Origin of the sequence: Sinorhizobium garamanticum (assembly GCF_029892065.1) — a bacterium.
GTDB lineage: Bacteria > Pseudomonadota > Alphaproteobacteria > Rhizobiales > Rhizobiaceae > Sinorhizobium > Sinorhizobium garamanticum.
This window is the reverse complement of sequence record NZ_CP120373.1, coordinates 334,112-391,152: the sequence shown is the minus strand read 5'-3', so window position 1 is coordinate 391,152 and position 57,041 is coordinate 334,112. Positions and strand designations below refer to the sequence as shown.

Here is a 57,041-nt window from a genome sequence, read left to right as displayed (position 1 = left end):
CCTGCAAGTGGGGCCCGGCAGTCATTTCCTTGGTTGCGACCACACGATGCGCAACTATCAGACCGCTTTCTGGGACAGTGCGCTTTCCGACAACGAACCGTTCGAGAAGTGGGTCGAGCAGGGCGAGACGGACATGGCGGTGCGCGCCAACCGAAGCTGGAAAAAGACGCTGGACGAATATGAAGCGCCGCCTCTCGATCTAGCAATCGACGAGGCTCTGGTGGACTATGTCGCCAGACGAAAGAACAGCATGCCCGACGCTTGGTACTGACAGCGCGAAGGCCCGAAGGACCGTTGGATGACCCTCTCGAAAGATCCTCTGCTTCAGCCCTACCGTCTCAAGCATCTGATTCTCAAAAACCGGATCATGTCGACCGCCCATGAGCCGGCCTATTCGGAAGACGGCATGCCGAAGGACCGCTATCGGCTCTATCATCTGGAAAAGGCCAAGGGGGGTATCGCGCTGACGATGACGGCCGGCTCGGCGATCGTTTCCGAGGACTCTCCACCGGCCTTCGGCAATCTCTACGCCTACGCCGATGAAATCGTGCCATGGCTCAAGAAGATCGCCGACGACTGTCATGAGCACGGCACCGCCGTCATGATCCAGTTGACCCATCTCGGCCGCCGCACGAGCTGGAACAAGGGGGACTGGTTGCCGGTGCTCAGCGCCTCTCCCGTCCGCGAGCCGGCGCACCGGTCTTTTCCGAAGGAAATCGAGGAGTGGGACATCGAGCGGATCGTGAGCGACTATGCGGCGGCCGCCAGCCGCATGCAGGCCGCCGGTCTCGATGGTATCGAAATCGAGGCCTACGGCCATCTGATCGACAGCTTCTGGTCGCCAGCCACCAATCATCGTGACGACGAATATGGCGGCTCGCTCGACAATCGCCTGCGCTTCATGAATCTGGTGGTTGACGCCGTGCGCAAGGCAGTTGGCCCGGATTTCATCGTCGGCACGCGCATGGTCGCTGACGAGGACTGGGATAAGGGCCTTTCGAAGGAAGAAGGTGTGGAGATTGCAAAGCGGCTCGCCGGTTCCGGCAAGATCGACTTCCTGAACATCATTCGCGGCCATATCGAGCACGATGCGCCGCTGACCAAGGTGATCCCGATCCAGGGCATGGCCGCCTCGCCGCATCTCGACTTCGCCGGAGAAGTCCGGGCAGCGACAAAGTTTCCGGTCTTCCATGCCGCCCGCATCGCCGATGTGGCGACGGCGCGGCATGCGATCGCCGAGGGCAAGCTCGATATGGTCGGCATGACGCGTGCCCACATCGCCGATCCGTATATCGTCAGGAAGATCGAAGAGGGGCGAGAGGCCGAGATCCGGCCCTGCGTCGGCGCGACCTACTGTCTCGATCGCATCTATGAAGGCGGAGGTGCGCTCTGTATCCACAACGCGGCGACCGGGCGCGAAGCGATCGTGCCGCACGTCATCTCGAAAAGCCACGGCCCCCGCCGGCGGGCGGTTGTCGTCGGGGCGGGACCCGCCGGCCTCGAGGCGGCGCGCGTGCTCGCCGAGCGTGGTCACTCGGTCGAGCTTTTGGAGGCAACCAGCGAAGCCGGCGGCCAGATCCTGCTTGCCGCACGCAACCCGCGTCGCAAGGAAATGATCGGCATTGTCGACTGGCGGCTTTCCGAACTCGAGCGGCTCGGCGTCCCGATCCATTACAATGTCTTTGCCGGGGTGGAGGACGTGTTGGCACGGGAGCCGGATCTCGTCGTCGTCGCCACCGGCGGCATCGCCCAGAACCCCACGCTTGAAGCAGGCGACGACCTGGTCGTTTCGAGCTGGGATATCATCGCCGGCGCGGTCAAACCCGAGGGGCCAGTCCTTCTATTCGACGACAACGGCGCACACAGCGGCATGACCGCTGCCGAACTGATAGCCAGAACCGGCATCGAACTTGAAATCGTTTCGCCCGAGCGCATGTTCGCGCCGGAGATCGGCGGCATGAACCACGTTCCCTATGCAAAGATCTTCGCCGAGAAGAATGTGCGGGTTACGATCAACACGCGGCTGAAATCGGTAAGACGCGACGGCAATTCGCTGGTTGCGACCTTGTGTTCGGATTTTTCGGAAACCGCTTTGATCGAGCGTCGCGTGGCGCAGGTGGTCGTCGAGCATGGCACGGTGCCGATGGCCGACCTCTATCTCGAGCTCAAGCCACTGTCCCGCAACCTTGGCGCAGTCGACTACAAGGCTCTCATCCGTCGCGAAAACCCGCTTGCCGTGCACAATCCCGAAGGGACGTTCGACCTGTTTCGGATCGGCGATGCGGTGGCGAGCCGCAATATCCATGCGGGCATCTACGATGCACTGAGATACGGCGTCCTGTTCTGAGGTCATTCTGTTTGAGGCCACTACAGCGCCGCGCGTCCAATTGGGCGCGCAAAGGTCGCTGAAACACTTTGAATTGCTGCATGATTTTTTCCTTAAATCGATTCCAATTCTAAGGAATCATGCAGTGGAAAAGCGGCGCATCGCGCCGCTTTTCAGGCCTGGGGGCGGGATGTCCCGCTCCGCACTCAGCTTACTGACTCAGCTTACTGCTGAGGTGCCGGCTGTGTCGGCGTTGCCGGCGTCGTACCCGTCGACGAGGTCGTCGATTGGTCAACCGGCTGCGCGGCCTGACGTTCGGCCATCATCTGCGCCTTCGTCTTGAACTCCGGCGCTGCCTTCAGTGTGTCGGCCGTCTCGGTCGTCGTCAGTTTCAACGCTGCCGTGTCGGCCTGCTCGGAGATCTCGATCCGGTCGAACGGGACCGCCACGTTCTTCTCGCCGATACCGAGGAAGCCGCCGACACCGATCACTGCCGCTTCGACACCGCCGTCCTTCTTGATGATCAGATCGTTGATTTCGCCGATGCTTTCATCGGCAGCATTGTAAACCGCTTGGCCTACATAGGTGCTGGTGGCGATCTGATCGTCTGCCTGTTCGGTCAGATAGTCCGATTTAGCGGCTGCCGTATCGGCGGGTTTTTCCCCAGCGGGAGGAGGAGTCTGTGCCTGATCGGCTGGAGGCTCTGTAGCAGGCGGTGTGGTGCCGCCCGGCTGCATCTGCGTAGGCGCCGCAGGGTCGGCCGGGGGCGGGGTCGTTGTCTGCTGCGCGAAACTTGTCGGGGCGAAGGTAACGCCCACGAGAAGCGCGCCAGCCGCAACGGAAGATACAAGTTTCTTTGTCATATCAGACTGCCTTTCGTTGACGTTGTCGATCACCCCGCGGCGTTGGCGAGCGGCCTGCCCCACCGCGCTGGTGATGCTTAAGCAACGTCCGGCAGCGAAATCTGTTCCGTAAAAAATGCAAGTCTTCCGCCCGATGCAGTGGTGAAGATTCTACCCTTGGATGCTTTGTCTTGACAGGATCAATCGGTTGGTAGCCGTGTCTCGCAAAGTCGGCTAACGAAGTTGTTTCTTCATTTAGGTGTAGCTAAATCTAGGCCGGCGACCAGGACTTCTCGGATCGCCTGTGAGGAATACTTCGAGAGAGCGACGAATTCGCATGAAAGATCCCGAATGGATGTTCATCCGGGATCTTAGTGCCCCATGACAGATCGGTTCAAATGGCAGCGCTGACGACGTCCTAAAGCGCGTCGCGTTCAATCGAATTCATGCAACGCGCTTTAGGTCCTTGTTTTTGTGCATGTCGTAGTCCCAAAACCGCTGCGCACTTTTGGGCGACATGCATTAGTGGCTTTCGCGCTGCACGTCGCTACCGCTCTTGCCGACGAGGAAGTCGAGGTCGGCACCCTTGTCGGCCTGCAGTACGGTCTCGTGATAAAGCTTGTAATAGCCGCGCTGCCATTTCTGCTCCGGCGGCTGCCAGGCGGCCATGCGGGCCGCGAACTCCTCCTCGCCGATCAGGAGGTTCAACTCGCCCTTCAAGGCATCGAGACGAATGCGGTCGCCGGTCTTGACGATCGCAAGTGGACCGCCGGCATTCGCTTCCGGGCTGACGTGCAGGACCACGGTGCCGAAGGCGGTGCCCGACATGCGCGCATCCGAAACGCGCACCATGTCGCGAACGCCCTTTTCGACGAGCCGGCGCGGGATCGGCATGTTGCCGACTTCCGCCATACCGGGATAGCCTTTCGGGCCGCAGCCCTTGAGAACGAGGATCGTATCCTCGGTTACAGGCAGGTCCGGATCGTCGATCTTGGCCTTGAGGTCCTCGATCGTCTCGAAGACGTAAGCCGGACCTTCGTGCGCGAGCAGATGCTCGCTCGCAGCCGATGGCTTTATGACCGCGCCGTTCGGGGCGAGATTGCCTTTCAGCACGCGAATGCCGGCGGCGGCGCGCAGCGGGTTGTCGAGCGGACGGATGACGTCGTCATTGTAGACCTCGGCACCTTCCCAATATTTGCTGATCGGCACGCCGAAAACCGTCGGCGCGTCGGCATGGAGCAGGTGCTGGATGCGGTTCATGACCGCCGGCAGGCCGCCCGCATAGGCGAGATCCTCGATGAGATATTTGCCCGACGGCATGCAATTGACGATGCAGGGGACCTGGCCGCCGACGCGATCGAAGTCTTCAAGACAGAGGTCGACCCCGGCGCGTCCGGCAATCGCGAGCATGTGCACGACAGCATTGGTCGATCCGCCGACGGCGGCGTTTGCGATGATGCCGTTCTCGAAGTTCTTCTTCGTCAGGATCTTCGACAGTCGAAGGTCCTCGTGCACCATCCCGACGATCCGCTTGCCGGTCATGTGTGCGAGCGCCATGCGGCGCGCGTCGACGGCAGGAAGGGCTGCGTTGGTGGGAAGCGAAAGGCCCATCGCTTCCACGATCGACGCCATCGTGGTTGCGGTGCCCATCGTCATGCAGACCCCGGGTGAACGTGACATGCCGCTTTCCGCAGCCATGAATTCCTGCAGGCTCATCTCGCCGGCCCGCACGGCTTCCGAGAATTTCCAGACATCCGTGCCCGAGCCGATGTCCTTGCCCTTCCATTTGCCGTTCAGCATCGGCCCGGAGGAAACGACGATCGTCGGCAGGTCGACGGAGGCGGCGCCCATCAACTGGCCCGGGGTCGTCTTGTCACAGCCGCCGAGCAGCACCACACCGTCGATCCCGTGGGCGCGGATCGCCTCTTCTACGTCCATCGCCAGGAGGTTGCGGAAAAGCATGGCCGTTGGGCGCATCTGCGTCTCGCCGAGCGAGGAAACCGGGAACTCGACCGGAAAACCGCCGGCCTCCCAGACGCCGCGTTTGACGCCTTCGGCCAAAACGCGCAGGTGGCTGTTGCAGGGGGTGAGCTCGGACCAGGTGTTGCAGATGCCGATGATCGGTCGACCGTCGAAAACATGATCCGGGAACCCCTGGTTTTTCATCCAGGACCGGTGAATGAAGCCGTCCTTGTGCGTCCCGCCATACCAATGGCGGCTCCTCAGTTCCTTTTTCTTTTCGCTCATCCGAGCCCTCCCTTTCCATGGCGATTCATCGCATGGCTAAATTGTATGACTTTTTGGCGGCCCGATACCAGCACTTGTTATGGGGTCAGAGCAGAAACGCCGGCTCGAAACGGCCCTTGACCTCGATGCCGAGCTCGAAAGTCTTTCCGGCATCGGGATCGGCCGCCCGCGCGGTCTCGTCCATCCCCTGCCAGGCCGTAGTTACGAGCAGCCGGTCAGCCTTCGCGCCGATGAAAGCGGGGCAGCTTGGTTGCGTCGCGGGCACGGCGTAGCGGGCGATCTTTTGGCCGTCCGGCTTGTAGACGTCGATGGAGCTCGCGCCCCAGCGAGCGTTCCAGATCAGCCCGTCGGCATCGCAGACCGAGCCGTCGAGGCCGCCGGGCGAAGTGCTCTCGTCGGAAAGAACAACGGCGTCTCCGGTCGGAAGAGCAGTGGCGGGATCAATATCGACGCGCATCAGACGGTTGACGACCGTATCGGCGAAATACGCCGTGGCGCCATCGGGTGAGAAACAAATTGCGTTTGGAATGCTGATGTTGCTGTAGAGCTTGGTGACGCGGTCGCCGGCGACATGGTAGATCGAACCCGAATGCCTTTCGGCTTTCCGTCCCATCGTGCCGATCCAGAGCGCGCCGGATGGATGAACGCGACCGTCGTTGGAGCGGTTGACCGGTTTGTCCTCAAGCGTGGCGAAAAGGGAGAGCTTGCCGCTTCCCGTATCGCGAAGGAAAAGCCCCTGGTCCGACGCGATCAACTGCCGGGCGGGGTCGATGACAGCAAGCACGCTGCCGAGAAAGGGCAGGGCGTGGACCGTCTTTCGTCCGCTTTCGACATGCAGCTCGTGCAGTTCCTGGCCCGTGATATTGAACCACCATGCGGTGCCGCTGCCGGGATCGAAGGTCGGACCTTCGCCGAGCTCGGAACCGAGGTCGCAGAGAACGCGGCCGGAGAAGGGAACGGGATCTGTCATCACTGGCCTCCATAAACAGTGTCATAGGCTTCGAGCGTCGCTTTCGCCCGTTGTTCCACCTCCGCGGCGCTCATGCCGGGCCTGTAAAGGCTCGAACCGAGGCCGAAGCTGCGAATGCCGATCTTGGCATAGTCTGCGAAGTTGCTCTCCGACACACCGCCGACGGCTGCGATCTCGACATCGGTTGGAAGAACGGTGCGGATCGCCGCAATGCCCGAGGGGCCGAGTACGCTCGCAGGGAAGAACTTGAGACCGGTCGCGCCCGCGCCGGCGGCGGCCAGAGCCTCGGTCGGCGTGAACACGCCCGGCATCGTGACCATGCCTTTCGCCGCGGCAAGCTTGATCACCGTTGGTTCGACATTGGGGCTCACCATCAGCCGCCCGCCGACGTCGGCGAGTTGTTCCACCTGCTCCGTCGTCAGCACAGTTCCTGCACCGATCAGGCAGCCGGTCGGCGCCATCTTCACGGCGATTTCGATGGAGCGAAACGGGTCGGGCGAGTTGAGCGGGATTTCAATGGCAGTGAAGCCTGTTTCGATCAGCGCGCCGACGACGCCTTCCGTTTCGGCGGGTTTGAGCCCGCGTAGGATGGCAATCAGCGGATATTTCATCGGCGGGAGGGGGATGCGGTTCATCTTCTTTCTTTCCGTCAAAGGGGCCAGATCGCACAGGCGGCGGCGGAGAGGCCGGCCCGCACCGCGTCGTCGGCGTCGACATGCTGAATTTTGAGGCCCTCGCTTTCCAGGGCCGCACGATAGAGCGCCCCGAGCGGGCCTGATGCCACAAGGCAAATTCCGTCGATCGATCCTGCTGTTGCAAGGGCACCGGCGATCTCGATGCCGATCAGGGTGCCGGAGAGCCGTGCCTTGGCATCAGTGGCGCTGGTCCCGTGGAGAAGCTGTCCCGCCCGGATTGAAAAAAGCAGGTTCGTGGCAAGAGCCGGATTCCGGGCTGCCTCTGATACAGCTTCGACAAACGCCGGATCATTGCCGGCGAAGACGCCTCCGTCCGACACCGCATGGCTGAGAATTGAGTGACGCGAGACGACATCGAAGAGTTCGCCGGTCATGAAGGTGGAAAAGCCCTCGACCGTCTCGCCGTTGAGCCGCACCCATTTGCTGTGCGTACCCGGCATGCATACGAGGTGCCGCCCTGCGCCGAGCGTACCGGCGGCGCCGAGAAGCTGGGTTTCCTCGCCACGCATCACATCCGGATGGCGTATGTCGCGCTGGGCGAGACCTGGAAGTATCCGGATATCGCGGTCGACGTCCGGGACGGAGATAGCGTTGCTGGCAATCGCGGTGAGGGCGGCCGGTGTATCGAGATAACCGGCCTCCTTCCAACCCTGGCGGGCACCGGCCATGCCGCAAATGATAATCGGGAGATGGCCGGGAGCATCCGTCGCGGCGAGATGGGCGTCGAGAACCGCGTGGAACCCGACCTTCGCCGCCGTTGTCATGCCTTCAGCACTGCGGCGTTCCGCAAGGACGGCGCCATCTTCCCCGATGAGCCACAGCCGGAAACTCGTGGTTCCCCAGTCGACCGCGGCGTAATAGCCTGCCGTCATCAAAATACCCCTCCATCGATGATCATGGTCTGGGCCGTCATCGCTGCCGAACAGTCCGAAGCCAGGTAGAGGCAAGGCCCCGCGAGGTCGTCGGCGATCAACATGCGTTTCAGGCACTGTCTCTCCTGCATCCGTGCAATCGCGTCATCGTCCAGCCACAGCCGCTTCTGCCGTTCGGTGACGATCATGCCGGGCAGGATCGCGTTGACGCGAATATTGTCCGGCCCGAGTTTGCCGGCGAGCGACTTGGTTAGCCCGACGATGCCGGCTTTCGCCGTCGCATAGGCGGGTACGTCCGGCATGTTGAGCATAAAGGCGATGGACGAGAAGTTGATAATCGACCCGCCGCCGGCGCACCGCATGTGGGGCGCCACTGCCTGGCACATGAAGAAGAGGTGCCTGAGATTGACGGACAGGCTTTCGTCCCAGCTCTCTTCCGTGACCGCTTCCAGTTGCTGCCGGTCGTCACGGGCGGCATTGTTGACGAGCACGTGGATCGAGCCGAGTGTGCCGGCAGCGGTATCGACGGCCGCTTTCAAGCTCGGGATCTCTCTGAGATCGGCAGAAATGAATTGCGGCTTTCGTCCCGTTTCTGCCGCCAGCTTCTCGCAAAGCGCAAGGCTCTCTTCCGCTGCGATGTCGATGAAGGCCACACGCGCACCTTGCCGCAAGAAAGCTTCCACCAGGGCGGCGCCTATGCCCGACCCACCGCCGGTTATGAGCACACCCTTGTTTTGCAGGTCGGGAAACTGACCGCTCGGCAATGGCATGGCTTCCTCTATGCTGGTACTGAGATGGTTCCATTATGTGGAACAGTGTTTTATTATCTGGAATTATCGCGCCATTGCTTTTATCCTGTCAAGGCACGACGCCGCTGATCGAAGCCCGATGAATATGAACGAAACCAAGACGACCGACGCAGAGATTGAAATCGCCGGAACCGGTACGCTCGGCAAGGCCATGGCGGTTCTCGAGGCGGTGGTGACGGCCGGGAGCCCCCAACGCTTCACGGATATCGTTCAAGCCATCGGGCAGCCGCGCGGCACTGTACATCGGCTGCTCAGCCACCTGGTCGAGGAAGGCCTGCTCATTCAGGGCCGTGACCTGTCTTACGAGCCGGGCCTGCGCCTGTTGAAGCTCGCCTATCGTTCCTGGTCCGGCAACCGCTTCCGTGACATCGCCGAACCGCACCTGTTGCGTTTGCACGAACTAACCGGCGAGACGGTTCACCTTGGTGTCCTGCAGGAGACGGAGATCATCTATGTCGACAAGGTTGAGAGCCGGCAGACGGTGCGGATGAGCTCGCAGATCGGCAAGGCATCGCCGGCCTATTGCACAGGCATCGGCAAGGCCGCGCTGTCATCGCTGTCGCAGCCGGAATTGATGCGCATTGCCACAAAAATGAAATTCCACCCGTTCACGGCCCATACGCATCGCTCCGCGGCCGGACTGCTTGCCGAAATCGATGAAATTCGCCGTGATGGACACGCATTTGACCGGGAGGAGCACGAGGCGGAAATCTGTTGCGTCGCAGCGCCGATCTTCGTTCCAGAACACGATCTGGTTGCTGGCGTATCCGTCACCGGGCCTGCCTATCGTGTCAACATGGCGCAGTTGGCGGCCTGGGCGGAGGTCGTACGGGGGACAGCTGGAAAGATCGAGGAGGAGGTCCGAATGCGCCTCGGCCCCGGGCGCAATGGACGTTAACGCCGCTTTACGGTAAATTAGGAACTTCGACTGGACGAGGTGTTTCGAGATCACTAGCTTGCGATATATCAGGCACGCCGCTACGGCCGGTTGCAAGTATCTGAAGCGAAGTCTGGTTTTTGGCGGAAGTTTTGACGTAGTTTTATCATGGCGAATGCGGCCTCGCTCGATCGGGCGCGGGATGTGGGAGACGAGCGGGTGACAGATTTCAGCGCAGGAATATCCTCATTGATTCTCCCGGATGGGCGCTCAGTCGCGGGCGCGCTGGGCAACGAGGACGATATCAAGCGGGTTCTTGGTCAGATATCCGACGCCTACGGCTTTCGCGGATTCCTGGTTTTGTCGATCCCGGATGCCGGATGCCACAGCCTGGCCGCGCAGGCGCTGATGACGACCTGGCCGTCGGAGTTCCTCAGGCGCTACGACAGCGCTCGTCTGATCGATGGTAGCCCAGTCATCCAGCGACTGCGCCGAAGCACGATTCCCTTCACCTACGATGCACATCAGCTTGCGCGCAGGCGGCTCGACGGCAAGGGTGATGCCGCGGTTTGCGTCTTCGAAGCGGCCGGCCTGCCGCGTGGTCTCTATTTACCGGTTCATGACGCATCGGGCCGCCGTGCCGCCGTCGCCTTTGGTGGCAGTAGAGAGCTTGTGTCCAACGACGAGATGCAGGCGCTCAATCTTTGGGCGGGTTTGCTTTACAGCGGGCTGAGCGAGGTGCGAGGACGCGACAGGCGGGGGCCCGGCAGCCTTTCCCGTCGTGAGATCGAGTGCCTGCGCTGGGCTGCCGCAGGCAAGACGACGATGGAGATGGCGAGAATCATGGCGCTTTCCGAATACACGGTGAACCATTATCTCAATCGCGCGACGCGCAAATTGGATTCCGTCAATCGTGTTCAGACCGTTGCCAAGGCCATGCGCGCAGGGCTGATCAACTGAATTTCGTTTTTTCGGAGGGGCCGGAGGGAACATGCGGCTCGCAAAACGGGGGAAATACACAGCCTTTTGCGCATGAATAGCGCCGAACGTCGATCATCTGTTGGCATTGGTCGACGGCTCGGGCTATCTGATATTTGATGAATGCCATGGAACATGCGAATGCAAGATACGATGACGGCCGGGATGACTGACACCGATCTGCCCCGGGGCGGTGATTTCGCGTCTGAAATCGCAAGGCTTGAGACCCAGTTCGATATCATCCGCTACATGCGGCGGGTCACGCAGCTCTTCGGTTTCAAGGTCTTTCTCATCTGTTCGATTCCCGCGATCGAGGTGGAGAGGCTGGCGGCAACGACCGTCATATCCAACATGCCGGCCGAGCTCCTCAACAAGTACGACAGCCTGTCGATGCTGCGCTTCAGCACGGGCGTGCGTCGCTTGAGGGAGACCACGACGCCGTTCCAGATCACGCTCGAAGACTGGGAAAACGAGGGTGGCAAGCCGGTGTCGGCTGCAGATTACATCGCCATGTTGCGCGAGAACGGCCTTTTCCAGGCAAATTACTTCCCGGTCCACGACGCCGAAGGCGGTCGCGGTGCAATCATTCTCATGGGGCCGGAAGCGGATCTGCCGATGACGGCGGCGATGGAACTGCAGATGATCGCGATCCACGTCTACAATCGATTGGCGGAGATCGGCGCCGTCTGGAAGAATACCAATACCACCCTGTCCGAGCGCGAAATCCAGTGCCTGAGCTGGACGGCCGCCGGCAAGACCAGCGCCGAAATCGCCGGTATCCTTGGTCTCTCCGAGCACACCGTCAATCACTATCTCAATCACGTTACCAAGAAGCTTGACGCGGTAAACCGCACGCAGGCGGTCGTGAAGGCGATGAAGAAGGGCTACATCAGCTGATCGCCGGCATTTTTTTATCGGGTACAATTTAAGGAAACATGCGGCAGACTCTGGGCCGCGTTGCGGCTAGCAGCGTGCCTGCCGCACGCGTGCAGAGTTTGCTGTCTGCGCGCCTCGCCTTTGTGCGAAAATAGTATGCTTGCTCAGAAATAGTGCAGCCACTGTTGCCTGCATTCCTGATGTGCATAAGTCTCATCTAATTGAAATGAATGGATTTTTCCAGCAAGGCACGAATCTGGCACGCATCGTGCATAGATGTTGTCGTGTCCAGAGGGGACTACAATAAAACAGCGCCCACGAAGGTTGCGAGGAAGCAGGGCCGCCGCCCGTCGTTTGTGATCCCGGATGTACGGACACGACGATCGGCTGGCGGCCCTGTTTTTCCTATCTGTCGCATTGGCGAACCGCTCCGCCTCAATTATGTACTGCATAATTCCTTAAATCGGGTCAGATTTGGGGATAAATTATCCACTGCATGTTTCCTTAAATCGTAGGCGATTTAAGGATAAAAACATGCAGCAATTCAAAGGGCTACCGCGTCCTTTGCGCGTCTGAAGAGACGTGCGGCGCTGTAGCAACGAAGACAGGTGAAGAGGGCGGCATGCCGGACGTAACCAGGGAAACGGTTCTTGAAAAGCTGCGGAACGTGCGCGGCCCGGACATGGAGGGCAATATCGTCGACCTCGGCCTTGTCTCTGATGTCTTCATTTCCGACGGCAAGGCCTATTTTTCGATCACAGTGCCGGCCGATCGGGCGAAGGAGCTTGAACCGATGCGCGCCGCGGCGGAGAAGGTCGTGCGCGAAATACCCGGCGTCAAGGCGGCAATGGTCGCGCTGACGGCGGATCGCAAGGCGGCACCGCAGGCAGCGCCGGTCCAGACACCGCGACGGGCCCCACCCGCGGCCCGCGGGCACGCTCAGCGTCCGGCCGGCGGCGCTCCGGCAAAGGCTGGTATTCCCGGCGTCGGCGCCATTATCGCCGTTGCTTCCGGCAAGGGCGGTGTCGGCAAATCGACGACATCGGTGAACCTGGCGCTTGCACTGCAGGCAAATGGCTTGAAGGTCGGTCTGCTTGACGCCGATATCTACGGCCCCTCCATGCCGCGCCTTTTGGGAATCAGCGGCCGGCCGCAACAGATCGAAGGGCGGCTCATTCGCCCGATGGAAAACTACGGGCTGACAGTCATGTCGATGGGATTCCTCGTCGACGAGGAAGTTGCCATGATATGGCGTGGTCCGATGATCCAGTCGGCCCTGCTGCAGATGCTGCGCGAGGTGGCCTGGGGCGACCTCGACATTCTCGTCGTGGACATGCCGCCCGGCACGGGTGACGCTCAACTGACCATGGCCCAGCAGGTGCCGCTGGCCGGCGCCGTCATCGTCTCGACGCCGCAGGACCTCGCACTCGTCGATGCGCGCAAGGGCCTCACGATGTTCCGAAAGGTCGAAGTCCCTGTTCTCGGCATCGTCGAGAACATGAGCTATTTCGTGGCCCCCGACACGGGCAATCGTTACGACATCTTTGGTCATGGTGGCGCGCGCAAGGAGGCCGAGCGCATCGGTGTACCGTTCCTCGGCGAGGTACCTTTGACCATGGGCATTCGCGAAACCTCCGACGCGGGAACGCCCGTCGTGGTTTCCGAACCCGAGGGCGAGGTCGCGCGCATCTACCGGAATATCGCAGCAAAGGTCTGGGAGCAGGTTTCAGCGGCTCGCCAGAGCAAGAGCAGAACGATGCCCGATATCGTCTTCGAATAGATTTGCGTCGGTCGTCCGAGCAGGCTAGTTTGCGCCGCAATGAAATCCTGCGGGGACAGGCATGCACAAAGGGCCATTGATTTTGCGTGCGTGTTGCGCCATATGGCTTGCCGCCCCTGCGAAGGGTGATCGGCTCAGCGCCTCTCGCCGGAGACTATGGGCTCCCGCGACAAACGATTGAGGATTTGTCGTGCAGGGCGGACGCTTCATCTGATGAATCTGCATTATGGAAATCGTGTGGCGGTTGATCGCTTCAGAGCCTCGTGGGTTGTTTTTGTCGGCCGCATGAAAAGGGCAGCGGCATGATCACGGGATACTGTATGAACGGTGACGCCGTTGCCTTGTCGGCGGCAGAGCCGCCGGCGTCCCTGCGGCCCGATATCGTCTGGATCGATCTCGTCGAGCCGAGCAAGGCGGAAGATCTGATGATGGAGGAATTGCTGGGGATCTCCATACCGACGCGGGACGACCTGAAGGATATCGAGCCGTCAAGCCGCCTCTATACCGAGAACGACGCGGTGTTCATGACGGCGTCATTGGTCTATCGCAGCGATACGGAAATCCCCGGCCTCACCGATGTCGGCTTCATTCTTTCGGGCGGCCGCTTGGTGACGATCCGTTACGCGGAGCCCAGGGCGTTCGGGTTGTTCAAAGCCGGTATGCATCGAATTCCCGGAGGCTGCCGCAACGGCGCCGTGCTTCTCACCCGGCTGCTCGAGACGATCGCCGACCGGACGGCTGAGATCCTCGAGCAGGCCGTGGACAAGATAGATGGCCTGTCGATCGAGGTTTTCGGCGAGAAGGCGGCAGCCAGACGCCGGCCACCGCATTTGCTCGAGGCACGGCTGCGCGATGTCGCGGGACACCACAGGCTCGTCGCAAAAACGCGTGACAGCCTCGCCTCGCTTTCAAGGCTCTTGACCTTCGTCTACACCGTTCCCGTCGTGCAGGAAGACAAGGACAGCCGCGAACTCTGCCGCACGATATCTCGGGACATCCAATCGCTCTCCGAGCACGCGGCGTTTATCTCGGGAAACATCACCTTTCTGCTGGATGCCTCGCTTGGCCTTATCAATGTCGAGCAGAATGCGATCATCAAGATCTTCTCGATCGCGTCCGTAGTCCTCTTGCCGCCGACCCTCGTCGCTTCCATTTATGGCATGAATTTCCGCGTGATGCCGGAGCTTGAATGGCAGCTCGGCTATCCGTGGGCGCTGGCGGCCATGGTGATTTCGGCCGTGATACCCTTCTTTTTCTTCCGTTGGAAAGGCTGGCTTTAAGAGCCTGTTGGACACGTATGTCTCAATTGTCTGCCCCTGCCGTACACGGGTCCGAAAATACGCGCCGCCTGCTCGTCCTCGGGCTCGGATCGATCGGCGTTGTCTACGGCGATATCGGCACCAGTCCTCTTTATGCGTTCCGTGAGGCGCTGCGGCCCGTTTCGCATGACGGCGTCACGGACGTCGAGATCATCGGGTTGATCTCGTTAATGATCTGGGCGCTGACGATCATCGTTACGATCAAGTACGTGTTGTTTCTGCTGCGGGCCGACAACCAGGGGGAGGGCGGCACGCTCTCCTTGCTTGCTCTTTTGATGAAGACCGCCAACGGACACACGGCGATCCTCTTCTTTATGGGGATCGCCGGCGCCGCGCTTTTTATCGGTGATGCGATGATCACGCCGGCGCTGTCCGTGCTCTCGGCGGTTGAGGGGCTGAAACTGGTGACGCCGGACCTGACGGATTATGTCGTTCCAATCGCCGTAGTTATCTTGGTGCTGCTCTTCGCCGTACAGTCGAAAGGTACGGCTGCGGTTTCGAATTTCTTCGGACCGATCACCCTTGTCTGGTTTCTGGTGATGGGCGCGGTCGGCCTGATGCACATCGCCGACGATCGGTCGATCTTTGCTGCGTTCAATCCGTTCTACGCCGCCACATTCATGCTCAACGAGGGCTTTGTCGGCATCATCGTATTGGGTGCGGTCTTTCTGACGGTGACCGGGGCTGAGGCGCTTTATGCCGACCTCGGCCACTTCGGCCGGCGGCCGATCCAATGGGCGTGGTTCACCATCGTCTTCCCGGCACTCACCTTGAACTATCTCGGTCAGGGTGCGTTCGTGCTGAAGAACCCGGAAGCGATGTCCGATCCCTTCTTCCTGATGTTTCCGAAATGGGCGCTGCTTCCGGCCGTCATCCTGGCGACGGCGGCGACGATCATCGCCAGCCAGGCCGTGATCACCGGTGCATTCTCGCTGACGCGTCAGGCAATCCACCTTGGCTTCCTGCCGCGCATGGCGATCTTTCACACATCCGAGACCCATACCGGCCAGATCTATCTGCCGAATGTCAACACGCTGCTGATGTTCGGCGTCATGGCTCTTGTCTTCGTGTTCGGCTCCTCCGAGGCCTTGGCGACCGCCTATGGCATTTCCGTCACCGGCGCCATGGTCGTGACCACCATCCTGGCCTTCGAGTTCCTGCGTGCCCGCTGGAACTGGTCGACCTGGTGGGCGGCCGGCGCGCTGCTGCCGCTGTTCGCGCTGGAATTTGTCTTCCTCGGCGCCAACATGCTGAAGATCCATGATGGCGGCTACGTGCCGATATTGATTGCGGCAACCTTCATCATAGTCATGTGGACGTGGAAGCGCGGCACGGAACTGCTGCATGCCAAGACGCGGCATATCGATATTCCGCTGGCGAGCTTCATCAAGTCGATCGAACGCAAGAGCGAGCATGCGCCGGTGGCCGTACCTGGCACGGCGATTTTCTTGACAAGCGATCCGGAGTCGACGCCTGCGGCCCTCCTGCACAACATCAAGCACAATCACGTGCTGCACATGCAGAACTTCATCCTGACAATCCGTACAGCCAATACACCGAAAGTGCCGAAGGAGGAGCGCGTCAGCGTGAAGCCTCTGTCCGAACGCTTCACGTTGCTCGAGATGAAGTTCGGCTTCATGGAGACCCAGAACGTCTCCCAGGCGCTGGGACTTTTCCGCAAGTCGGGGCTGAAGTTCGACATCATGTCGACGTCGTTCTACCTCGGCCGCCGCAAGCTTGTGCCCGACGCCCAGTCCGGCATGCCGCATTGGCAGGATCGCCTGTTCATTGCGCTCGCCACCGCGGCGATCGATCCGTCGGACTATTTCCGTCTGCCGACCAACAGGGTGGTCGAGCTCGGCTCGCACGTGATCATCTGAACTGTCTGCGAGACGACCGCGTTCCAACGAAAGCGTCGCCGGTTCTATTGCGGAGCCGATTGAGGGACAAACAGCCATTCAAATTGCAACAGCGATCTTGCGCGTCTGAAAAGACGCGGCGCTGTAGAGCCCTTCAGGGTTAAATGGAAGCAGTTCTGCCGGAGCAGGTTTTCGTCAGGGCAGAGGCGATCGGCGAAGGGGCGTACCCGGATGTACGTCCGAGCCGATCGCCTCTGAGCCTGGCGGAAAGATGCCCGGCCCTTCGGGTTGGCTGAAACGGGCCGCCTGATCGGCCGGCCGGCTTGGCCGTATGCTTTGGCTACGCCGCGCGCCGGCCGGTCGACCATCCGACTCCGTTTGAGCCAACAGAACTGTTTCCATTTAGCCCTGAAGGGCTCTAGCGCGCTGCATTAACCAAACATCAAGGTTAATGCTTCATTTTCTAGGCTCGAACGAAGCGGTTCCGGCGCGCTGTCCGACCGCTTCCAAATCTTAGCTTCCTGCACGGAATCTCAGGGCTGGCCCTTCGCCGGCTTGTGAGAAGGCGTGCCCAAGTAAGTATTGCGTGGAGCCGGTTGGTGCGTAAGAGCCAGAAGTTGCATTGCAAGTCTCCTATGTCTTTGCCGGCCTGGGCTGCGCCCGCGATGATCGGCATTGCCATTTTCCTGAGCTTCCCTTCAACGGTCGCCTATTCCGACCTGGCGACGTTCCTCTCGGGCATCAACCGCGGCGGCGAGCGCTGGCGGATGTATCTGACGCAATCGCCTGCGGGTTCGCTGCACGAGGTAGAGATGGTGTTCGCCGACCCGATCACCACCGGTGCCCTGGATGGCGGTGCTGGCGTCACCATGCCCGATGGCAGCCATGTGGCGCTGACCGCGGAAACCAAGCACAAGGGCGCAACGCCCGACGAAGACCGCGTGACCCGCAAGCTGAAGAAGGGGCGGATCGTTGCTGTCACCCCTGTGACGCCGCCGAAGGACTTTACCGCCGGTTCGATCCTCCAGCGTACGAGCTCGCTGATGGAACCGGACTTCGACGGGGCCGAGAAGATGATTTTCGCCAAACCGCGCATCAAGGGGAAGGAGATCGAGATCGCCACGGCCTTCTACCGAAAGAAGCCACCGAAGGCCGATCCCGGCGTCTCGCCGATGCTCGCAAAGCTGATTACCAACGACAAGGCCGATATTCTTGCGACCGCCTATGTCCGGCCCGAGCCGGACTATGCGCGTGAGTCGCCCTTCGATTCGATCCTCAGGGAAGACAAGAACGCGGGCCGCTTCATTCCGGAAATCGCGCCCGACGACCATGCCTGGGCGGCAACGGCCTTGCCCGGCACGGTCTTCAGCAAGGACGAGCAGACCTGCCTCGCCGAAGGGATTTACTTCGAGGCCCGCAGCGAGTCCGTGAAAGGCCAGGCTGCGGTGGCCCAGGTCATTCTCAATCGTGTCCGCAATCCGACTTACCCGAAGACAATTTGCGGCGTCGTCTATCAGAACAAGGCCTGGCGCAACCGCTGCCAGTTTTCCTTCGCCTGCGACATGATCCGCGACCTTATCTACTCGCGCTCACACTGGAAGACCGCCAAGGAAGTCGCGCTGGCCGTCAGCGCCGGCAGGATCTGGTTGCCGGAAGTGGGATCGGCCACGCATTATCACGCGACCTATGTGAAGCCGGCCTGGGCGAAAACCATGAAGCGGGTCGGCAAGATCGGCTTGCACATCTTCTATCGCACCTATGGCGGCGGCTGGAGCTGATCGACAGCCTCGATTCCGCCGGATGACTTGGCGCCGAACGGCCAGCTAAGACCGTTCGGTCGCCGCCGATTCCCGTTGCCGCTTTGCCGCAGCTTGCCAAAATTATGGCTAAATACCTGAAATAACGAGGAAATATTGTCCACGTCGAAGGGGCGCCCATGCCTTGACTATGCGGGTGCCTAAAACTATGTTGCGCGCGACTTCAAATGGGGCCGAAGCGTGGCTTGAGCACCGGCCGTTTGTATGACCGAGATCGCGTTAAGACCGCGTGGGGACTGCAAAGGGGAGCCATGTGACGGAGAAGCCGGAAGAAAGTCTGGAAGCGCGGCTGAAGCGCCTTGGCGACGACATCGCGTCCAAGCGGACGGACAAGTCGGACGACGTCGAGACGCGCGCCGCGGAAAGCCGGCAAGGTTACGCGGCGGCGATGAAGCTCTCGAGCGAGTTCATCGCCGCGATCGTTGTCGGGGCGTTTCTGGGCTATCTTTTGGACCATTTTGCGGGTACAGGGCCGTGGGGCATGATCGTCTTGCTGCTTCTCGGGTTCTGTGCCGGCGTCTTGAATGTGCTGCGGTCGGCCGGAATGGTGGCGACACCGGAATCGGGCAAACGCGGCCCTGGAAATGACAAGAAGGACGGGGATGGCGCCTGAGGCGCCGCCTGAAAGAACACGGTTTCCGCTTGCGGGCGGGCAAAATGAAAGAGAAGCGCGGTGTCAAACGATCCGACCCACCAGTTCCTGGTCAACAAGATTGTCCCGATCGAAATTGGCGGAATTGACTTTTCCTTCACCAATGCGTCGCTGTTCATGGCCGCGACCGTCGGCGTGGCCGCCGGCTTTCTTTATCTGACCACGTCGCAGCGCGGGCTGATCCCGACGCGCCTGCAGTCGGTTTCGGAAATGTCCTACGAGTTCATCGCGTCGATGCTTCGTGAAGGGGCGGGCAGCCACGGGATGAAATTCTTCCCGATGGTGTTCTCGTTGTTCATGTTCATCCTGACGGCAAACCTGCTCGGCATGTTTCCGTATTTCTTCACGGTGACCAGCCAGATTATCGTCACCTTCGCTCTGGCGGTGTTCGTCATCGGTACCGTCATTCTCTATGGTTTCTACAAGCACGGTCTGGGCTTTTTGAAACTGTTCGTGCCGCACGGAGTGCCGGGGGTTTTGCTGCCGCTGGTCGTTGCGATCGAAATCATCTCGTTCCTTTCCCGTCCCATCAGCCTTTCGGTCCGTCTGTTCGCCAACATGCTGGCCGGCCACATCACGCTGAAGGTTTTCGCGGGCTTCGTCACCTCGTTGAGCGCCCTTGGCGCGCTCGGCATCGGCGGTGCGATCCTGCCTCTCATCATGACCGTCGCCATTACCGGTCTTGAGTTCCTCGTTTGCTTCCTTCAGGCCTATGTCTTTGCGGTGCTGACCTGCATGTACCTCAACGACGCCGTCCATCCGGGAAGCCACTAAGGAATAACAGTCGCTGGCTTCCGCCCGGGTCCTCCGGCGGAGGCACAAATCCTAGCCGCAACACCATTTCGAAGGAGTTCAATCATGGAAGCGGAAGCAGCAAAGTTCATCGGTGCAGGTCTTGCATGCCTTGGTATGGCCGGCACGGCTCTCGGCCTCGGCAACATCTTTGGCAGCTACCTGTCCGGCGCGCTGCGCAACCCCTCGGCTGCTGACGGCCAGTTCGGCCGCCTCGTATTCGGCTTCGCCGTTACGGAAGCTCTGGGCATCTTCTCGCTGCTCGTAGCCCTGCTCCTCCTCTTCGCCGTCTAATACGGATCGAAGTTTTGGCCGCGGCCTCGCTCAGGGGCCGCGGCCGCGCATATTCTTGAGTGCACCTGGAGGTGAGCATGTTTGTGACCGCGGCTTATGCCCAGTCAACCACCACTGAAGGCGAAGCACACGAACCCGCTGCGGCCGGCGAGGTGCACACCGAAACGGGTGTGGCCCCCGAAGGCGAACACGGCACGGGCGTGTTTCCGCCTTTTGATTCGACCCATTTCGCATCGCAGTTGCTCTGGCTTGCGATCACGTTCGGCCTCTTCTATCTGTTGATGTCGAAGGTCATCATTCCGCGTATTGGCAGCATTCTCGAGACGCGCCATGACCGGATCGCTCAGGATCTGGATGAAGCGTCCCGCCTGAAGGGCGAAGCCGACGCTGCCATCGCGTCCTACGAGCAGGAACTGGCAAGCGCCAGGGCCAAGGGGCATTCGATCGCCGACACCGCCCGCGAAGCTGCCAAGGCGAAGGCAACCGCCGACCGCACCGCGGTCGAGGCCGATCTGGCCAAGAAGATCACCGCCGCCGAAACGCGCATTGCCGACATCAAGTCCAAGGCGCTCGCCGATGTCGGCGCTATCGCCGAGGAAACGGCAGACGCCGTCGTCAAGCAACTGATTGGTGGAACCGTGACCAAGGCCGAGATCGCTGCCGCCGTCAAGGCATCGGCAGGCAACTGAGGAACAATGAACGATGGCTCTTGATGCGACTTTCTACGCCCTTGTCGGCCTGATCCTCTTTTTTGCCCTTATCGCCTATCTCAAGGTTCCGGGCATGATCGCCAAGGCGCTCGACGCACGTGCCGACAAGATCGGCAACGAACTGGCGGAAGCCAAGCGCCTGCGCGAAGAGGCCCAGAGCCTGGTCGCGGAGTACCAGCGCAAGCGGAAGGACGCCGAGGCCGAGGCCGCCAGCATTGTTGCCGCCGCGCAGCGGGAAGCGGAAATGCTGACGGCGGAAGCCAAGCAGAAGACCGAGGAATATGTCGCGCGCCGCACGGCACTTTCCGAACAGAAGATCAAGCAGGCTGAAAGCGACGCGATCAATGCGGTCCGCTCCGCAGCCGTCGATCTGGCGATCAGCGCCGCAGAGAAGGTCTTGTCGGCCAAGACCGATGCCGGTGCGCAGGATACGCTGTTCCAGAAGGCGCTCGGCGAGGTCAAGTCTCGGCTGAACTGAGACGGCAGTCTGTGAATTCGAAGAGAGCCCCGCCTCGGCGGGGCTTTTTTGTTGGCTGTATCAGTGATCGAGCTTTTGTCGGCTCTATCGGTGTTCTAGCGTGGCATAGCGGCCGCGCGTTCCCGGGCCGTCTACGCGCTACCAACTTGGCACCTGCCTGCCGCTGGCGGGCCGAATAAGCGGCATCAAACCTGGCGAAAGGGACGGAAACTCATTCGATGCAGCGAGCAGGGGCCGTGGTTGTCGATGGCGTTTCGATGCATCTCGGTGGCATAGCCGGCATGAAGGGCAAAGCCATAGGCCGGGAACGTGATGTCGGCGCGCGCCATCATGCGATCGCGCGTCACCTTGGCGACGATCGATGCAGCGGCGATCGACATCGATCGGGAATCGCCTTTGACGATCGCTTTGGCGTGGCAGGAAAGTCCCGGCGGAACATCACGGCCGTCGACGAGCACAAAACGCGCGGTCGTGGAAAGACCATCGACGGCCCGCCGCATCGCGTCGAGGCTCGCCTTAAGGATATCAGTGCAGTCGATACGAGTCGCCGAAGACGAGGCGATCGAGACCGTCGCGGTCGCAAGAATTTGCTCAAACAGTGCTTCGCGCTGCTCGGGACTCAAGAGCTTGCTGTCGTTGAGACCATCCGGAATGGCGTCCGGATCGAGGATGACCGCGGCAGCAACGACCGGACCGGCCAATGGACCGCGTCCCGCCTCGTCCGCGCCGGCGACAGGCCAAAAGCCATCTCGGCGGGCGGCAAGCTCGAAGCTGAAATCGGGGACGGGCAGCTCGATGGGAAAAAGTTGGGAATCGGGCGATTTGCGAGACATATGGGGACCCTCGCATATTCGCCCGATTCCCTTCAAGCCCCCCGGTACGAGTGCGGCGGTGACCGGGAGGAAAACCAGCGCCATCACGAGGCAGGGGAGGGCGCCGGAACCGAAATTTTGCATGAACGATGCTATCGAACTCCTGTCGCGGAGGAGATCGGCATCTATTTGGCGGGAATTCTCAGTGGGTCCCCAAATCCTAAAGCAGTGACAGTTGGACTCCCATTCCGAGCGGCGGCACGAAGACATCATTCCGCAATTGCCGGCGCGTCAGGTTGAGCCCCAGCCGCTTGGCAGCAAGTTCGAAGCGCCGGCCGATCTGCCAGGCATAGGGGCCGGCCCCTTTCATGCGCTTGCCGAACTCGGCGTCATAGTCCTTGCCGCCACGCATGGAGCGGATCAGCGACATGACGTGGCGGTAGCGGTCCGGATAATTCCGCAGCAGCCAATCGCGAAAGAGCGGGCTCACCTCGAGCGGCAGCCGCAACAGCACGTAGCTCGCTTCCGACGCGCCCGCCGTCTTTGCCGAATCGAGCACGCGTTCGATCTCGTGGTCGTTCAGCGCCGGAACAATCGGTGAAACCAGAACACCGGTGGGGATACCGGCATCCGAAATGGCACGGATCGCCTCAAGCCGCTTTGTCGGCGTTGATGCCCGCGGCTCCATCGTGCGCGCCAGTTTTCGATCGAGCGTGGTTATCGAAATGCCGACCCGCGCGAGACCCATTTCCGCCATCGGGGCAAGCAGATCGATGTCGCGTGTCACCATTGCCGATTTGGTGACGATCATCACCGGATGGTTTGCCGCCTTCAATACTTCGAGAATCTGGCGCATGATCCGCCATTCCTTCTCGATTGGCTGATAGGGGTCGGTATTGGTGCCGATAGCGATCGGGCGGACCTTGTAGTCGGGCCTTGCGAACTCCCGTTCCAGCAAACGCGGGGCGTCCGGCTTCGCGAAAAGTTTGGACTCGAAATCGAGGCCCGCCGAGAGGCCCATATAGGCATGGGTCGGGCGCGCGAAACAGTAGATGCAGCCGTGCTCGCAACCGCGGTAAGGATTGATCGAGCGGTCGAAACCGATGTCCGGAGACTCGTTGCGCGTGATAACCGCCCGCGGCTTCTCAACCTGGACCTCCGTCTTGAAAGGCGGCAGTTCCTCGATGCTCTCCCAACCGTCGTCGAAGACCTCGCGCGATTGTGGCTCGAAGCGGCCGGACATGTTGAGGCCGGCGCCGCGGCCGCGCCGGCGATCGATGTCGATCCTCAGGCCCGTTCCCTTGATCATTGCTTCGGCCATGTCCGCGGTGTTGGCGGGCGCGAAGGCACCCTGCCTCAATTGAGACAGCTCGGTCATCGATATCTCCTCGGAAACAGACGGGGCTCCGTTTCGTCCTGATTATTTTCCTATCGCAGAAAACAGAACAAAGCAAGAACAAATCTTAAGATTAGAACGAAGAGGGGTCGCACTGGAGAGCCGAAGCAGGCGGCGCCCGATGGCTGTAGCATTTGCGAGTGCAATGCGGTAGGAACGACTATGCTGACGATCATCATGGAAACACGCGACAACGAGGCCGAACTCGTACAGACGCTGTCGGTGCTTGTTGCCGGCGCCGTGGAGGGCCTCGTCAGCGACGTCATCATTCTTGATCACGGGTCGAAGGACGGTTCGTTGCGGGTCGCGGATGCCGCCGGCTGCCGTTTCTGCGTCGATTGGGACTTGGGCGACATTGTCCGTTCGGCACGCGGCGAATGGTTGATGCTTCTGGAGCCGGGCGCACGGCCGACCGGAAGATGGGTGGACGAGCTTCTTGAATATGTGTCGCTCAACAGAAATCCGGCGCGGTTCTCTCCCTCACGAATGCATCGGCGCCCGCTGTTAAGTCGCCTCTCGCGCAGGGCGCATCCCCTTGAGACAGGCTTCCTGATGCCGAAGCGTGATGCGATCGCCGTCGCCCGCGCAAACATGCGGCTGAGCGACATGGTCAATGTTCGTGCCGTGCGCAAACTTGCAACCGAACTGGTTCCTGCGTGGGTGGCGACCGGCAATCGGCTTGCTGCGGAATAGCCTTTGCGCGTCTGACAAGACGCGCGGCGCTGTAGGTACCGATAGCAAGAATGGGGTGCCTGTCTTGTCCGCGGCACCCCCCGAAGCGGCTCTCAAATGACCTTGCTCGCGAAAATGGCTTGCCATGCAATCCAGAGAGAGGACGGCACGTCGTATGCATCCTGCTCTTCCCCCGCCCGTGTCGTCGGAAGATTTGTCTTCGCTGCGCTTGAGATGGATGATCGGCCACCCCAACGCCGGCTGACATAACAAATCTACCGGGGTTGATCGAAGCTGGCTGTTTCGTTGGGAACAACAACCCGCAGGCGAACGAGGAAAAATCTCAAGGGAAGCTTGCTGTCGAGCATCTTGAGAACGCAATTCCGGACGGAAGCCGTTAGCCGCGTTTGAGGTGCTCGTCCAGCCGCGGCATGATTTCCACGAAATTGCAGGGCATGTGCCGATAGTCGAGCTGCTGCTTCAGGATGCCGTCCCAGGCATCCTTGCAGGCGCCCGGCGATCCGGGCAGGACGAAGATGAACGTCGCATTGGCAACGCCGCCGGTGGCTCGCGACTGGATCGTCGACGTGCCGATCTTCTCGTAGGAGATCCGATGGAACACTTCGGAAAAGCCGTCCATGCGCTTTTCGAACAGCGGCTCAAGCGCCTCGGGCGTCACGTCACGGCCGGTGAAGCCGGTACCTCCGGTGGTAATGACCACGTCGATCGCATCGTCCAGTGTCCAAGCCTTCACTTGATCGTAGATCTTCTGCCGGTCGTCCGTGACGATCTCTCGTGCTTCGAGCCGATGGCCGGCCTCGCGTATGCGCGCCTCAAGCGTGTCGCCTGACCTGTCGTCGGCGCGTGTGCGTGTGTCGGAAACCGTGAGCACGGCAATACCGACGGGAATGAAGGGGCGGCCTTCGTCGATGCCAGGCATTGGGTGCTATCCTTCCCCCCTGCTGCATGATTCCTTAAATCGGAAGCGATTTAAGGAATCATGCAGCAATTCAAAGTGCTACAGCCCGTCCGATTGGACGCGCGGCGCTGTCGTTCGCGCGGCGCAAACGTACCATTCCGGATGGCTGGCGGAAATATGCCCGGCGGCCCGATGCGCTGTTTCGTCGCTGTCGAACAGCCCGAAGCACGTGGCGCCGGAGCCGGACATGCGCACAAGCGTGGCGCCCGCCGCTTTGAGGCTGCCTGACACCTGCTCGATCGCAGGAACGAGTCCGCGCGCAGGCCCCTCCAGATCGTTGCGCATATCGGCCATCGCCGACAACCATTCCGCCGCTGTGTTCATGCCTTTCGGCAGGTCGAGCGGTGGATTCGCCTTGTTGACGAGCATGCGGAAGATCATCGGCGTCGACACGGCGACGAGCGGATTGACGAGGACGATTGCGAAGGATGGGAGATCGGGAAGGGGAGTAATCTCCTCGCCGATTCCCTTGGCGAGAAGTGGGCCGCCGTCGAGGCACATCGGCACATCCGCTCCGAGTTCGAGCGCAACGGCATCGAGCTTCGCCGGCTCAACAGACGCGCCCCACAGCTTGAGCAGACCACGAAGAGTTGCCGCCGCATCCGCCGAGCCGCCGCCAATGCCGGAGGCCACGGGCAAGTTCTTTTCGAGATGGAGATGGACCGGACCGGCGGCCATGCCTCGTGACGTCAGTTCGCTTCGTAGCAGGTCACGCGCGCGCAACACCAGATTGCCGCCTTTGTTTTGCGCCGAAAGCGGCAACCCGTCCGCGAAGCGCCCCGATATGGTGAAGCGGTCGGCGTCAGCCGACGCAAGGCCGATCCGGTCGCCGCAATCCGCGAAAGTAACAAGGCTTTCCAGAAGATGATGGCCGTCGGCACGCTGGCCGACGACATGCAGTGCCAGATTGATCTTGGCGGGCGCCGCGCATGTTAGCGCGAAGCCCGGAATGCCGTCCAAATGCATATTCTCAGGATTTCTTGTCCGGTGTCGCGGGGCCCGTCTTCTTCGGCAACTTCTTGGCGTCGGCCGCGGCCGGAACCCGCGGCTTGAGCGGCGGCAAGCCGTTTTCAATCTTCGCCTTGATCTTCGGAACTTCCGCTTCCTCGGGCTTCAACTCCAGTGCCTGATTCCACTGGAATACCGCTTCGAGCTTGCGTCCCACCCGCCAGTAAGCATCGCCAAGGTGGTCGTTGATCGTCGCGTCGCCCGCCATCAGTTCGGCCGCGCGCTCGAGTTCTGTAACGGCATCATCGAACCGGTTCATGCGGAAATAGGCCCATCCGAGCGAATCGACGATGTAGCCGTCGTCCGGCTTGAGCTCGACCGCCTTGCGGATCATGTCGAGGCCCTCGTCGAGGTTGATATTCATGTCGACCCAGGAGTAGCCGAGATAGTTCAGCACCTGCGGCTGATCCGGATTGAGCTCCAGCGCCTTGCGGAAATTCGGCTCGGCCTTCTCCCAGATCTTCTGCCGCTCGTAGGCGATGCCGCGCTGGAAGAATACCGTCCAGTCGGATCGCTTCGGGACGGGACCGATGGCGGCGACGGCCCGGTCGTAGAGTTCGCCCATCTCCTTGTAGTCCTTGGCGTCGGATAGAACGCTGCCATAGGCGAGATAGTTACGGATATTCTTCGGATCGACGTCAATCAGTGCTCTCAGGTGCTTCTTAGCCTCTTCGACCCTGCCGATGCTGGCAAGGCTGAGCCCGAGTTGAAGCTCGGAGAGGCGACGCATCGGCGAACCTTCCGGCACGCTCTTGTAAAGCGCAATCGCCTCCTCCTCCTTCTTCAGGTTTTCGGCGATCCCGCCGAGCATGACGAGGATATCGGCACTTTCCGGATCGAGTTGGCGCGCGGTCTGCAGATAGAGCGAAACGACGTCTTCGGCGCCTTCGCGGTTGAGCGCGCCTCCGATGGAAAAGAGCACTGCGGCGGCCCCTTGCACGGCGTTGCGAACCTGCTGCTCCTGGGGCTTGCCTTCCTCGATGTTCTTTCTCAGCGCCTCAAGTGGCGTGTAGTTGTTGACCATGCCTTCGCCGACGGCAATCGTGTCAAGCGCCTTTTGCTTGTTACCCTCGCGGGCCTCGAAGCGGGCCAGCGCCTCGACCGAACGCATGAACGTGTCCGGGGCGGCGCTGCCGCCTTCGCGGTCGAGAATGGCGTCGTTGAGCCGTGCGCGTGCCGTTGCCTTGTCGCCGGCGGCAAGCGCGATCGCGCCGGCATGATAGTTCTTGAAGACGCGGAACCATTCCGGGCCCTCAAGTGCCTTGATCTGCACCAGCGCTTCCTTCGGCCGGCCCTGGCCGAACTTCGCCCAGGAGGACAGAAGCGTGTTCATCAGCCGGTCGAGATCGTTCGGTCCGTCATAGGCGAGTAGCTTCTGGGCGCTGCGGTATTCGCGCTTGCGGATCGCCTCGATCGCGCGGACGACCGTCGTGATGCGTTCGACGGCCGGATCGGACTTGAGGTCCTCGGCGATCTTGACGCCCTCGTCAAGCTTGCCTGCCATAAGCAGCGTGATCATCAGCCGCTGCTTGACGTCGTTGTTGTCCGGTTCGAACTGCAGGGCAATCTTGTAGAGTTCGGTTGCTGACGCGAAGTCGCGATCCACATCGGCCGTGCGGGCAGCCAGAAAAGCACCGGAAAAGGTATCGACTGATTTGATGTCGAAAGGTTTCGCGTCTTCAACCGCCGCCTTTTCCTCCGCATAAGCCTGATAGCTGCCGGTCACCGATGCGAGGGCAAGCAGTGCTGCGCCGCTAAGAAGGCGAAGGAGTGTATTTTGCCGCATATCAAACCTTTCATTGCCGACGGTGCGTTTTGCCGCACCGTCGCTGGTGGTTCCGGATCGATCGGAGATTGCCGGAAGCAAGTCTTGGGGAACAGAATGGCTTTTTTGGCGCAACGCGGCAAGAAATTCCTAAAGTAGAATTGTCCGCCGGTCTAGCTTACCCGATCGATGCAGAAATCGATCACCTCTATCAGCGCTGATTTCCAGGGAGAAGCCGGCAACGGCGCCAAGGCGTCACGCGCGATTGTGCCATAATGCTGCGCACGCGCAATCGTATCGGTAAGCCCGCCATAGCGCCGGATGAGGCCAAGCGCCTTTTCAAGATTGGCACCGTCGCTGTTTCCGCCTTCGATGGCTTCGCGCCAGAAGGTGCGGTCTTCCGGCGTGCCGCGGCGATAGGAGAGGATGACCGGCAGCGTGATCTTGCCTTCACGGAAATCATCGCCGACGTTCTTGCCGAGTTCGCTCGAAGAGCCGCCGTAGTCGAGGACGTCGTCGACCAATTGGAAGGCCAGCCCAAGGTTCATACCGTAGGACTTCAGCGCGTTGCGGTTCGCCTTGCTGGTTGCTGCGACGATCGGTCCGACTTCCGCCGCCGCCGCGAAGAGTGCCGCCGTCTTGGCGCGGATGACCTCAAGGTAGTCGTCTTCGGTCGTCTCCATGTTCTTGGCGACCGAAAGCTGCAGGACTTCGCCTTCGGCAATGACCGAGGCGGCCGTCGAAAGCACATCGAGAGCCTCGAGCGAGCCGACATCGACCATCATCCGGAACGCTTGACCGAGCAGGAAGTCGCCAACGAGCACACTTGCCTGATTGCCCCAGATCGTGCGCGCCGTCGATTTCCCGCGCCTGAGATCGCTTTCGTCCACGACGTCATCGTGCAGCAGTGTCGCCGTATGCATGAATTCGACGCTGGTCGCGAGCTTGACGTGGGCGTCGCCCTCGTAGCCGAACATCGAGGCGGCGGCGAGCGTCAGCATGGGGCGCAGGCGTTTGCCGCCGGACGAAATCAGGTGGTTGGCGACCTCCGGGATCATCTGGACATCGGAGCCGGCCTTGGACAGGATGAGCTGGTTGACCCGTTCCATGTCGGACATGGTCAGGTCGACGAGCGGCTTCACAGACGCCTGTTTGTTTTTATTGTCTTCCAGCGGTATCACTACGCCCAACGCCCGGACTCCTGTTTCATCGTCGGTTTCGACAATAGAAAGAGGGCTTTCAGGCGGCAAGAGGCGAATTGCCTCGCTTGCTTGAAATAAGACAGGAAAACCGAGCCGAATGAAGGAACTGATCCGCACCAACGACGCCGTACTCCTCTCCTTCGCCGAAAGCCTGATGAAGGACGCCGGCATCGGCTGCTTTATTGCCGACCAGGGCATGAGCATACTGGAAGGCTCGCTTGGACTTTTGCCGCGCCGTTTCCTGGTTGCGGAGGATGATGCCGAGAGGGCGCGGCGGATCCTGATCGATGCGGGGCTGGAAAGGGAATTGCGGCAGTGAATTCGGCTTTTCCGCGAACCACTTGCGGCCTTCCTTTCGGAGGGGCGGCGCGATGACGACGATGCCGGAAACCGTGGACGCCTTCCACCGGGGCAGGTTTCACTTGATTCAACCGCTGGGCCAAGGGCATCGTTCCGGCATGGATGCGATGCTCCTCGCCTCGCTCGTTTCCTGCCGCGATCGCTGCCGTGTGGCCGATCTCGGCGCCGGCGCGGGTGCCGCCGGCATGGCGGTCGCCTCCAGGCTCGAGGAGGCGGACGTGCTCCTGGTGGAGCGTTCGGCCATCATGGCCGGCTTCGCTCGCCGCAGCCTTGCACTGCCGCAGAATGCATATTTCGCTTCGCGGGTCTCGGTTCTTGAGGCGGACGTTTCGCTGAGCGGCAAGGCACGCGCCGCCGCGGGCCTGCCGGATGATGCCTTCGATCACGTGATCATGAACCCGCCGTTCAACGACGCCGCGGACCGGAAAACGCCGGACAGTCTCAAGGCCGAGGCTCACGCTATGACCGACGATCTTTTCGAGGCCTGGATCAAGACCGCGGGGGCGATCATGAAGCCGGGCGGGCAGCTGTCTCTCATTGCCCGGCCGGAGTCGATTGCCGAGATCATCACGGCATGCGGTCGGCGTTTCGGCGGTATCGAGATCACGCCGCTTCTTCCGCGCGTGGGCGAGAATGCCGTGCGCATCCTCGTGACGGCGATCAAACAGAGCCGCAAGCGATTGGCTCTGCGCGCGCCGCTCATCATGCATGACGAGGGAACGCACCGGTTTTCTTCGGATGTGGATGACCTCAACAATGGGCGGGCCGCGTACCGCCGTCGGTGATAAAGCGTGAGCGCGGAAACGGGGCATTGCGTTTGCGACGGCAGTGCATACATGCAAAGCAGGGTTTGTGACGGGCAGGAGTTGAAATGGCCGGATTCTTGAAAAGGCTGATGCCGAAACGGTTCCGCGGGGAGGGGTTGACGATCCCGGCGATCCGGCTTCACGGCGCGATCATGGCCGGCGGAGGCCAGTTCCGCCCGGTTCTCAACCTTGCGACCGTGGCCCCGCTTCTGGACAAGGCCTTCTCGGTCAAGGATGCGCCGGCGGTTGCCATCTCCATCAATTCGCCGGGCGGCTCGCCGGTGCAGTCGCGCCTGATTTACCAGCGCATCCGCGACCTCGCCGAAGAGAAGAAAAAGCGCGTTCTGATCTTCGTCGAGGACGTGGCGGCATCCGGCGGCTATATGATCGCGCTTGCCGGCGACGAGATCATCGCCGATACGACCTCGATCGTCGGCTCGATCGGCGTCGTTTCCGGTGGCTTCGGCTTCCCGGAACTCCTGAAGAAGATTGGGGTCGAGCGGCGCGTCTACACGGCCGGTGAAAACAAGATGGTGCTCGATCCGTTCCAGCCGGAAAAGGAGCGGGACGTCGAGTTCCTCAAGAGCTTGCAGCTCGAGATCCACGACACGTTCATCCAGATGGTCAAGATCCGCCGGGGAACCCTTCTGGCCGACCATCCCGATATCTTCTCCGGCCTTTTCTGGACTGGTCGGCGCGGGCAGGAACTCGGCCTTGTCGACGCTCTCGGCGATATGCGCGGAGAGGTGAAGAGACGTTATGGCGCAAAAACGCGGCTCGAATTGATCCAGCCTGCACGCAGCCTCTTCGGCCGCCGCCAACCCGGCGCGGCCGTTGCCGCTGCGATCACAGCACCTCTGGCTGTGTCGGTGGCCGCGGGGCTTGCCGAAGCGCTCGAGGAAAGGGCGCTGTGGGCGCGATACGGGCTCTAGGCTCAGGACCTGAACCCGCAGGGCGAGGCGGATTTCGCGCCTGAGCGCGTCGGAAAGATTTGAAAATGTCGATGCATTTCCTGCATCTTTCCTCCTACTCAGACACGAAATCCGCGACACAGAATGGACGAATTTAATAGGTCCTGAGCCTAGATCGAGTTGCTCCACCTAGCATCTGGCCATGCGCATGAGGTGGCTGTTACACTTTGAAATGCTCCGTCGCCTCGCCGGCATCGGGTTCGAACCGACGAGGTGTGCAGAGGAGGAACAATGCCGCAGCTTATCCTGCTCCTGATCATTGTTGTTATCGCCTGGATCGGGTATCGGAAATTCATTGCCGACGCCGAAAAGCTGGCGCGGCAGCGCGAGCGTCTGCGCCGCGAGCAACAGACCGGCGCCAATGGAACGCTTGTCAAGGATCCGAAGACCGGAGAATACCGCCTGAAGCGCGATGACGAGTGAAGGCCGCGCCTCGTCCCAACGGGATCAGCAAGACGCTTGACCCTTGCCGTGCGGCGTGGCACCTGTCCGGCAAATCTTGAAGAATTCGGACGTGATCCCATGACCACCGCCTCCCTCCCGGACCATATGAACCCGAAGCGCTCCTTTCAGGCCCTGATCCTGACGCTGCACAACTATTGGGCCGACAAGGGCTGCGCCGTGCTCCAGCCCTACGACATGGAGGTTGGCGCCGGTACGTTTCATCCGGCCACAACGCTGCGCGCGCTCGGGCCGAAGCCGTGGCGTGCGGCTTACGTCCAGCCGTCACGCCGGCCGAGCGATGGGCGCTACGGCGAGAACCCGAACCGGCTTCAGCACTACTACCAGTACCAGGTGCTCCTGAAGCCGAATCCGTCCAACCTGCAGGAGCTTTATCTCGGCTCGCTGAGCGCGATCGGCCTCGACCCGCTGCTGCACGACATCCGCTTCGTCGAAGATGACTGGGAGAGCCCGACGCTCGGCGCCTGGGGTCTCGGCTGGGAGTGCTGGTGCGACGGCATGGAAGTGTCGCAGTTCACCTATTTTCAGCAGGTCTGCGGCATCGAATGCTCGCCCGTTTCCGGCGAGCTGACCTATGGTCTCGAGCGTCTCGCCATGTATGTCCAGGGTGTCGACAATGTTTATGACCTGAACTTCAACGGCCGCGAGGGCGCCGAGAAGATCAGCTATGGCGACGTCTTCCTGCAGGCTGAGCAGGAATATTCCCGATACAACTTCGAATATGCCAACACGGCGATGCTTCACCAGCATTTTATCGACGCGGAAAGGGAGTGCCTGGCACTGCTGGCGGCCGGCGCGCCCGGCGACAGCAGCAACAATCGCCTGCACAAATGCGTGTTCCCTGCCTACGACCAGTGCATCAAGGCGAGCCACGTCTTCAATCTGCTGGATGCGCGCGGCGTAATTTCCGTGACGGAACGCCAGAGCTATATCCTGCGCGTCCGTACGCTGGCAAAAGCCTGTGGGGAGGCGTTCCTGATAACCGATGCCGGCGGCGCGAACGGGAACAGGGAAGCAGCATAGTCGACGGGGTGCCCCCCCCGTTTCGATCGAAGGGTCCTCAGCGGCAGGGGCCCCGCGCGCATCGGCGGGTATCCGTCAACAGAAGACCGGCGGTCGGAAATGCCTCCAGCGAAAGCTGGCCGCCATAGGTCTGCAATGCGCGGCGCACGCCGTTCGGCCTGTCGCCCTGGGCTCCGCTCGCATAGGCAACGAAAAGGGCCATGAAGGCGATTACGTTGATGGGAGTTGCGAGCGTTTTCATGGTCCTGGGCTTTGCGTCTTGAGTTGTTCGATAAGACGACTTTCGCCTATCCTTAGTTTCAGCGCCGTTCCCGGAGGAACAGCTTTGTGGTTGCAGCCCGTCGTCGATTCCGATGTAGCGAAATCGAGCTCGCACGAGCCAGGCGAGCCGCTCGCAACATTGCTTTGATTGCAAAAAATGCCTTTCAAGCTGGAAAGCCGGTGCTAATCTCTGGCGGATTCTCAAGGAGGGGCTTTCATGATCGGATTGGCAATCGGCATCGCGGTGATCCTTTATCTGGTTTTCGTCTACAACGGCCTCGTCAAGGCGCGGCAGGTCACCGAAGAGGCTTGGTCCGGCATCGATGTGCAATTGAAGCGGCGCGCTGATCTGATCCCCAATCTGATTGAGACGGTGAAGGGCTATGCGGCGCACGAAAAGTCGACGCTTGAAGAAGTCGTCTCATTGCGCAATCGAGCGCAAGCCGTGCCGCAGGGCGACGTCGCCGGCAGGGCGGCCATAGAAGGAGCGCTTTCACAGGCGCTCGGCAAGCTTTTTGCGCTCGCGGAAGCCTATCCGGATCTCAAGGCCAACGAGAATTTCGCGGAGCTCCAGCGCTCGCTGGAGACGATCGAAGGCGAGATCCAGATGTCGCGGCGCTATTACAACGGCGCCGCCCGTGACCTTAACGTCAAGGTCGAAAGCTTCCCGTCCAATCTGATCGCCAATACCTTCCGCTTTGCCAAGGCCGGCTATTTCGAGATTGCCAACGAAGCGGACCGGGCGGTGCCATCGGTCAAGTTCTAACGATGCGGAGAAGGGAATTGCGATGAAGCGGTTTTCCGCAGCGCTTGCGGTCGTTCTTCTCGTCCTTGTTTGGCCACTCACGGCAGCCGCGCAAGAGATTATCTCGTCCTTCCACTCGGTCATCGACCTTGCAAAGGACGGCACGCTCACCGTGACGGAGACGATCACCGCCAATGTCGAGGGCAACCAGATTCGGCGCGGCATCTATCGCGATTTCCCGCTGACCTTCGCCGACGCGCGCGGCCGGCGCAGCAAGGTGGACTTCGATCTCATCTCCGTGGAACGCGACGGCGAGGAGGAGAACTACCGCACCGAACCGATCGACGGCGGTATCCGTATCTATACCGGCGAGGCCGACGTGTTCCTGCCGCGCGGGGAGCACACGTTCCAGATCACCTATGAGACAAGCCGGCAGATACGTTTCTTCGACGACCACGACGAACTCTATTGGAACGTGACCGGAACCGAGTGGGCCTTCCCGATCGAGGAAGCAAGCGCCACCGTCACCTTGCCGGAAGGCTTGAAATCCGAGGCGCTTGACGTATTTACCGGCGGTTATGGTGCGACGGGCAAGGATGCGCGGGCGGTCGAGGAGGGGGACGAGATCTTCTTCGCCACCACGCGCCGGCTGCGCCCGCAGGAGGGCCTGACGATCGCGGTCAAGCTGCCGAAGGGCAGCATCGACCGACCAAGCCCGTCCCAGCAAAACATCTGGTGGCTGCGTGATCATCTGGCCCTGGTCATTGCCGCTGCAGGCCTGGTCCTCGTCACGCTCTATTACGGGCGCGCCTGGGTGCGTATCGGTCGTGACCCCGAGCGCGGCGTGATGGTGCCGCGCTGGGATGCGCCGGAGGACATTTCGCCGGCGCTCGTCAACTATATCGACAACAAGGGGCTCTCCGGCGAGGGGTGGACCGCGCTGTCGGCCGCCGCGCTCAACCTGGCGGTCAAGGGCCACGTTGTTCTCGACGACCTGAAGAAGGCGATCATCATCACCGCGACGGGCAAGGGGGGAGCAGAAAAACTGCCGACCGGCGAGGCGACGCTGATGAAGGCGATTGCGACGGCCGGCGGCAAACTTACGATCGATCGGGCGAACGGCAAGAAGGTCGAGGCGGCGGGGTCTGCCTTCCGCAGTTCGATGGAGCGGGAACATCGCGGCAAATACTACCGCGCCAACACAGCCTATATTGTCGGCGGCGTCTTGCTCTCCGTGCTTGCCTTGGCGGCGCTCTTTATCTTCGGCGATCTCAACGAGGAAAGCATTCCGCTGGTCATTGTGCCGGTTTTTATCGCCTTTTTCGTCTCGATTTTCGCCGTCTCGTTCGGCAAGTCGTTCCGGCGCGGATCGAGCCTGGCGCGCCGCATCATGTCGATCGTGGTCCTGGCCTTCTTCGCATTCGTGTTCCTCATGATATTTTCCGGAGTCCTGGCTGCCATCGTTTTCTCGGCGACAGGGGCGGATGACCTGCCGCTGCTCATCGCGGTTGGCGGCATCGTGCTCGTCAATGTGCTTTTCTTCTTCCTCATGGGTGCCCCGACGCCACTCGGCACACGGATGATGGACGGGATCGACGGGCTGCGCCAATACATGACGCTCGCCGAGAAGGACCGGATGAACCTCCAGGGCGCGCCGGAAATGTCGCCGCGGCATTTCGAGACGCTGCTACCCTATGCCGTGGCGCTCGGCGTCGAAAAACCGTGGACGGAGACGTTCGACCGCTGGCTGCTTGCCGCATCCGCGGGTGCCGCCGCTGCCGCTGCCTATCAACCGAGCTGGTATCACGGCGATTCTTTTGGTCCGGGTTCCTTCGGCGACAGGATCGGCGGGTTCGCCGGTTCGATGGCGGATACTATGACGTCGTCCTTGCCGCCTCCGCCGAAGAGCTCGTCCTCGGGCTTTTCCTCCGGTGGAGGCTTTTCTGGAGGTGGCGGCGGTGGCGGCGGCGGTGGCGGCTGGTAGCGGGCCAATTTCCTTGCCGGGCTTGGTGACTTTTTCATCGGAGCTTGCTAAGTCCGCCGCAACCGTCCGGAACAGAACAAAGTCCAGAGTCCCATGCCTGATCTTCTTATCGAACTGCGCTCCGAAGAAATCCCCGCCCGCATGCAGCGCAAGGCGGCGGGGGACCTCAAGAAGCTCGTGACGGACGCGCTGGTCGAGGCAGGTCTGACCTATGAAGGTGCGCGCGAATACTGGACGCCGCGCCGCCTGACGCTCGATATCCGCGGCCTCAATGCGCGCTCTGCCGATATTCGCGAGGAGCGCAAGGGACCGCGCACCGACGCGAACGAGAAGGCGATTGAAGGCTTCCTGCGGGGCGCGGGCCTATCCTCGATCAGCGAGGCCCATGTCCACCGCGATCCGAAGAAGGGGGATTTTTACGTCGCCCACATCGTCAAGCAGGGCCGGCCGGCCGAGCAGATCATCGCCGAGGCAATGCCGCCGATCATCCGCAATTTCCCATGGCCGAAATCCATGCGCTCCGGCGCCGCCTCCGCGAGACCTGGAAGCCTGCGCTGGGTTCGCCCGCTCCAGTCGATCGTCTGCACCTTCGGTTCGGAGACGGAGGAGACCAGGGTCATTCCCTTCGAGGTCGACGGCATCGTCGCCTCCAACGTGACCTATGGCCACCGTTTCCATGCGCCCGAGGCGATCACCGTTCGCCGGTTTGCCGATTATGCCGAGAAGCTCGAGAGGGCGAAGGTCGTGATCGATGCCGAGCGCCGCAAGCAGATCATCTCGGCCGACGCCCACAACGTCGCCTTCGCGAGCGGTCTCGAACTCGTCGAAGACGAGGGACTGATCGAGGAAGTATCGGGCCTCGTCGAGTGGCCGCAGGTGCTGATGGGAAGTTTTGAGGAGAGCTATCTCGAAATCCCGTCGGAAATCATCCGCCTGACGATCAAGACCAACCAGAAGTGCTTCGTCACGCGCCAGCCGGGCGCCGAGATGCTGTCGAACAAATTCATCCTGGTGTCGAATATCGAGGCCAGGGACGGCGGCAAGGAAATCGTCCACGGCAACGGCAAGGTCGTGCGCGCGCGCCTCTCGGACGCGGCGCATTTCTGGAAGCGGGACCAGGGCAACCTGCCGGATCTCGAAACGCTCGAGCTGTCCGCGAAGAAATTCGGGCTCGACCTCAGGAAGCCGCTCGACCAGCGCATGGCAAAGCTCGATGCGTTGAACGTGACGTTCCACGCCAAGCTGGGGACGCAGGGCGAACGCGTCGCCCGCATCCGCTCGTTGGCCGCAGAACTCGCCAAGGTGACCGGTGCGGACGTTACTCAGGTCGACCGCGCCGCTGTGCTGGCGAAGGCGGATTTGCGGACCGAGGCTGTAGGGGAATTTCCCGAGCTTCAGGGCATTATGGGGCACAAATATGCGGTGCTGCAGGGCGAAACATCCGCCGTCGCCAATGCAATCGAGGATCACTACAAGCCCCAGGGGCCTTCCGACCGCGTGCCGGCCGATCCCGTTGCCGTGACTGTCGCGCTTGCCGACAAGCTCGACACTCTCGTTGGCTTCTGGGCGATCGATGAAAAGCCGACGGGCTCGAAGGATCCCTATGCACTGCGCCGTGCTGCGCTCGGCGTGATCCGGCTCATTCTGGAAGGCAAGGCGCGCCTGCCGCTCCGGCCGTTCTTCGAAGTCGCGCTCGCGAGGCTCAAGCAGCAGAGGCCCGAGGTCGCCGGCGATGTTTCTGCCGACCTTCTCGCCTTCTTCCACGACCGGCTGAAGGTTTATCTGCGTGATCTTGGAGCACGCTACGACCTGATCGACGCAGTGCTGGCACCGGACGCCGACGATCTGCTGCTGATCGCGCGGCGTGTCGAGGCGCTGACGGCCTTCATCACGGCTGAAGAGGGGAAGAACCTGCTGGCTGGCACTAAGCGTGCAACGCAGATTCTGGCGGCAGAGGAGAAAAAGGGGACGGAGGTTGCCGCTTCCGTCGACGAACGGCTGTTCAAACTCGACGCCGAAAGAACCCTTCACGCATCGATCAAGATCGCAACCGGCGATGCCCGTGACGCGATCGTGAAAGAAGATTTCCGCTCGGCCATGGCGGCGTTGTCGAAATTGCGTGAGCCGGTCGATCAGTTCTTCGACGATGTCCTAGTGAATGACGAGGATGCGGCGATCCGCGCCAACCGTCTGGCATTGCTGGGGCTCATCCGCTCTGCCACGGGGGCGGTTGCGGATTTCTCGAAGATTGCGGGATAACGATCCCCATTCTCGTGCGGCTGCCGGTATGCGCTCCGACAGGCCGTGTGGAGCCTCATCGCATCGACAACCGGGAGCAATTGCCCTATCTCGTAGGGCATGACGAGTGAGCATCCGAGTGCAGGCGAAGGCATTATCGAACCGCTGGCCCGTGAGCGTCGCGGCGACTGGATAGCGGTCGCCGAGGATGCTGTGCCGTTCGAACGCATCGAGGCCTTTTTCGCCGGACCAGCCTACGAACCGCACCGGCACGATACCTACGCCATCGGGCAGACGCTTTCGGGCGTTCAGAGCTTCCGCTATCGCGGCGCCGATCGCTTCAGTCTGCCCGGCAGGACGATGGTGCTCCATCCCGACGAGCTGCATGACGGTCATGCGGGCAGCGATGACGGTTTCCGCTATCGCATGATCTACATCGAACCGGCCGCCATCCAAAGCGTCCTGGGTGGGCGTCCGCTGCCCTTCGTCAGCGGCGGCATTTCAGCCGATCCGCGGCTCTTTGCAGCGGTTCGCGCGTTGCTGCCTGCAACCGATGACCGGATCGAAGCGCTGGAGTTCGACGATGGCCTCTTCGAGCTTGCCCATGCGCTCGAGGCCGCTGCCGGCGGCTCTTCGCCCGGCCGTCGGGCGCTGGACTACCGTGCGGCAGAACGCGCGCGGCTCTACCTGCACGATTTGCCGGAGGGTACCGTTACGCTCGAGACGCTTGAGGCGATCAGCGGCCGGGACCGTTGGGGACTTAGCCGCGACTTCCGGCAGCTTTTCGGCACAAGTCCCTATCGTTATCTCGTGCAACGCCGCCTGGAGGCGGTGAAAGCCGATCTGCGACGAGGGACATCGCCCGCGGAGGCCGCGCTGGATGCCGGTTTTGCCGACCAGGCGCACATGAACCGCCATTTCAAGAAGGCTTTCGGTCTTTCACCCGGACGCTGGCTGCGGATGGCGGGCAAACCAGCCCGGCGCTGAACATTCCGCCTCGCACAATTGTTCAATACCGCCTGCCATGACGGCGTTAACTTCGCCCGACATGGCAGGAGGAAGAGACAATGGATGCGCCGAAGCGAACCTATGCGCCGGTCAATTTTCAGGACAAGCTCGCGCGGTTTTCTGACCAGTGGCAGCCGCGCGTGATCGCGGAAATCAACAACTATCAGGTAAAGATCGTTCGCATCGAGGGCGATTTCGTCTGGCACGATCATCCAGAAACGGACGAGGCGTTCATCGTGCTGGACGGCACGCTTCGGATCGATTTCCGCGACGGGTCGGTCACCGTGGGCCCCGGCGAGATGTACGTGGTGCCGAGGGGCGTCGAGCACAAACCCTTTGCCGACGGTGAGGTGAAGATGCTGCTCATCGAACCGCGCGGCATCCTGAATACCGGCCACGAGGGCGGCGAGCGCACCGCTGAAAACGATGTCTGGATCTGACATCGGGGATGTGGCCATGGCTGGCGACCTCGCTCTCCTGGTTCTTGCGGCGCTGCCGCTGATGGGCAGTCCAGGCCCGGCGACACTCAGCCTCGCCGGCATGGGCGCCGCCCACGGCATGCGCCTGAGCGCACACTACGCCGTGGGCGTCAATATCGGTACGATCGCCGTCGTGCTGGCGATCGCCGCGGGCGTATCTGCTATTGTTCTCGAACTGCCGGGCATCAAGCCGGCGCTCATGGTTTTCGCCGGCGCGTATATGATCTATCTCGCGTGGCATATCGCCACCGCGCCGCCCGTCGCCGCTCAAGAACAGGGCGCTCCGTCCTTCGTAAGCGGCCTGGTGCTGGCGATCGCCAATCCCAAAGCCTATGCCGCGATCGGCGCGGTCTACGCGGGTAGCACCACCGACGCGGACGAGGGCGCCATTTGGAAGGTAATCGCTCTCAGCGTCCTCGCAATCGCCGTAAATACGACCTGGCTCTGGTTCGGCGCCGCTATTGCGGCGATCCTCCATGACCCGAAAAAGGCGCGTGTCGCCAATTTGATTTTCGCCTTCCTTTTGCTGGCCTCCGTCGCCTTGCCCTTGCTTCGGTAGATTCGCCCTTGAAAGGACGTGTGGCGACCGTTTATGAAGCGGCATGACCGCCAAAATCCTCGTCAGCGCCTGTCTCATGGGCCATGCGGTGCGCTATGACGGCGCATCGAAGCCGCTTTCTCACCCGGCGATCGATCGCTGGCGCAACGAGGGTCGGCTTGTCACGATCTGTCCCGAGATGTCGGCCGGCATGCCGGTTCCGCGCCCTCCGGCGGAGATCGCGGGCGGGCAGGCGGGATCCGACGTGCTCTCAGGAAAGGCCAGGGTGGTCGAAAAGACCGGCCGCGACGTGACGGACGAATTTGTCCGGGCAGCCGAAAATGCCCTGGCGCTTGCGCTCGAAACCGGCTGTCGCTTCGCGCTGCTGATCGATGGTAGTCCGTCCTGCGGTTCAGGCTTCATCTATGACGGCAGCTTCACTGGCGCGCGGCATTCGGGCATGGGCGTGACCGCCGCATTGCTGCGGCAGAACGGCATCGAGGTTTATTCAGATAGCGAAATAGATCGTCTGGTCGCTGCTGCAGGTTTCCTTAAATCGGAGCAGATTTAAGGACAAAAACATGCAGCAATTCAAAGTGCTACAGCGTCTTTTGCGCGTCTCAAAAAGACGCGCGGCGCTGTAGGGCAGGATGAAGATTGAGTGGGGTGAGGTGTACGTTCCCCCCAAAAGATTACGCCCCTGCTTCTCTCAGGGGCGCAATCTCTCGCCATTGCAGCGAGGGCCCGTCAGCCGTCATTCAGGGTCGGCTGGACGGGGCAGGGAACTGTATTTATATGGTTTTAGTCTAGCCGAAGTTCGAATCCGGCCGGATCAAATTCCTGTGAGTTGCCCGCGATCGAGGCCGCAACCGGGTTTGCGCGCGAGATTGGATGAACGGCGGCGGTTTTCGCCGTCTCATCGATCTCCGTGGAAACGACTTCATTTTTGCCGGGCTGGCTGAGATCGACGCTTGCGGAGGCACTTGCCGTTGCCGGTTCGATTTTCATTGCTGCGGCTCTCACGACTTCCTCGGGTGCCTTGCTGACGAAGACGACCGGTGACCCGCCGAGCCAGGCCTCGGTGCGTACCAGCTTCACCTCGCCGCCCACTTGCTTGAGCTCGACCTTGTCGGTGCCGGGAGCGATCTCGGGGACGACATAGGAGGACTTCTTCTTCGGCTGCAGCGGCGGGCAATCCGCGCAGGAAACCGTAGCGACACTGGAGTTCACCGCCTTGCCGGAGACCACGTCCTCGATCGACGATGCGGCGGCCGCACCGGCGAGAAGCGCGAAAGCGGCGGAGAGAAGCAGGGAACGCATTGGATTCTCCTCGAAATTATCGAGGATGACGATATACGTTTTCCCTTACCTTCCCGTCAGGAGGATTGGTAAAAGTTGAATGATGCCGCCTTTTTCGCTCAGGCGGTCTCCCGCGCGACGGCGCGCCAGCCGATGTCGCGACGATAGAATCCGTTTTCCCATGAGACGCCGCGCAGGGCGGTATAGGCAGCATCCTTGGCCTTGCTGACGCTTTCGCCCATCGCCGTGACATTGAGTACGCGGCCGCCGGTCGCGACCAACTGATCGTCCTTCATCGCCGTGCCGGCATGAAACACCTTGGTCGTTGCGGATTCGCCGGGCAGGGCAGTGATCGGCGTGTTCTTTTCGTAGGCGCCCGGATATCCCCGCGAGGCCATGACGACTGTCAGCGCCGCCTCGTCGCGCCATTCGACGCTCATTTCGCCAAGCGTTCCGGTCGCAGCCGCGTAGAGCAGCGGCAACAGATCGCTCTTCATGCGCATCATCAGCACCTGGCACTCGGGGTCCCCGAAGCGGACATTGTATTCGATGAGTTCCGGGCCCTTTTTGGTGATCATCAGCCCGGCGAAAAAGACGCCGGTGAAGGGATAGCCGCTTTCGGCCATGCCGCGCATCGTCGGCTCGATAATCTCCGTCATCGTGCGCTCGACCATTTCGGCCGTCATTACCGGCGCCGGCGAATAGGCGCCCATGCCGCCGGTGTTGGGCCCCGTGTCACCATCGCCGACGCGCTTGTGGTCCTGTGCCGAGGCGAGCGGCAAAGCGTTCTTGCCGTCGCAGAGACAGAAGAAGCTCGCTTCCTCGCCGTCGAGATAGGCCTCGACGACAACTTCCGCACCGGCAGACCCGAAGGCGCCGGCAAAGCACTCGTCGACGGCGGAGAGAGCCTCGTCAAGCGTCATCGCGACGGTCACACCCTTGCCGGCGGCGAGCCCGTCGGCCTTGATCACGATCGGAGCACCTTGCTCCCGCACATAGGCCCTGGCCGCTTCCGCTTCGGTGAACCGTTTGTAGGCGCCGGTCGGAATGCCGTATTTTGCGCAGAGATCCTTGGTGAAGCCCTTGGAGCCTTCGAGTTGGGCAGCGGCAGCAGACGGACCGAAGACCGGAATGCCTGCAGCGCGAAGCGTGTCCGCGAGTCCCGCGACGAGTGGCGCCTCGGGGCCGACGACGACGAAATCGATCGCCGTCCGCCGGCAGAAATCGACCACAGCCTGTTGGTTGTCGACATCAAGGGTGACGATCGTCGCTTCTTCTGCGATACCGGGATTTCCCGGTGCGGCATAAAGCGCGGTCAGTTTCGGCGATTGTGCGATTTTCCACGCGAGCGCATGTTCGCGTCCGCCCGATCCGATCAGAAGAACCTTCATTGCCACCCTCGCCATCAGGTAATTGCTGCGCTGCGGTTAGGACGGCAAGCGGGGTAAGGTCAAGGAAAAAGCGGTGTCCGCGGTGGATTCAAACGGACACCGGGGTCGAGCAGGCGGCCGTCCGCCATTCCTCGGCATTTCCTTCAACCGGTTCGGCCGTGGGTCGCGCCGTTCGGGTCAGTGCCCAGATTCCGAGATCGTCCAGCGAAAGCGGCTTGCTGATCAGATAGCCCTGGAACCGGTCGCAGCCGGCTGCGGTCAGCATCGCAAGCTTTTCCGGCGTATCCACGCCTTCGCCGACCACGGCCATATCCTTCGCATGGCAGAGGGCGACGACGGCCTTGAGGACCGGCAGGGACTGTGACGCGGTCAGGTTGGTGACGAGCGCTCTGTCGAGTTTGATCGTGTCCGCGGCATAGTCGATGATTTGCTGAACCGAAGTGTAGCCGGCGCCAAAATCATCGATCGATAGTCGGAAGCCCTTTTGGCGCAGGTCCTCGATGTTCCGGCGTAACTGATCGCTCACTTTGACCGCGAAGGTCTCCGTCAGTTCGATATCGATCGATCCCGGCTGAAGTCTATGGCGTTCGACACAATCGGAAAAATAGTCACTGATCGAGCGCGAGTGCAGCTCAGCGGAGGAAATGTTGATCGCCAGCACGGTGTCGGGTCCGAAAAGCGCTTTCAACTGACCGCAATCGGACATCGCCTTGTTGATGACCCACCAGTCGATTTTGGAAAACAGGCCGGAGCTTTCCGCAATCGGCACGAATTCGTCCGGAGTAACGTTGCCGAGAATGGGGGAGTGCCAGCGCAGCAGGGCCTCGCAGCCAGTGACGCTGCCTTTCGTGTCGACGATCGGCATGTAGACCAGGTGAAACTGCTCGTCCGGATCGAGAGAGCGCAGTTCCTCCTGTATCTGGCGCAACCGCGTGCGTTTGTCATGGAGCGCGCGGGAGAAACGGGTGGAGCGGTTCTTGCCGGCGCTCTTGGCCTGATACATGGCGGCATCGGCATTGGAGATCAGTTCGGCGACATTGCTTGCGTCGTCCGGACAGATCGCCGCGCCGATGCTCGCCGTCACCGGATAGCGCTTGCCGGACACTTCGAAGCCGTCGTCGAACAGCGCGAGAATTGCTGCCGCGATTTCGCGGACGGTGCCGTCACCCGGTCTTGAGCGCACCAGCACGGCAAATTCGTCGCCGGACAGGCGGGCGAAGATCGCTGGTTTCTGTCCCCGCCTTCGCGTAATGGCGTCGACATGGTCTGCAAGTCGGGCGGCAAGCGTCTTCAGGAGCTCGTCGCCGACTTCGTGGCCATGCTTGTCGTTTACAAATTTGAAATTGTCGATGTCGATGAACAGCAAGCTGCATTTTTCGCCGGACGAGATGGCTTCCTCAACGACACCGGTAGCAAGCGTGTTGAAATGTGCGCGATTGCTGATGCCGGTAAGCGTGTCCGTCCAGGAGCTCTTCTGCACGAGCTCCAGCGAATGGACCGACTGACGGTGCAATTCGCGGATGTTCTGGTTTAGGCGACCGATTTCGCCCGCCTCGTCGTGATCCACGATTTCATCGCGTGCTCCGACCATGACCGCCATGACATTGGCGTCGAGCGTGGCGATCGGCCCGGTAATGAAGCGCCGGATCAGGAAGACGATCAGCCAGATCGAAAAGAGGCTCATCGCCACTGCGCCAAGGGCAAGCAGCATCTTTTGGCGCATCATCTGGCTGTCGAAATGCGCGTCCGAAACGGTCAGCGTCGCATAGAGCGCCGGTCCGAGAGGTGCGCTTGCCGAAAGGTCATCGGTAACGGCGAGCGGCCAAGGCTGGAGAACGATATCAGCCTCATATTCCTTCTTCAGCGCGGCCTGCATCTCAAGGAACCGATCGGGCTGCACCGCCACCTGCATCAGAAGCGCGTTCGCCTTGTTGCTGGGCAGCGGGCGGCCAAGGGTGATCGGATCGATGAACTGGGAGTAGACGATTCTGGGCCGTCCGCCGACGTCGTGAAGATAGGTCCAATCCGTAAGCTTGGTGCCCTTGACGAGTTTCCTGGCCAGTTCGACCTGTGCCCCGTCGACTTCCGCAAACGGGTCCCAACTGTTTTCGAAGTAATATTCCGTTTCCAGCTTGGAGGTCAGGATGACCAGCGACACGAAGCCCATTGGGTCGTCCGAGAGCGACTTTACGCTCTCCTGCAGACGCACGCCGAGCGCGGTGGCGCGATAGGTCTTATCCGTTTCGGATACGAACTGGCGCAGCGCATTGCTGTTCAGCAGAGCGTTGAGGAAGCTCTTGCTCCGTCGGATTTCGGTCTGAAAAACTGCGGCCGCGTGCTCGAGCCTTTGCGACAGTTTGGCGTGCTCAAGCGCCCGGATCGAGCGGCTCTGGGTGATGTGAACCGAAAAGGCAGCGAGGAGGTAGCCCGCAAGCACCACGGGGAAGATGAGGAGGAGTGCGCGCTTGTCGAGTGTCACTGGAAATTCGCCAACGTACTGATGATGCGTCGGCGTGCTTGCACCGACTGGATGGAGAGTTCTTGCTGAAGCTGGCTCTTCGCCAGTATTTCCGGAGGCGGATAGACCGCCGGGTCGGAGCGCATCATTGCGGGCAGGAGGTTGAGCGCCGCGCTGCTTGCTGTCGGCATGGTCAATGCCACCGCGTTTGCGGCAGCACTTTCCGCCGAACCGATGAAATCGAGAAATTCCAGCGCCCGCCGCTTGTTCGGCGACCCCGCTGTCGCGGCCATGCAATCGAGCCAGGAAAGCGTGCCTTCGTTCGGGACCGAATAGCGCCAGAGACCGGGGACGCCAACCTTGTCGTTGAGCACATGCTGGTCACCGCTGTAGCCGAGTGCCATGTAAATGTTTCCTCCGATCGCCGGGTTCTGGATGGAGGTGACCACATAATCGTAGGTCAGCACGGACGGTGCCTGTTCCTTCATGAGGTCGAAGGCGGCCTTCAGCGTCTCGTTGTCATTGGCATTGATGGAAGCGCCGAGCAGCATCAACGGCGCCACGAACGCTTCGTTGTGGTCGTCGAACATGGCGATATGCTTCTTCAGCGCCGGCGCCGGGCGCATGAGATCCTGCCAGGATGTTGGGCGCTCCGTCACCACGTCCGAGCGGTAGAGAATGCCCATTGTGCCCCAAAAATACGGCAGCCCGTGTCCGGCGCAGCGCTTGCGCCATTCGGGTGCATAGTCCTTGAGTGAGGGAACATTGCCCTCGGTGAGCGGTTCGAGAACACCCTTCCTGCCGAAAAGCGCCGCACCGTTTTCTCCGATGACGACGATATCTATGTTGCTGCCCGGATCCGCCAGGATCTCGTCGCGGGCATCGCCGCTGTCATAGTTGACCTGATGGATCGTGACGCCCGTCTTCGCTGTCCAGCGGTCGACGATTTCCTGGTCGATGTAGGATTCCCAGATGAGCAGGTTGAGCGTTTCAGCGCGGGCAGCGGACGCGTATGCCAGCGTCGCCAGGAAGACGGAAAAGACCGCGCGCCCTCTCATTTCATGCCTCTGCCCAAGCCCCATCCGAAAAACGGTAACGCGCAATAATTTATGAATGATTACAGAGGGCCGCGTCGGCAGATGCGGATTTCGGTGCGGCCCGTAGCCGGACCGGATGTCATCATCGGTCGGGCGATCCACCGGGCCTGTTTGGACGGCGTCCTATCTCGCTGGAAGCTTGGGCAGCAGCACCGTCAGAATGCCGAGCAACGGCAGGTAGGAGCAGAGCTCGTAGACGAACGCGATGCCCTGCCGGTCGGCGAAGATGCCGAGCACTGCGGCGCCCATGCCGCCGAAGCCGAAGGCAAAGCCGAAAAAGACACCGGCAATCAGCCCCACACGGCCAGGAACAAGCTCCTGCGCGAAGACGACGATGGCGGAGAAGGCGGACGAAAAGATGAGGCCGATGACGACGCTCAGCACGCCTGTCCAGAACAGGTTTGCATAGGGCAGCATAAGTGCGAACGGGATGACGCCAAGGATCGAGAACCAGATGACGAAGCGCGCGCCATACCGGTCGCCGATCGGGCCGCCGAGGAAGGTTCCGGCGGCCGCCGAGCCGAGGAACAGGAACAGCATCAGCTGGGCCTGCGGCACGCTCGTACCGAACTTCTCGATGACGAAGAAAGTGAAGTAGCTGGATATGCTGGCGAGATAGACGTTCTTCGTCGCGGTCAACAGAACGAGGATCGCAATTGCCCACAGAACGCGCGCTTTCGGCAAGGGAAGCGCGCGGTTCGGAGCGGGCCGGTTCATGGTCATGCGGCGATGGCGCACGTACCACGTGCTGACCCAGGAAAGGATGAAGAAGCCGGTGATCGCCACAATCGAGAACCAGGCGAGACTGCCCTGGCCGAGCGGAATGACGATGAAGGCGGCCAGTAGCGGTCCCAGCGCGCTGCCGGCATTGCCGCCGACTTGGAAGAGGGATTGCGCCAATCCGTGGCGGCCGCCCGACGCCAGCCGGGCCACCCGGGACGATTCGGGATGAAAGATCGCGGAACCGACCCCGATCAGGCTCGCCGCCACGAGAAGGATCCAGAAGTGATCGGCGTTTGCGAGGAGAATGAGCCCCGAGCAGGTCGAAAGCATTGCCACCGGCAGGGAGTAGGGCAGGCCCCATCGATCGGTGACAATGCCGACTGCCGGCTGCAGCATCGACGCGGTCAATTGGAACGTGAAGGTCAGGAGGCCGATCTGGACGAAGTCGAGTGTGTAATTCTCCTTCAGCAACGGGTAGAGTGCAGTGAGCAGCGACTGCATGACATCGTTCAGCATGTGGCAGAAGCTGACCGCAAGAATGACGGAGAAGGCGGTCTTCTCGGGACTGATGCTTGCTGTCGACGTTACTGAAGCCATGAGATGTTTCCCTGCGAACGGCTCACCTGTTGAACTGCAGGTCATCTCTAGACGGCTTGTCGCTGGCCTGCTTTTGTGATTTGGTCCATTTCTTTCGCGAGTGGGCCAAAATGTTGAAGTCGAGAAGGAATTATCCGCCGCAACTGCCGGATGCGGATCATTTCAGAAGCCTGGAGCGGATTGAGAAAGCGAACGCTGCCGTCCTGGCGATTGGCAAGGACTACGCCTCCGGTTTGAGGATCCCACCACACAGCCATAGCCGCACGCAGTTGTGGTGGGCGCGCTGCGGAGTCGTCTTGGTGCATACGCCAGGCGGGCGCTGGATGATCCCTCCGGGCCACGCCTTGCTCATCCCCGCCGGCACGGAACACTCGGCGGAGATGGTGAGCGATGTGCGGATGCATTCGATCTACATTTCCGCTGCCGCCAGCCGCGCGGATCGGCCGCTCGTGCTGGAGATCACCGCGCTCGTCGGCAGCCTTATTGATGCGTTGGTCGGTGCTCAAGACGAAGCGTCGTCGGAGCGGCGGGAGCAATTGATCATGGATCTGTTGCTGGCGGAGATCCCGCGGCTTGCGGAGCGACCGTTGGGCTTGCCTTTTCCGCAGAACCAGAGGCTTGCCTCCCTGTGCCGGCAGTTCCTGAAGGCGCCTTCCGCGACCGCGACCATTGATCAATGGGCCGATCGCATGGGCATCAGCCGTCGGTCCTTTACGCGCCTTTTTCGGCACGAGACCGGCATCAGCTTCGTCACCTGGCGGCAACAGGCTTGCATCTTCGGCTCGCTGCCGCGCCTCGCAGACGGCGAACCGATCACCACCGTGGCGCTCGATGCGGGCTACGAGAATGTCGCGGCGTTCACGACCATGTTCCGGCGCATGCTTGGCGCACCGCCAAGCCTCTATCTGCGCGACCAGTCAAGCTGACCGATAAGATGCCATGGGAAACGAAAGCTGAATTGACCTGGTTAACGGAATCGTAGGAACACACCACAGATAAAGCGCTGGTTGTATCACATCCGAGCGCTCTCCCTCGCTCGTGCCCGGCACGATCCACCCGCCTGGCGAATGATTCACCGGAGTTGTTCATTGCGTATCCGTTTTGCTTTTCTTTCTGGAACATTTTTCCTGCTGGCCGGCGCGGCTTCGGCCGAAGACGGCCGCTTTATGTGGTCGGGCGATTGGTATCTGAAGGTCGGCGCCACCGGTTTCACCGGCCCGAAATACGAAGGCGCTTCGGATCGGATGTTCCAGGCGGCGCCAATGGTCTCGCTCGGCAAAGCCGGCAGCAGCGTGCGTTTCTCGTCGCGCAACGACAATATGTCCTACGCGATCCTCGATCAGGGCGGGTTCCGGGCAGGCGTCGTGGGCAAGCTGCTCTTCGAGCGCGACGAGGATAAGTCGAGCGACCTGAAGGGCCTCGATCCGGTCAAGTTCGGCGGCGAAGTCGGCGGCTTCGCCGAAGTCTATCCGACCGATTGGATGCGTCTGCGTGCCGAGGTCCGCCAGGGTATCCGCACCCATCACGGTGTCGTCGCGGACGTTGCGGCGGACGCCTTCGTCGATGTCAGCGACACAGTACGCGTTTCCGGCGGTCCGCGGCTGACGGCTGCGACGAGCGATTATTTCGACACCTATTACGGTGTGAACAACAGGGAATCGGCTGCGTCTGGCCTCAGCGCCTATGATCCGGGCGGCGGCATCCAGTCCGCCGGCCTCGGCGCTGCGATCACTTGGCAGGCGACCGAGAAGCTGGAGACCAGCGCCTATACCGAGTACCGGCGATTGATGGGCCCCGCCGCCGATTCGAGCCTTGTGCGCGAACGCGGCAGCCGCAACCAGCTTCTGGTCGGGGTTTCCGCGACCTATCGCTTCGACTTTACTCTTCCCTGACGGCCGACGGCGCCGCTGTGTTGAATCGGACGTGCAAAGGACGCTGTCGCACCTTGAATTACCGCATGTTCTTATCCTTAAATCGGCTAGGATTTAAGGATACATCCAGTGGCGACTGTGGACCGGAGCGCCGCCGCTTGACCGCCCGGCCCCGGGGAGCCAAACAGGAGCGATGAACACTTCCTCTCTAGACTCCGGCCGCGTTCACGACGCACCGTCCAACAACTGGGTCTATCGCGTCTTGCCGCGCGCATTCTGGCCCTATGCGCAGCTTGCCCGGTGGGACAGGCCGATCGGCTGGCAGCTCTTGTTGTGGCCCTGCCTCTGGTCGGCCGCGCTGGCTTCCGCGACGGCGGCAAGCCTCGGCAGCTTCTCGGCAGGCCGCTTCCTGTTCCACGTTGTCCTTTTCACGGTCGGAGCGATCGCGATGCGCGGCGCCGGCTGCACCTACAACGACATCGTCGACCACGATATCGATATGGAAGTGGCGCGCACGCGGTCGCGTCCCCTGCCTTCCGGGCGCGTCACGCGCTTCCAGGCCAAGGCCTTCATGGTGCTGCAGGCCCTTGTAGGTCTGCTCGTCCTGCTGCAATTCAACGGCTTCACTGTTTTTCTCGGCATGCTGTCGCTGGCGCTGGTGGCGATCTATCCCTTTGCCAAGCGTTTCACGGACTGGCCGCAATTCTTCCTCGGCCTTGCTTTCTCCTGGGGCGCCATAATGGGCTGGTCGGCGGAGTTCGGCGAACTGTCCCTTGCCTGCGTCATCCTCTACGGCGCCGCGATCGCCTGGACCATTGGCTACGACACCATCTACGCCTATCAGGACAGGGAGGATGACGAACTGATCGGCGTCCGTTCGACCGCGCGCCGGTTCGGTGACAATCCCCGACCGTGGCTGATCGGGCTCTATGGATTGGCCGTCTTGCTGATGCTGCTTGCCTTTGTCGCGGCGGGAGCGGGCTTCTTCGCTTATGCGGCTCTTCTGGTCGCGGCCGTGATGCTTGGCTATCAGATCCTGGTGCTGAATATCCATGACCCGCTGCAATGCCTTGCATTGTTCAAGTTCAACAGCGTCGTCGGCCTCATTGTTTTCGCCGGCCTTGTTCTGACGCTGCTCGTACGTCTCATATAAAAAATCCTCCGGCTGGGTCCGGAGGACGCGTGGCTTCAGTTCGACCGGGCATTTCGGTCACGTCAATCCATTCTTGGCGCCTCTTACGCCCAACTCGGCCCGCCATCGGACTTGCGCGGCTTGACGGCAGTACGTGCACGGAAAGCGGCCCGGATGGCAGTGAGGATGGCGAGCAGTTGCTTGCGCATGCGATATCTCCTTCATTCGTGCCTTGGCTATGGAGCGCATATGGCATGATGAAGGCGAAGCCACTGTTTCTGCGGTAACATTTGCCCGCAACATGTGGAAAACCTCCTCGGCAGATTTTACCCACGTGCGCGGCATCGCAAGCGCCAAATGACGAGGACCGGCCGCAGGGGTTCGGCCGGTCCTCGCACTGGAAGTCGATGGGAGAGGAAATCAGGTTCGGGCGATAATCTCGCGCCCGTCGATTTTCATGTGAACGCCGAGTGCCCCGGTCGAGCGGCGCACGAGAAAGCGCGGGCGGCGCTCTGCGAAAAAGGAGTGGCGGCGACGCGGTTTCACCGGAGCCGTGCGGACATCGCCGAGATGCTCTTCCAGCGGTCGCGCGACACCATCGGCTTCGACCATCAGCATCGGGATGCGATAGGCTTCGGCCCAGGCCCGCCAGTCGGCGGCAATATCGGAAAGGTCGTGGGCGACGAGCAGCGGGATGCAGAGATCCGGATCGTCGTGATGGAGTTCGAGCGTCACTGTAACCTCCCCGTCGCCATGGTCGATCGCCCGCGCTGCAACACCCTTGAACGCTCGCGCAGGCAACGCGATCGAAAGCGGCAGGCCGCTCGATGGTAGCACCTTGCGCAAAACAGCGCCACGTTCGTCAAGACTGATGGTGACATCGCCGGCATGGCCACGCAAGGCGTAGGTTGCCTGCTGTGGAAAACGCTTCGGATCGAGCCTCAGTTTGTTTTCAACCCAAGCCGGTTGAGAAAGTGTGTTGCGCATTTCAATCGCCCTTGTTTTTCCTTGAGAGCCGGTTCCCGGTCTTCTCGTCGGGACTTTTCGTCCTCTATGGGCGGGAGAATAGGCAGCCGCTCTTCCGGACGGCTTAAAAATCGCGGTTAAAAAAACTTTGCGTAGCCCGATGGTTAGCAAAAGCCGACCCGTCAAGGTTTCTTCTTCGTCAACGAAATTGCCGGGATTTTTTGAACAGCGAACGAGCGCCGGAAAAGCCACACACAAGTCTCCGGCGACATGATGTGGCGTCAGAATTCTGTTTTGGTGGGCTTAGGCCCGCTGGCAATCGACAAGGCGGCGGCATGGTTTCGACCTATATCGACTACAATCTCATCACCCGCGACATGAGGGTCAGTCTCAATCGCGTGTCGATCCAGCCGCTGGTTGCGCGCGAGGCCGAATACTACAAATCGAATATCGGCAAGGTGACGTCGGTCGACGAATTTCTCGACGATTACCGTCTCTATTCCTACGCAATGAAGGCCCACGGCCTTGAGGACATGACCTATGCGGTCGCTTTCATGCGAAAGGTCCTCGAGAGCGATCTTGCAGACGACAACAGCTTTGCCAATCGCCTGACGGACGAGCGGTATCGCAATTTCGCCGAAGCGTTCAGTTTCGGCTCGTCTACCGCCGTTGCGCAGACCGACGCCCAGACCGATGCGCTGATCGGGCTTTACAGCGAGACGATCGCCAACGAGTCGAATGTGCTCAATGCCGAGACGAGCTACTACAACGCGGTCATCGATACCGTGACGAATGTCGACCAGTTCCTGGGCAATGAGCGCCTCAGGACCTATGCGATGAAGGCCTTCGGTTTCGATCCCAAATACACGTCCTATTCCCATTTGAGACAGATTCTGACGAGCGACGTCAACGATCCGAACAGCTACGTTAACAAGCTCGGCAGCAACACGGCGCTGAATTTCGCGAAGGCGTTCAATTTCCAGACCGACGGGAGCCTGCCCGCCAGCACGCTGCCGCAAAGCGCGACGCAAAAGAGCGCCATCAACGAGAGCTACATCCTCAACGCCAGCGACCGTGTTACCTCTGCCGAGGCCCTGCTCAACAAGAGCTATTATGAGTCGAAGATCGGTAGCATCACGACGGTCGCCGCGTTGAAGGCCGATGCCCGTTTGCTGAGTTATGTGGTGACCGCTTTCGGACTGCCGCCGAGCACCTTGACGACGACCGTCGAGAATATCCTGACCAGTGACCTCGACGATCCGAACAGCTACGCCAACACCATGGGCGGCGAATACAATAAGGCTTACAAGGCCATGGCAGCCGCCTTCAATTTCCAGACCGACGGCACGCTCGCCAGCGGCGACGACGCGCAGACCGCGGCGCAGATCGCCACCACATCCGATGGCTATTTGATCCATTACAACGACAAGGACGATGCTGCGGACGAGGCTTTGATCTCCCGGTTCAAGCTGCTGATCAACACGCTGACAAGCGTCGATAATCTGCTCAACGATCCCAGCATGATGACGCTTACGCTGCGCGCTTTCGGCCTTGAGGAAGAGGGGGACAGCTTGCGCAAGCTGCGGCGGGTCCTGACCAGCGATCTCAACGACCCCGACAGCTATGCCAACTCTCTCAAGGACGAGCGTTACGTGAAGCTTGCGAAGGCGTTCAACTTCGAGCCCGACGGCTCGCTTGGCGCGCCGAAACTTGCACAGTCCGAGGCCGAAATCCTCAATACATCCAAGGCCTATGTCATCGAAAAGAGCCGCTTTGGCACCGACGAAGACAAGGCCAAGGCGCAGGAAGAGGCCAAATACTACAGTGCCGAGATGCAGAAGATCGAAACGCTCGACGACTTGCTCGGTAATCGGCGCCTGGTCGATTTCGTCCTTGTCGCCGCGGGCATCGATCCTGAGACCGTCGAGACCAGCTACCTTAGGGAGATGTTTGTTTCCGATCTCGATGATCCGGAAAGCCTTATCAACACGGTGAGCGATACCCGCTATCGCGAGATCGTGGCGTCTTTCAATTTCGACATTGAAGGAAAGCTTGCTCGCGGAGCCGCAGGCGAGATCCAGACCCGGCGCGGCATCATTGCGACGATGGATCTTTACCTCAACCAGACGCTGGAAGAAAACGCCGGCGAGGACAATGCCGGTGTCCGCTTGGCGCTCTATTTCAAGCGCATGGCCTCGGAGGTCAACACGGTTTACGACCTTCTTGCCGACAGCGCCTTGATGCAGGTGGTCAGAACCGCCTTCAGCATCCCGCAGGAGATGGCAAGCAGCGACATCGATATTCAAGCCGAATACATCAAGCGTGTGATGAATATCGAGGATCTCCACGATCCCGAGAAGCTCGAAAAACTCTTGCAGCGCTTCACCGCGCTTTATGACGTCGAGAACAACACCGATGTCTCCGCCGCAGCCACCATCCTGTCAGGCAGCAGTGGTTTCGGCATCAGTGCCGACACGCTGATGCAACTGACACAGCTCAGGATGGGCGGTTAGCGGGGGGAGCGCTTTTCTGCCTGCATCCGGAATCGATCACGCAGAGCTTGAGCGCAGCACCTTGTCGGGATTCATGATGCCTGCAGGATCGAAGGCATGCTTGATGCGCTGCATCAGTTCGATCTCGATTGCCGGGCGGATTTCCGCAAGCTCATCGCGCTTCAATTGACCGATGCCGTGCTCCGCCGAGATGGATCCGCCATGCTTCAGCACGATGACGTGGACGATGGCGTTTATCTCACGCCAACGGTCGAGGAAGGCCTGTTTGTCGGCGCCGACCGGCTGGGAAATATTGTAATGGATGTTGCCGTCGCCCATGTGACCGAAGGCGCATATACGGCCCCCGGGTATCGCTCTCATGATGGCGGCATCGGCCTCGGCCATGAAGGCGGGGATGCTCGACACGGGCACCGAAACATCGTGCTTAATGGAGCCGCCTTCCGGTTTCTGTGCCGGCGACATGCTCTCGCGCATGTGCCACAGCGCCTTGCGCTGCGCCTCGCTCGTCGCGATGACGGCGTTTTCGACAAGTCCATCGCTGATGCCCGCCTCGAGCACGCCCTGCATCATGCGCTCTGCACTTTCGGCGGAATCCGAGGTGGAGATATCGATTAACGCGTACCAGGGATGGACCGTTGGCATCGGATCGCGCACGCCGGGAATATGTCCCGTGGTGAATTCGATACCTATTCTCGGCATCAGCTCGAAGCCCGTCAGAGCCGGGCCGCAGAGGCTCGAAGCCCGGTCGAAAAGGGCAAGCGCATCCTCGACGCTGTTAAGGCCGGCAAATGCTACCTGATGGCCAAGCGGCTTCGGGAATAGTTTCAAGACGGCGCCGGTGATGACGCCGAGCGTTCCTTCTGCGCCGATAAAGAGATCTCGAAGATCGTAGCCGGTGTTGTCCTTTTTCAACCGCCGCAATCCGTCCCAGATTTCGCCGGTCGGCAGCACGACCTCCAGCCCCAGGCAGAGCTGGCGCATATTGCCGTAGGCGAGCACGGCCGTGCCGCCGGCATTGGTCGAGAGATTGCCGCCGATCCGGGCGGATCCTTCAGAGCCGAGCGACAGCGGAAAGAGGCGCCCATTATCGTCCGCCGCCTTCTGGATATCGGCAAGGATGCAGCCGGCATCGGCCACGATGATGTTGCCGACGGGATCGATGTCGCGGATGCGGTTCAGCCGCTCGAGCGAAAGAACCATGTCGGCTTTTCCCTCGCGGGGAATCTGGCCGGCCACATGTCCGGTATTGCCGCCCTGCGGGACGATCGCGGTACGCGTTTGGCTTGCCAGGCGCATAATGCGCGAGACTTCATCAACGGAGCCTGGCCTGAGGACGAGCGGCGTGGTGCCGTGATAGAGCCCGCGCGATTCGACGAGATAAGGCGCGGTTTCCGCCGGGCTGCTGAGTGCATGGCCGCTGCCGACGATATCGATGAAAGAGGCGATCAGTTCGGGAGAAAGTATGGTCGTCATGATCGTTCCCTCGTTTTCCTGCGAATTGTTCAGCCTCTAGAGCGGGATGAGGAAAAGTGTGCACGGTTTTCCGCCCGCATCCCGCTCTAACTTATTAGAATCGATCCCGTTTATGATTTTGGGTCGATTGGACGCAAAATCATCGTGATCGAGGCGCTGCCGCCCGCTGCAGGCGATCGATAATTGCTTCCCCGAGACCTTCTTCCGGAACGCGCCCGAAGGCTATCGTCCGAGCGCCGCTTGCATCCGCTCGCTTCATGTAGTCGAAGAGGTTGGCGGCCGCCTCGCGAAGGTTGCCGTGGGGGCTCAGGTCCAGCACGATCGTCGCTTCGCCCTCGCCGGGAAGCGACCTGCCGCCGAAGCGGATCAACGCCTCTCCCGCCCGCACTTCCTCAGCATTCAACCTTACGGCTGCACCCGGCGCGTAATGCGACGCAAGCATGCCGGGCGCCTCGATCGTCGCGCCAGCGTTTTCGGGCCGCACGACCTCGCGCCCGGTCAGTTTCTCGATCTCACCGGCGTCCAACCCGCCGGGCCTGAGGAGCCGCAGCGTGCCGTCTTCAACCTTGATGATCGTCGACTCCAGGCCGATTTCAGCCGGGCCGGCGTCGAGGATGAGTTTCAGCTTGGAGCCGAGGTCGGCTTGCACATGGGCTGCGCTGGTCGGGCTGATCCTGCCGGACGTGTTGGCACTCGGCGCTGCAAGCGGGTGTCCGAAGTGAGCAATCACCTGCCGTGAAAAGCCGTCGGGCATGCGAATGCCAAGCGTGTCGAGGCCGGCCGAAGCAAGTGCATGGACGGTGCTTTCCGGCCGTTGCGGCAGGATAAGAGTTAGAGGCCCCGGCCAGAAGGCCTCCGCAAGCCGGCGCGAGATCGGGTCGAACGTTACGTGCGCCTCGGCCATCGCCATATCCGAGACATGGCAGATCAGCGGATTGAAACGGGGCCGGCCCTTCATCTCGTAAATGCGGCTGATCGCGTCGGGGTTTGTCGCGTCCGCCGCAAGGCCGTAAACCGTCTCCGTCGGGATCGCGACCGGCTCGCCCTGGGAAAGAACGGCGCAGGCTTGCCCGATCGCCCGGTCCGGCTCTGTGCGTGTGTCGATGATTTCGGCCATGGCGGTCCCGTTTGCCCTTTCCGACGCTTCCTTAACGGACGTGCCGGCAAAACAGAACGATTTTCTTCGTCAATGCATGTCGCCCGAACGTGTGCAGCAGTTTTGGGACAACGGCATGCATAAAAGCAAGGACCGCATGTCGCCCAAAGTGTGCAGCGGTTTGGGATGACGACATGCGTAAAAGAGATGCCGACCAAGCTTGGGTCAGAGACTGCGAATGATCTGGCGCAGCGCGTCGTCCCGTGCACCCAGCATCAGGACGTTCTTCAGCGCTACCTTCGGGTCCTGCGTCCGGAAGATCAGGCCGTTGCCCCGTACATTGCGGTTGATGACCATCTGCCCTTCGTCTCCGCCGGGCTCGATGGCCACGGCGAAGTACATACGCGAATAACGCCGCTGTATTCGATCGAAGAAATGGGTCTCGTCACCGAGATCGGAGAAGAAGTTCGCGAAATAGAAGGCCCAGGTGATGTCGTGAGAAGGCTCGAGATGCGTTTTCGCG

53 protein-coding genes (2 of these 53 running past the window's edge) are annotated in these 57,041 nt (G+C 61.1%); 31 read left to right on the top strand and 22 right to left on the bottom strand.

Annotated elements, in window-relative coordinates; genetic code table 11:
* Positions 1-271, top strand: the final stretch of a protein-coding gene (locus PZN02_RS01910; protein WP_280659958.1) for a trimethylamine methyltransferase family protein. It extends 1,277 nt beyond the left edge of the window; 271 of the gene's 1,548 nt are visible here — the last part of the coding sequence; the start codon falls outside the window, past its left edge; its stop codon occupies positions 269-271.
* A gap of 27 nt (positions 272-298) precedes the next feature.
* Positions 299-2,347 (top strand): NADH:flavin oxidoreductase, encoded by a 2,049-nt coding sequence (locus tag PZN02_RS01905; protein ID WP_280659957.1) that lies wholly within the window; start codon positions 299-301, stop codon positions 2,345-2,347.
* Positions 2,348-2,550: 203 nt separating this feature from the next.
* On the opposite strand, the gene PZN02_RS01900 is transcribed toward PZN02_RS01905, so the two are convergent.
* From PZN02_RS01900 to PZN02_RS01875, 6 genes are all read right to left on the bottom strand, one after another.
* Positions 2,551-3,189, bottom strand: coding sequence for a PRC-barrel domain-containing protein (locus tag PZN02_RS01900; protein WP_280659956.1), 639 nt, complete (start codon positions 3,187-3,189; stop codon positions 2,551-2,553).
* A 501-nt stretch (positions 3,190-3,690) separates the two neighbouring features.
* Positions 3,691-5,415, bottom strand: coding sequence for an IlvD/Edd family dehydratase (locus tag PZN02_RS01895; protein WP_280659955.1), 1,725 nt, complete (start codon positions 5,413-5,415; stop codon positions 3,691-3,693).
* Positions 5,416-5,500: 85 nt separating this feature from the next.
* Positions 5,501-6,385, bottom strand: coding sequence for an SMP-30/gluconolactonase/LRE family protein (locus tag PZN02_RS01890; RefSeq protein ID WP_280659954.1), 885 nt, complete (start codon positions 6,383-6,385; stop codon positions 5,501-5,503).
* On the bottom strand, positions 6,385-7,020 hold the full coding sequence (locus PZN02_RS01885; RefSeq protein WP_280659953.1) for a 2-dehydro-3-deoxy-6-phosphogalactonate aldolase: 636 nt from the start codon (positions 7,018-7,020) through the stop codon (positions 6,385-6,387). The genes PZN02_RS01890 and PZN02_RS01885 overlap by 1 nt, the downstream gene beginning before the upstream one ends.
* Before the next feature lie 14 nt (positions 7,021-7,034).
* Positions 7,035-7,952 (bottom strand): 2-dehydro-3-deoxygalactonokinase, encoded by a 918-nt coding sequence (locus PZN02_RS01880; protein ID WP_280659952.1) that lies wholly within the window; start codon positions 7,950-7,952, stop codon positions 7,035-7,037.
* A complete protein-coding gene (locus PZN02_RS01875) occupies positions 7,952-8,722 on the bottom strand; it encodes an SDR family NAD(P)-dependent oxidoreductase (protein ID WP_280659951.1) in 771 nt (256 codons plus the stop codon). Before PZN02_RS01875 ends, PZN02_RS01880 begins: the two co-directional genes overlap by 1 nt.
* A 118-nt stretch (positions 8,723-8,840) precedes the next feature.
* Between PZN02_RS01875 and PZN02_RS01870 the strand changes: the two genes are divergently transcribed.
* The 12 genes from PZN02_RS01870 (at position 8,841) to PZN02_RS01815 (ending at position 21,193) form a co-directional block, all read left to right on the top strand.
* Positions 8,841-9,659 (top strand): IclR family transcriptional regulator, encoded by an 819-nt coding sequence (locus PZN02_RS01870; RefSeq protein WP_280659950.1) that lies wholly within the window; start codon positions 8,841-8,843, stop codon positions 9,657-9,659.
* A gap of 198 nt (positions 9,660-9,857) precedes the next feature.
* Entirely contained in the window at positions 9,858-10,598 is a 741-nt protein-coding gene (locus PZN02_RS01865) for a helix-turn-helix transcriptional regulator (protein ID WP_280659949.1), read from the top strand.
* A gap of 141 nt (positions 10,599-10,739) precedes the next feature.
* A complete protein-coding gene (locus tag PZN02_RS01860) occupies positions 10,740-11,513 on the top strand; it encodes a LuxR family transcriptional regulator (RefSeq protein ID WP_425336262.1) in 774 nt (257 codons plus the stop codon).
* Positions 11,514-12,114: 601 nt separating this feature from the next.
* Positions 12,115-13,272, top strand: coding sequence for an iron-sulfur cluster carrier protein ApbC (apbC, locus tag PZN02_RS01855; RefSeq protein ID WP_280659948.1), 1,158 nt, complete (start codon positions 12,115-12,117; stop codon positions 13,270-13,272).
* A 302-nt stretch (positions 13,273-13,574) separates the two neighbouring features.
* Positions 13,575-14,552, top strand: a complete 978-nt coding sequence (locus PZN02_RS01850; protein WP_280659947.1) for a magnesium transporter CorA family protein — start codon at positions 13,575-13,577, stop codon at positions 14,550-14,552.
* A 17-nt stretch (positions 14,553-14,569) separates the two neighbouring features.
* Positions 14,570-16,471, top strand: a complete 1,902-nt coding sequence (locus PZN02_RS01845) for a potassium transporter Kup (RefSeq protein ID WP_280659946.1) — start codon at positions 14,570-14,572, stop codon at positions 16,469-16,471.
* A gap of 614 nt (positions 16,472-17,085) precedes the next feature.
* Positions 17,086-18,228, top strand: coding sequence for a cell wall hydrolase (locus tag PZN02_RS01840; protein ID WP_280659945.1), 1,143 nt, complete (start codon positions 17,086-17,088; stop codon positions 18,226-18,228).
* A 292-nt stretch (positions 18,229-18,520) separates the two neighbouring features.
* A complete protein-coding gene (locus PZN02_RS01835) occupies positions 18,521-18,880 on the top strand; it encodes an AtpZ/AtpI family protein (RefSeq protein ID WP_280659944.1) in 360 nt (119 codons plus the stop codon).
* Positions 18,881-18,940: 60 nt separating this feature from the next.
* Positions 18,941-19,693: a F0F1 ATP synthase subunit A gene (locus PZN02_RS01830; protein WP_280659943.1), complete on the top strand. Its 753-nt coding sequence runs from the start codon at positions 18,941-18,943 to the stop codon at positions 19,691-19,693.
* An 84-nt stretch (positions 19,694-19,777) separates the two neighbouring features.
* Positions 19,778-20,005, top strand: coding sequence for a F0F1 ATP synthase subunit C (locus PZN02_RS01825; RefSeq protein WP_012707029.1), 228 nt, complete (start codon positions 19,778-19,780; stop codon positions 20,003-20,005).
* Between the two features lie 77 nt (positions 20,006-20,082).
* Positions 20,083-20,694 (top strand): F0F1 ATP synthase subunit B, encoded by a 612-nt coding sequence (locus PZN02_RS01820; protein ID WP_280659942.1) that lies wholly within the window; start codon positions 20,083-20,085, stop codon positions 20,692-20,694.
* Between the two features lie 13 nt (positions 20,695-20,707).
* Positions 20,708-21,193: a F0F1 ATP synthase subunit B gene (locus PZN02_RS01815; RefSeq protein ID WP_280659941.1), complete on the top strand. Its 486-nt coding sequence runs from the start codon at positions 20,708-20,710 to the stop codon at positions 21,191-21,193.
* Between the two features lie 185 nt (positions 21,194-21,378).
* On the opposite strand, the gene PZN02_RS01810 is transcribed toward PZN02_RS01815, so the two are convergent.
* Positions 21,379-22,026, bottom strand: coding sequence for a ribonuclease HII (locus PZN02_RS01810; RefSeq protein WP_280659940.1), 648 nt, complete (start codon positions 22,024-22,026; stop codon positions 21,379-21,381).
* A 199-nt stretch (positions 22,027-22,225) separates the two neighbouring features.
* Positions 22,226-23,383 (bottom strand): PA0069 family radical SAM protein, encoded by a 1,158-nt coding sequence (locus PZN02_RS01805; RefSeq protein ID WP_280659939.1) that lies wholly within the window; start codon positions 23,381-23,383, stop codon positions 22,226-22,228.
* 180 nt (positions 23,384-23,563) lie between these two features.
* Here PZN02_RS01805 and PZN02_RS01800 point away from each other — a divergent pair, with 180 nt between their 5' ends.
* Positions 23,564-24,094 (top strand): glycosyltransferase family protein, encoded by a 531-nt coding sequence (locus PZN02_RS01800; protein WP_280659938.1) that lies wholly within the window; start codon positions 23,564-23,566, stop codon positions 24,092-24,094.
* A gap of 376 nt (positions 24,095-24,470) precedes the next feature.
* On the opposite strand, the gene moaB is transcribed toward PZN02_RS01800, so the two are convergent.
* The 4 genes from moaB to PZN02_RS01780 all read right to left on the bottom strand — a co-directional run bounded on the left by moaB (position 24,471) and on the right by PZN02_RS01780 (position 29,015).
* Positions 24,471-25,013: a molybdenum cofactor biosynthesis protein B gene (moaB, locus tag PZN02_RS01795; protein WP_225105319.1), complete on the bottom strand. Its 543-nt coding sequence runs from the start codon at positions 25,011-25,013 to the stop codon at positions 24,471-24,473.
* Between the two features lie 78 nt (positions 25,014-25,091).
* Positions 25,092-26,018 carry a 4-(cytidine 5'-diphospho)-2-C-methyl-D-erythritol kinase gene (locus tag PZN02_RS01790; RefSeq protein ID WP_280659937.1) on the bottom strand — a complete coding sequence of 309 codons (927 nt, stop codon included), beginning with the start codon at positions 26,016-26,018 and terminating at the stop codon, positions 25,092-25,094.
* 4 nt (positions 26,019-26,022) lie between these two features.
* Positions 26,023-27,846, bottom strand: a complete 1,824-nt coding sequence (locus PZN02_RS01785) for a tetratricopeptide repeat protein (RefSeq protein WP_280659936.1) — start codon at positions 27,844-27,846, stop codon at positions 26,023-26,025.
* A 152-nt stretch (positions 27,847-27,998) separates the two neighbouring features.
* Positions 27,999-29,015, bottom strand: a complete 1,017-nt coding sequence (locus PZN02_RS01780; protein WP_280659935.1) for a polyprenyl synthetase family protein — start codon at positions 29,013-29,015, stop codon at positions 27,999-28,001.
* Positions 29,016-29,124: 109 nt separating this feature from the next.
* Here PZN02_RS01780 and PZN02_RS01775 point away from each other — a divergent pair, with 109 nt between their 5' ends.
* The 5 genes from PZN02_RS01775 to PZN02_RS01755 all read left to right on the top strand — a co-directional run bounded on the left by PZN02_RS01775 (position 29,125) and on the right by PZN02_RS01755 (position 32,649).
* Positions 29,125-29,346 carry a putative signal transducing protein gene (locus PZN02_RS01775; protein ID WP_136507279.1) on the top strand — a complete coding sequence of 74 codons (222 nt, stop codon included), beginning with the start codon at positions 29,125-29,127 and terminating at the stop codon, positions 29,344-29,346.
* Positions 29,347-29,398: 52 nt separating this feature from the next.
* On the top strand, positions 29,399-30,172 hold the full coding sequence (locus tag PZN02_RS01770; protein ID WP_280659934.1) for a tRNA1(Val) (adenine(37)-N6)-methyltransferase: 774 nt from the start codon (positions 29,399-29,401) through the stop codon (positions 30,170-30,172).
* An 86-nt stretch (positions 30,173-30,258) separates the two neighbouring features.
* Entirely contained in the window at positions 30,259-31,125 is an 867-nt protein-coding gene (locus tag PZN02_RS01765; protein ID WP_280659933.1) for a S49 family peptidase, read from the top strand.
* A gap of 270 nt (positions 31,126-31,395) precedes the next feature.
* Positions 31,396-31,587 (top strand): hypothetical protein, encoded by a 192-nt coding sequence (locus tag PZN02_RS01760; protein ID WP_136507276.1) that lies wholly within the window; start codon positions 31,396-31,398, stop codon positions 31,585-31,587.
* 99 nt (positions 31,588-31,686) lie between these two features.
* On the top strand, positions 31,687-32,649 hold the full coding sequence (locus PZN02_RS01755; RefSeq protein ID WP_280659932.1) for a glycine--tRNA ligase subunit alpha: 963 nt from the start codon (positions 31,687-31,689) through the stop codon (positions 32,647-32,649).
* A gap of 37 nt (positions 32,650-32,686) precedes the next feature.
* On the opposite strand, the gene PZN02_RS01750 is transcribed toward PZN02_RS01755, so the two are convergent.
* The gene (locus PZN02_RS01750) at positions 32,687-32,890 is read right to left on the bottom strand and encodes a hypothetical protein (RefSeq protein ID WP_225105310.1); all 204 of its coding nucleotides are present in this window, start codon (positions 32,888-32,890) and stop codon (positions 32,687-32,689) included.
* A 237-nt stretch (positions 32,891-33,127) separates the two neighbouring features.
* On the opposite strand from PZN02_RS01750, the gene PZN02_RS01745 reads away from it, so the two are divergent.
* The 7 genes from PZN02_RS01745 (at position 33,128) to PZN02_RS01715 (ending at position 40,473) form a co-directional block, all read left to right on the top strand.
* Positions 33,128-33,676 carry a LemA family protein gene (locus PZN02_RS01745; RefSeq protein WP_280659931.1) on the top strand — a complete coding sequence of 183 codons (549 nt, stop codon included), beginning with the start codon at positions 33,128-33,130 and terminating at the stop codon, positions 33,674-33,676.
* Positions 33,677-33,698: 22 nt separating this feature from the next.
* Positions 33,699-35,639, top strand: a complete 1,941-nt coding sequence (locus PZN02_RS01740) for a DUF2207 domain-containing protein (protein WP_280659930.1) — start codon at positions 33,699-33,701, stop codon at positions 35,637-35,639.
* 93 nt (positions 35,640-35,732) lie between these two features.
* On the top strand, positions 35,733-37,898 hold the full coding sequence (gene glyS / locus PZN02_RS01735; protein ID WP_280659929.1) for a glycine--tRNA ligase subunit beta: 2,166 nt from the start codon (positions 35,733-35,735) through the stop codon (positions 37,896-37,898).
* A 99-nt stretch (positions 37,899-37,997) separates the two neighbouring features.
* Positions 37,998-38,864, top strand: a complete 867-nt coding sequence (locus PZN02_RS01730) for an AraC family transcriptional regulator (RefSeq protein ID WP_280659928.1) — start codon at positions 37,998-38,000, stop codon at positions 38,862-38,864.
* Positions 38,865-38,944: 80 nt separating this feature from the next.
* Entirely contained in the window at positions 38,945-39,325 is a 381-nt protein-coding gene (locus PZN02_RS01725; protein ID WP_280659927.1) for a cupin domain-containing protein, read from the top strand.
* A 16-nt stretch (positions 39,326-39,341) separates the two neighbouring features.
* The gene (locus PZN02_RS01720; RefSeq protein ID WP_280659926.1) at positions 39,342-39,923 is read left to right on the top strand and encodes a LysE family translocator; all 582 of its coding nucleotides are present in this window, start codon (positions 39,342-39,344) and stop codon (positions 39,921-39,923) included.
* Positions 39,924-39,966: 43 nt separating this feature from the next.
* Positions 39,967-40,473, top strand: a complete 507-nt coding sequence (locus tag PZN02_RS01715) for a 2-thiouracil desulfurase family protein (protein ID WP_280659925.1) — start codon at positions 39,967-39,969, stop codon at positions 40,471-40,473.
* Positions 40,474-40,703: 230 nt separating this feature from the next.
* Here the strand turns inward: PZN02_RS01715 and PZN02_RS01710 are convergent, their stop codons facing one another.
* The 5 genes from PZN02_RS01710 to PZN02_RS01690 all read right to left on the bottom strand — a co-directional run bounded on the left by PZN02_RS01710 (position 40,704) and on the right by PZN02_RS01690 (position 47,467).
* Complete coding sequence (locus PZN02_RS01710) at positions 40,704-41,222, bottom strand: plant virulence effector HPE1-like domain-containing protein (protein ID WP_280659924.1); 519 nt, start codon at positions 41,220-41,222, stop codon at positions 40,704-40,706.
* A 98-nt stretch (positions 41,223-41,320) separates the two neighbouring features.
* Complete coding sequence (gene purD, locus PZN02_RS01705; protein ID WP_280659923.1) at positions 41,321-42,592, bottom strand: phosphoribosylamine--glycine ligase; 1,272 nt, start codon at positions 42,590-42,592, stop codon at positions 41,321-41,323.
* Between the two features lie 88 nt (positions 42,593-42,680).
* Positions 42,681-45,071, bottom strand: a complete 2,391-nt coding sequence (locus PZN02_RS01700; protein WP_280659922.1) for a putative bifunctional diguanylate cyclase/phosphodiesterase — start codon at positions 45,069-45,071, stop codon at positions 42,681-42,683.
* Positions 45,068-46,108: a polyamine ABC transporter substrate-binding protein gene (locus PZN02_RS01695; protein WP_280659921.1), complete on the bottom strand. Its 1,041-nt coding sequence runs from the start codon at positions 46,106-46,108 to the stop codon at positions 45,068-45,070. Before PZN02_RS01695 ends, PZN02_RS01700 begins: the two co-directional genes overlap by 4 nt.
* Before the next feature lie 162 nt (positions 46,109-46,270).
* Positions 46,271-47,467 carry an MFS transporter gene (locus PZN02_RS01690; RefSeq protein WP_280659920.1) on the bottom strand — a complete coding sequence of 399 codons (1,197 nt, stop codon included), beginning with the start codon at positions 47,465-47,467 and terminating at the stop codon, positions 46,271-46,273.
* A gap of 110 nt (positions 47,468-47,577) precedes the next feature.
* Between PZN02_RS01690 and PZN02_RS01685 the strand changes: the two genes are divergently transcribed.
* The 3 genes from PZN02_RS01685 to ubiA all read left to right on the top strand — a co-directional run bounded on the left by PZN02_RS01685 (position 47,578) and on the right by ubiA (position 50,491).
* Positions 47,578-48,393, top strand: a complete 816-nt coding sequence (locus PZN02_RS01685; RefSeq protein ID WP_280659919.1) for an AraC family transcriptional regulator — start codon at positions 47,578-47,580, stop codon at positions 48,391-48,393.
* 141 nt (positions 48,394-48,534) lie between these two features.
* Positions 48,535-49,359, top strand: a complete 825-nt coding sequence (locus PZN02_RS01680; RefSeq protein ID WP_425336261.1) for a MipA/OmpV family protein — start codon at positions 48,535-48,537, stop codon at positions 49,357-49,359.
* A gap of 172 nt (positions 49,360-49,531) precedes the next feature.
* Complete coding sequence (gene ubiA / locus PZN02_RS01675; protein WP_280659917.1) at positions 49,532-50,491, top strand: 4-hydroxybenzoate octaprenyltransferase; 960 nt, start codon at positions 49,532-49,534, stop codon at positions 50,489-50,491.
* A gap of 399 nt (positions 50,492-50,890) precedes the next feature.
* Here the strand turns inward: ubiA and PZN02_RS01670 are convergent, their stop codons facing one another.
* The gene (locus PZN02_RS01670; protein ID WP_280659916.1) at positions 50,891-51,457 is read right to left on the bottom strand and encodes a DUF6101 family protein; all 567 of its coding nucleotides are present in this window, start codon (positions 51,455-51,457) and stop codon (positions 50,891-50,893) included.
* A gap of 314 nt (positions 51,458-51,771) precedes the next feature.
* On the opposite strand from PZN02_RS01670, the gene PZN02_RS01665 reads away from it, so the two are divergent.
* A complete protein-coding gene (locus PZN02_RS01665) occupies positions 51,772-53,949 on the top strand; it encodes a DUF1217 domain-containing protein (protein ID WP_280659915.1) in 2,178 nt (725 codons plus the stop codon).
* Positions 53,950-53,985: 36 nt separating this feature from the next.
* On the opposite strand, the gene PZN02_RS01660 is transcribed toward PZN02_RS01665, so the two are convergent.
* From PZN02_RS01660 to PZN02_RS01650, 3 genes are all read right to left on the bottom strand, one after another.
* A complete protein-coding gene (locus PZN02_RS01660; protein WP_280659914.1) occupies positions 53,986-55,422 on the bottom strand; it encodes an FAD-binding oxidoreductase in 1,437 nt (478 codons plus the stop codon).
* A 139-nt stretch (positions 55,423-55,561) separates the two neighbouring features.
* Positions 55,562-56,539, bottom strand: a complete 978-nt coding sequence (locus PZN02_RS01655; RefSeq protein ID WP_280659913.1) for an L-threonylcarbamoyladenylate synthase — start codon at positions 56,537-56,539, stop codon at positions 55,562-55,564.
* Positions 56,540-56,743: 204 nt separating this feature from the next.
* On the bottom strand, positions 56,744-57,041 hold the final stretch of the coding sequence (locus PZN02_RS01650; protein WP_280659912.1) for a DUF6656 family protein. It continues 302 nt past the right edge of the window; only the last 298 of its 600 coding nucleotides appear in the window; its start codon lies beyond the right edge, outside the window; it ends in the stop codon at positions 56,744-56,746.

Excerpts from the sequence above, each read along its gene's own strand:
- PZN02_RS01670 (WP_280659916.1), bottom strand. The coding sequence starts at position 51,457 with ATGCGCAACACACTTTCTCAACCGGCTTGGGTTGAAAACAAACTGAGG.
- PZN02_RS01710 (WP_280659924.1), bottom strand. The coding sequence starts at position 41,222 with ATGCGTTCCCTGCTTCTCTCCGCCGCTTTCGCGCTTCTCGCCGGTGCG.
- PZN02_RS01665 (WP_280659915.1), top strand. The coding sequence starts at position 51,772 with ATGGTTTCGACCTATATCGACTACAATCTCATCACCCGCGACATGAGG.
- moaB (WP_225105319.1), bottom strand. The coding sequence starts at position 25,013 with ATGCCTGGCATCGACGAAGGCCGCCCCTTCATTCCCGTCGGTATTGCC.
- PZN02_RS01720 (WP_280659926.1), top strand. The coding sequence starts at position 39,342 with ATGGCTGGCGACCTCGCTCTCCTGGTTCTTGCGGCGCTGCCGCTGATG.
- PZN02_RS01775 (WP_136507279.1), top strand. The coding sequence starts at position 29,125 with ATGAAGGAACTGATCCGCACCAACGACGCCGTACTCCTCTCCTTCGCC.
- PZN02_RS01860 (WP_425336262.1), top strand. The coding sequence starts at position 10,740 with ATGCCATGGAACATGCGAATGCAAGATACGATGACGGCCGGGATGACT.
- PZN02_RS01750 (WP_225105310.1), bottom strand. The coding sequence starts at position 32,890 with ATGAAAACGCTCGCAACTCCCATCAACGTAATCGCCTTCATGGCCCTT.
- glyS (WP_280659929.1), top strand. The coding sequence starts at position 35,733 with ATGCCTGATCTTCTTATCGAACTGCGCTCCGAAGAAATCCCCGCCCGC.
- ubiA (WP_280659917.1), top strand. The coding sequence starts at position 49,532 with ATGAACACTTCCTCTCTAGACTCCGGCCGCGTTCACGACGCACCGTCC.
- PZN02_RS01740 (WP_280659930.1), top strand. The coding sequence starts at position 33,699 with ATGAAGCGGTTTTCCGCAGCGCTTGCGGTCGTTCTTCTCGTCCTTGTT.
- PZN02_RS01805 (WP_280659939.1), bottom strand. The coding sequence starts at position 23,383 with ATGACCGAGCTGTCTCAATTGAGGCAGGGTGCCTTCGCGCCCGCCAAC.
- PZN02_RS01825 (WP_012707029.1), top strand. The coding sequence starts at position 19,778 with ATGGAAGCGGAAGCAGCAAAGTTCATCGGTGCAGGTCTTGCATGCCTT.
- PZN02_RS01730 (WP_280659928.1), top strand. The coding sequence starts at position 37,998 with ATGACGAGTGAGCATCCGAGTGCAGGCGAAGGCATTATCGAACCGCTG.
- PZN02_RS01850 (WP_280659947.1), top strand. The coding sequence starts at position 13,575 with ATGATCACGGGATACTGTATGAACGGTGACGCCGTTGCCTTGTCGGCG.
- PZN02_RS01890 (WP_280659954.1), bottom strand. The coding sequence starts at position 6,385 with ATGACAGATCCCGTTCCCTTCTCCGGCCGCGTTCTCTGCGACCTCGGT.
- PZN02_RS01845 (WP_280659946.1), top strand. The coding sequence starts at position 14,570 with ATGTCTCAATTGTCTGCCCCTGCCGTACACGGGTCCGAAAATACGCGC.
- PZN02_RS01810 (WP_280659940.1), bottom strand. The coding sequence starts at position 22,026 with ATGTCTCGCAAATCGCCCGATTCCCAACTTTTTCCCATCGAGCTGCCC.
- PZN02_RS01680 (WP_425336261.1), top strand. The coding sequence starts at position 48,535 with ATGATTCACCGGAGTTGTTCATTGCGTATCCGTTTTGCTTTTCTTTCT.
- PZN02_RS01905 (WP_280659957.1), top strand. The coding sequence starts at position 299 with ATGACCCTCTCGAAAGATCCTCTGCTTCAGCCCTACCGTCTCAAGCAT.
- PZN02_RS01685 (WP_280659919.1), top strand. The coding sequence starts at position 47,578 with ATGTTGAAGTCGAGAAGGAATTATCCGCCGCAACTGCCGGATGCGGAT.
- PZN02_RS01800 (WP_280659938.1), top strand. The coding sequence starts at position 23,564 with ATGCTGACGATCATCATGGAAACACGCGACAACGAGGCCGAACTCGTA.
- PZN02_RS01770 (WP_280659934.1), top strand. The coding sequence starts at position 29,399 with ATGACGACGATGCCGGAAACCGTGGACGCCTTCCACCGGGGCAGGTTT.
- PZN02_RS01790 (WP_280659937.1), bottom strand. The coding sequence starts at position 26,018 with ATGCATTTGGACGGCATTCCGGGCTTCGCGCTAACATGCGCGGCGCCC.
- PZN02_RS01655 (WP_280659913.1), bottom strand. The coding sequence starts at position 56,539 with ATGGCCGAAATCATCGACACACGCACAGAGCCGGACCGGGCGATCGGG.
- PZN02_RS01785 (WP_280659936.1), bottom strand. The coding sequence starts at position 27,846 with ATGCGGCAAAATACACTCCTTCGCCTTCTTAGCGGCGCAGCACTGCTT.
- PZN02_RS01885 (WP_280659953.1), bottom strand. The coding sequence starts at position 7,020 with ATGAACCGCATCCCCCTCCCGCCGATGAAATATCCGCTGATTGCCATC.
- PZN02_RS01900 (WP_280659956.1), bottom strand. The coding sequence starts at position 3,189 with ATGACAAAGAAACTTGTATCTTCCGTTGCGGCTGGCGCGCTTCTCGTG.
- PZN02_RS01660 (WP_280659914.1), bottom strand. The coding sequence starts at position 55,422 with ATGACGACCATACTTTCTCCCGAACTGATCGCCTCTTTCATCGATATC.
- apbC (WP_280659948.1), top strand. The coding sequence starts at position 12,115 with ATGCCGGACGTAACCAGGGAAACGGTTCTTGAAAAGCTGCGGAACGTG.
- PZN02_RS01815 (WP_280659941.1), top strand. The coding sequence starts at position 20,708 with ATGGCTCTTGATGCGACTTTCTACGCCCTTGTCGGCCTGATCCTCTTT.
- PZN02_RS01840 (WP_280659945.1), top strand. The coding sequence starts at position 17,086 with ATGTCTTTGCCGGCCTGGGCTGCGCCCGCGATGATCGGCATTGCCATT.
- PZN02_RS01695 (WP_280659921.1), bottom strand. The coding sequence starts at position 46,108 with ATGAGAGGGCGCGCGGTCTTTTCCGTCTTCCTGGCGACGCTGGCATAC.
- PZN02_RS01765 (WP_280659933.1), top strand. The coding sequence starts at position 30,259 with ATGGCCGGATTCTTGAAAAGGCTGATGCCGAAACGGTTCCGCGGGGAG.
- PZN02_RS01880 (WP_280659952.1), bottom strand. The coding sequence starts at position 7,952 with ATGACGGCAGGCTATTACGCCGCGGTCGACTGGGGAACCACGAGTTTC.
- PZN02_RS01820 (WP_280659942.1), top strand. The coding sequence starts at position 20,083 with ATGTTTGTGACCGCGGCTTATGCCCAGTCAACCACCACTGAAGGCGAA.
- PZN02_RS01755 (WP_280659932.1), top strand. The coding sequence starts at position 31,687 with ATGACCACCGCCTCCCTCCCGGACCATATGAACCCGAAGCGCTCCTTT.
- PZN02_RS01725 (WP_280659927.1), top strand. The coding sequence starts at position 38,945 with ATGGATGCGCCGAAGCGAACCTATGCGCCGGTCAATTTTCAGGACAAG.
- PZN02_RS01715 (WP_280659925.1), top strand. The coding sequence starts at position 39,967 with ATGACCGCCAAAATCCTCGTCAGCGCCTGTCTCATGGGCCATGCGGTG.
- PZN02_RS01875 (WP_280659951.1), bottom strand. The coding sequence starts at position 8,722 with ATGCCATTGCCGAGCGGTCAGTTTCCCGACCTGCAAAACAAGGGTGTG.
- PZN02_RS01870 (WP_280659950.1), top strand. The coding sequence starts at position 8,841 with ATGAATATGAACGAAACCAAGACGACCGACGCAGAGATTGAAATCGCC.
- PZN02_RS01745 (WP_280659931.1), top strand. The coding sequence starts at position 33,128 with ATGATCGGATTGGCAATCGGCATCGCGGTGATCCTTTATCTGGTTTTC.
- PZN02_RS01760 (WP_136507276.1), top strand. The coding sequence starts at position 31,396 with ATGCCGCAGCTTATCCTGCTCCTGATCATTGTTGTTATCGCCTGGATC.
- PZN02_RS01895 (WP_280659955.1), bottom strand. The coding sequence starts at position 5,415 with ATGAGCGAAAAGAAAAAGGAACTGAGGAGCCGCCATTGGTATGGCGGG.
- PZN02_RS01690 (WP_280659920.1), bottom strand. The coding sequence starts at position 47,467 with ATGGCTTCAGTAACGTCGACAGCAAGCATCAGTCCCGAGAAGACCGCC.
- purD (WP_280659923.1), bottom strand. The coding sequence starts at position 42,592 with ATGAAGGTTCTTCTGATCGGATCGGGCGGACGCGAACATGCGCTCGCG.